Annotated in this window: 51 protein-coding genes and 1 tRNA gene; 39 read left to right on the forward strand and 13 right to left on the reverse strand. The window is 69.1% G+C overall.

The window, feature by feature from the left end:
- Positions 1-47: 47 nt before the first annotated feature.
- The 4 genes from Q8Q71_RS03335 (at position 48) to Q8Q71_RS03350 (ending at position 7,189) form a co-directional block, all read left to right on the forward strand.
- The gene (locus Q8Q71_RS03335) at positions 48-683 is read left to right on the forward strand and encodes an RNA polymerase sigma factor (RefSeq protein ID WP_305758267.1); all 636 of its coding nucleotides are present in this window, start codon (positions 48-50) and stop codon (positions 681-683) included.
- Between the two features lie 14 nt (positions 684-697).
- Positions 698-1,675 (forward strand): FecR domain-containing protein, encoded by a 978-nt coding sequence (locus tag Q8Q71_RS03340; protein WP_305758223.1) that lies wholly within the window; start codon positions 698-700, stop codon positions 1,673-1,675.
- 129 nt (positions 1,676-1,804) lie between these two features.
- Complete coding sequence (locus Q8Q71_RS03345) at positions 1,805-4,690, forward strand: TonB-dependent receptor (protein ID WP_305758224.1); 2,886 nt, start codon at positions 1,805-1,807, stop codon at positions 4,688-4,690.
- A gap of 9 nt (positions 4,691-4,699) precedes the next feature.
- Entirely contained in the window at positions 4,700-7,189 is a 2,490-nt protein-coding gene (locus Q8Q71_RS03350; protein WP_305758225.1) for a S9 family peptidase, read from the forward strand.
- On the opposite strand, the gene Q8Q71_RS03355 is transcribed toward Q8Q71_RS03350, so the two are convergent.
- From Q8Q71_RS03355 to Q8Q71_RS03365, 3 genes are all read right to left on the reverse strand, one after another.
- On the reverse strand, positions 7,122-8,873 hold the full coding sequence (locus tag Q8Q71_RS03355) for an asparagine synthase C-terminal domain-containing protein (RefSeq protein ID WP_305758226.1): 1,752 nt from the start codon (positions 8,871-8,873) through the stop codon (positions 7,122-7,124). The two genes, Q8Q71_RS03350 and Q8Q71_RS03355, sit on opposite strands and share 68 nt — an antisense overlap.
- Before the next feature lie 2 nt (positions 8,874-8,875).
- Entirely contained in the window at positions 8,876-9,520 is a 645-nt protein-coding gene (locus tag Q8Q71_RS03360; protein ID WP_305758227.1) for a lasso peptide biosynthesis B2 protein, read from the reverse strand.
- Between the two features lie 272 nt (positions 9,521-9,792).
- On the reverse strand, positions 9,793-10,278 hold the full coding sequence (locus tag Q8Q71_RS03365; RefSeq protein ID WP_298748139.1) for a helix-turn-helix transcriptional regulator: 486 nt from the start codon (positions 10,276-10,278) through the stop codon (positions 9,793-9,795).
- A gap of 239 nt (positions 10,279-10,517) precedes the next feature.
- On the opposite strand from Q8Q71_RS03365, the gene Q8Q71_RS03370 reads away from it, so the two are divergent.
- Genes Q8Q71_RS03370 through trbB form a run of 4 tightly spaced genes read left to right on the forward strand, consistent with a single transcriptional unit; the run spans position 10,518 to position 14,421 of the window.
- Positions 10,518-11,147, forward strand: a complete 630-nt coding sequence (locus tag Q8Q71_RS03370; RefSeq protein WP_305758228.1) for a GntR family transcriptional regulator — start codon at positions 10,518-10,520, stop codon at positions 11,145-11,147.
- 1 nt (position 11,148) lies between these two features.
- Positions 11,149-13,029: a type IV secretory system conjugative DNA transfer family protein gene (locus Q8Q71_RS03375; protein ID WP_305758229.1), complete on the forward strand. Its 1,881-nt coding sequence runs from the start codon at positions 11,149-11,151 to the stop codon at positions 13,027-13,029.
- Positions 13,016-13,465 (forward strand): hypothetical protein, encoded by a 450-nt coding sequence (locus Q8Q71_RS03380; protein WP_305758230.1) that lies wholly within the window; start codon positions 13,016-13,018, stop codon positions 13,463-13,465. The genes Q8Q71_RS03375 and Q8Q71_RS03380 overlap by 14 nt, the downstream gene beginning before the upstream one ends.
- Positions 13,465-14,421 (forward strand): P-type conjugative transfer ATPase TrbB, encoded by a 957-nt coding sequence (gene trbB / locus Q8Q71_RS03385; RefSeq protein ID WP_305758231.1) that lies wholly within the window; start codon positions 13,465-13,467, stop codon positions 14,419-14,421. Before Q8Q71_RS03380 ends, trbB begins: the two co-directional genes overlap by 1 nt.
- 168 nt (positions 14,422-14,589) lie before the next feature.
- Here the strand turns inward: trbB and Q8Q71_RS03390 are convergent, their stop codons facing one another.
- Positions 14,590-15,069 carry a hypothetical protein gene (locus Q8Q71_RS03390; protein ID WP_305758232.1) on the reverse strand — a complete coding sequence of 160 codons (480 nt, stop codon included), beginning with the start codon at positions 15,067-15,069 and terminating at the stop codon, positions 14,590-14,592.
- Positions 15,070-15,140: 71 nt separating this feature from the next.
- Positions 15,141-16,502: a Fic family protein gene (locus tag Q8Q71_RS03395; RefSeq protein WP_305758233.1), complete on the reverse strand. Its 1,362-nt coding sequence runs from the start codon at positions 16,500-16,502 to the stop codon at positions 15,141-15,143.
- 601 nt (positions 16,503-17,103) lie between these two features.
- Between Q8Q71_RS03395 and Q8Q71_RS03400 the strand changes: the two genes are divergently transcribed.
- From Q8Q71_RS03400 to Q8Q71_RS03460, 13 genes are read left to right on the forward strand one after another with little or no spacing between them, the layout of a single operon-like run.
- Complete coding sequence (locus Q8Q71_RS03400; protein WP_292062131.1) at positions 17,104-17,424, forward strand: TrbC/VirB2 family protein; 321 nt, start codon at positions 17,104-17,106, stop codon at positions 17,422-17,424.
- Entirely contained in the window at positions 17,424-17,687 is a 264-nt protein-coding gene (locus tag Q8Q71_RS03405; protein ID WP_305758234.1) for a VirB3 family type IV secretion system protein, read from the forward strand. The genes Q8Q71_RS03400 and Q8Q71_RS03405 overlap by 1 nt, the downstream gene beginning before the upstream one ends.
- Positions 17,688-17,694: 7 nt before the next feature.
- Positions 17,695-20,133 carry a conjugal transfer protein TrbE gene (gene trbE, locus Q8Q71_RS03410; RefSeq protein WP_305758235.1) on the forward strand — a complete coding sequence of 813 codons (2,439 nt, stop codon included), beginning with the start codon at positions 17,695-17,697 and terminating at the stop codon, positions 20,131-20,133.
- Entirely contained in the window at positions 20,084-20,830 is a 747-nt protein-coding gene (locus Q8Q71_RS03415; RefSeq protein ID WP_305758236.1) for a conjugal transfer protein TrbJ, read from the forward strand. The genes trbE and Q8Q71_RS03415 overlap by 50 nt, the downstream gene beginning before the upstream one ends.
- A gap of 12 nt (positions 20,831-20,842) precedes the next feature.
- Positions 20,843-22,252, forward strand: coding sequence for a P-type conjugative transfer protein TrbL (gene trbL / locus Q8Q71_RS03420; protein WP_305758237.1), 1,410 nt, complete (start codon positions 20,843-20,845; stop codon positions 22,250-22,252).
- 1 nt (position 22,253) lies between these two features.
- Positions 22,254-22,937 carry a conjugal transfer protein TrbF gene (trbF, locus tag Q8Q71_RS03425; protein WP_292066875.1) on the forward strand — a complete coding sequence of 228 codons (684 nt, stop codon included), beginning with the start codon at positions 22,254-22,256 and terminating at the stop codon, positions 22,935-22,937.
- Complete coding sequence (locus Q8Q71_RS03430) at positions 22,916-23,968, forward strand: TrbG/VirB9 family P-type conjugative transfer protein (RefSeq protein WP_305758238.1); 1,053 nt, start codon at positions 22,916-22,918, stop codon at positions 23,966-23,968. Before trbF ends, Q8Q71_RS03430 begins: the two co-directional genes overlap by 22 nt.
- Entirely contained in the window at positions 23,965-25,131 is a 1,167-nt protein-coding gene (locus Q8Q71_RS03435; protein ID WP_305758239.1) for a TrbI/VirB10 family protein, read from the forward strand. The genes Q8Q71_RS03430 and Q8Q71_RS03435 overlap by 4 nt, the downstream gene beginning before the upstream one ends.
- Positions 25,128-25,637, forward strand: a complete 510-nt coding sequence (locus Q8Q71_RS03440; protein WP_305758240.1) for a S26 family signal peptidase — start codon at positions 25,128-25,130, stop codon at positions 25,635-25,637. Before Q8Q71_RS03435 ends, Q8Q71_RS03440 begins: the two co-directional genes overlap by 4 nt.
- A complete protein-coding gene (locus Q8Q71_RS03445) occupies positions 25,631-26,233 on the forward strand; it encodes a lytic transglycosylase domain-containing protein (protein ID WP_305758241.1) in 603 nt (200 codons plus the stop codon). Before Q8Q71_RS03440 ends, Q8Q71_RS03445 begins: the two co-directional genes overlap by 7 nt.
- Positions 26,230-26,517, forward strand: a complete 288-nt coding sequence (locus Q8Q71_RS03450) for a hypothetical protein (protein WP_292069271.1) — start codon at positions 26,230-26,232, stop codon at positions 26,515-26,517. Before Q8Q71_RS03445 ends, Q8Q71_RS03450 begins: the two co-directional genes overlap by 4 nt.
- Positions 26,510-26,710: a hypothetical protein gene (locus Q8Q71_RS03455; RefSeq protein ID WP_292061954.1), complete on the forward strand. Its 201-nt coding sequence runs from the start codon at positions 26,510-26,512 to the stop codon at positions 26,708-26,710. Before Q8Q71_RS03450 ends, Q8Q71_RS03455 begins: the two co-directional genes overlap by 8 nt.
- On the forward strand, positions 26,707-27,132 hold the full coding sequence (locus tag Q8Q71_RS03460) for an AlpA family transcriptional regulator (RefSeq protein ID WP_305758242.1): 426 nt from the start codon (positions 26,707-26,709) through the stop codon (positions 27,130-27,132). The genes Q8Q71_RS03455 and Q8Q71_RS03460 overlap by 4 nt, the downstream gene beginning before the upstream one ends.
- Positions 27,133-27,296: 164 nt before the next feature.
- Here Q8Q71_RS03460 and Q8Q71_RS03465 read toward each other — a convergent pair whose 3' ends face one another.
- Complete coding sequence (locus Q8Q71_RS03465; protein ID WP_305758243.1) at positions 27,297-27,674, reverse strand: hypothetical protein; 378 nt, start codon at positions 27,672-27,674, stop codon at positions 27,297-27,299.
- 328 nt (positions 27,675-28,002) lie between these two features.
- Here Q8Q71_RS03465 and Q8Q71_RS03470 point away from each other — a divergent pair, with 328 nt between their 5' ends.
- The 11 genes from Q8Q71_RS03470 (at position 28,003) to Q8Q71_RS03525 (ending at position 41,231) form a co-directional block, all read left to right on the forward strand.
- Positions 28,003-28,710, forward strand: coding sequence for a hypothetical protein (locus Q8Q71_RS03470; protein ID WP_305758244.1), 708 nt, complete (start codon positions 28,003-28,005; stop codon positions 28,708-28,710).
- Positions 28,711-28,712: 2 nt separating this feature from the next.
- On the forward strand, positions 28,713-29,597 hold the full coding sequence (locus Q8Q71_RS03475) for a CsgG/HfaB family protein (protein ID WP_305758245.1): 885 nt from the start codon (positions 28,713-28,715) through the stop codon (positions 29,595-29,597).
- Positions 29,598-29,615: 18 nt separating this feature from the next.
- Positions 29,616-30,125 carry a hypothetical protein gene (locus Q8Q71_RS03480; protein WP_305758246.1) on the forward strand — a complete coding sequence of 170 codons (510 nt, stop codon included), beginning with the start codon at positions 29,616-29,618 and terminating at the stop codon, positions 30,123-30,125.
- Positions 30,122-30,772, forward strand: coding sequence for a hypothetical protein (locus tag Q8Q71_RS03485; RefSeq protein ID WP_305758247.1), 651 nt, complete (start codon positions 30,122-30,124; stop codon positions 30,770-30,772). The genes Q8Q71_RS03480 and Q8Q71_RS03485 overlap by 4 nt, the downstream gene beginning before the upstream one ends.
- A gap of 62 nt (positions 30,773-30,834) precedes the next feature.
- Entirely contained in the window at positions 30,835-31,386 is a 552-nt protein-coding gene (locus Q8Q71_RS03490; RefSeq protein ID WP_305758248.1) for a hypothetical protein, read from the forward strand.
- On the forward strand, positions 31,386-32,195 hold the full coding sequence (locus Q8Q71_RS03495; protein WP_305758249.1) for a YkgJ family cysteine cluster protein: 810 nt from the start codon (positions 31,386-31,388) through the stop codon (positions 32,193-32,195). The genes Q8Q71_RS03490 and Q8Q71_RS03495 overlap by 1 nt, the downstream gene beginning before the upstream one ends.
- Before the next feature lie 233 nt (positions 32,196-32,428).
- A complete protein-coding gene (locus Q8Q71_RS03500) occupies positions 32,429-34,006 on the forward strand; it encodes a Fic family protein (protein WP_305758250.1) in 1,578 nt (525 codons plus the stop codon).
- Positions 34,007-34,401: 395 nt separating this feature from the next.
- On the forward strand, positions 34,402-34,596 hold the full coding sequence (locus Q8Q71_RS03505; protein WP_305758251.1) for a hypothetical protein: 195 nt from the start codon (positions 34,402-34,404) through the stop codon (positions 34,594-34,596).
- Positions 34,593-36,191 carry a bifunctional diguanylate cyclase/phosphodiesterase gene (locus tag Q8Q71_RS03510; RefSeq protein WP_305758252.1) on the forward strand — a complete coding sequence of 533 codons (1,599 nt, stop codon included), beginning with the start codon at positions 34,593-34,595 and terminating at the stop codon, positions 36,189-36,191. Before Q8Q71_RS03505 ends, Q8Q71_RS03510 begins: the two co-directional genes overlap by 4 nt.
- A gap of 505 nt (positions 36,192-36,696) precedes the next feature.
- Entirely contained in the window at positions 36,697-37,428 is a 732-nt protein-coding gene (locus Q8Q71_RS03520) for a hypothetical protein (RefSeq protein ID WP_305758253.1), read from the forward strand.
- Positions 37,425-41,231, forward strand: coding sequence for a tetratricopeptide repeat protein (locus tag Q8Q71_RS03525; protein WP_305758254.1), 3,807 nt, complete (start codon positions 37,425-37,427; stop codon positions 41,229-41,231). Before Q8Q71_RS03520 ends, Q8Q71_RS03525 begins: the two co-directional genes overlap by 4 nt.
- A 282-nt stretch (positions 41,232-41,513) precedes the next feature.
- On the opposite strand, the gene Q8Q71_RS03530 is transcribed toward Q8Q71_RS03525, so the two are convergent.
- The 3 genes from Q8Q71_RS03530 to Q8Q71_RS03540 form a co-directional block, all read right to left on the reverse strand.
- Positions 41,514-41,741 (reverse strand): hypothetical protein, encoded by a 228-nt coding sequence (locus Q8Q71_RS03530; RefSeq protein WP_305758255.1) that lies wholly within the window; start codon positions 41,739-41,741, stop codon positions 41,514-41,516.
- Positions 41,742-42,013: 272 nt separating this feature from the next.
- Positions 42,014-42,088 (reverse strand) — tRNA-Val (locus Q8Q71_RS03535).
- Positions 42,089-42,140: 52 nt separating this feature from the next.
- Positions 42,141-42,857: an HAD hydrolase-like protein gene (locus tag Q8Q71_RS03540; RefSeq protein WP_305758256.1), complete on the reverse strand. Its 717-nt coding sequence runs from the start codon at positions 42,855-42,857 to the stop codon at positions 42,141-42,143.
- Positions 42,858-42,923: 66 nt separating this feature from the next.
- Between Q8Q71_RS03540 and glmU the strand changes: the two genes are divergently transcribed.
- The 6 genes from glmU to Q8Q71_RS03570 all read left to right on the forward strand — a co-directional run bounded on the left by glmU (position 42,924) and on the right by Q8Q71_RS03570 (position 49,719).
- A complete protein-coding gene (gene glmU, locus Q8Q71_RS03545; RefSeq protein ID WP_305758257.1) occupies positions 42,924-44,279 on the forward strand; it encodes a bifunctional UDP-N-acetylglucosamine diphosphorylase/glucosamine-1-phosphate N-acetyltransferase GlmU in 1,356 nt (451 codons plus the stop codon).
- The gene (gene rpiA / locus Q8Q71_RS03550) at positions 44,276-44,962 is read left to right on the forward strand and encodes a ribose-5-phosphate isomerase RpiA (RefSeq protein WP_305758258.1); all 687 of its coding nucleotides are present in this window, start codon (positions 44,276-44,278) and stop codon (positions 44,960-44,962) included. Before glmU ends, rpiA begins: the two co-directional genes overlap by 4 nt.
- 140 nt (positions 44,963-45,102) lie before the next feature.
- Complete coding sequence (gene gor / locus Q8Q71_RS03555; protein WP_305758259.1) at positions 45,103-46,488, forward strand: glutathione-disulfide reductase; 1,386 nt, start codon at positions 45,103-45,105, stop codon at positions 46,486-46,488.
- Between the two features lie 257 nt (positions 46,489-46,745).
- Positions 46,746-48,119 carry a class II 3-deoxy-7-phosphoheptulonate synthase gene (locus Q8Q71_RS03560; RefSeq protein ID WP_305758260.1) on the forward strand — a complete coding sequence of 458 codons (1,374 nt, stop codon included), beginning with the start codon at positions 46,746-46,748 and terminating at the stop codon, positions 48,117-48,119.
- 10 nt (positions 48,120-48,129) lie between these two features.
- Positions 48,130-48,702 carry a prephenate dehydratase domain-containing protein gene (locus tag Q8Q71_RS03565; RefSeq protein ID WP_305758261.1) on the forward strand — a complete coding sequence of 191 codons (573 nt, stop codon included), beginning with the start codon at positions 48,130-48,132 and terminating at the stop codon, positions 48,700-48,702.
- A 231-nt stretch (positions 48,703-48,933) separates the two neighbouring features.
- Positions 48,934-49,719, forward strand: coding sequence for a chorismate mutase (locus Q8Q71_RS03570; RefSeq protein ID WP_305758262.1), 786 nt, complete (start codon positions 48,934-48,936; stop codon positions 49,717-49,719).
- A gap of 16 nt (positions 49,720-49,735) precedes the next feature.
- On the opposite strand, the gene Q8Q71_RS03575 is transcribed toward Q8Q71_RS03570, so the two are convergent.
- The 3 genes from Q8Q71_RS03575 to Q8Q71_RS03585 all read right to left on the reverse strand — a co-directional run bounded on the left by Q8Q71_RS03575 (position 49,736) and on the right by Q8Q71_RS03585 (position 54,672).
- The gene (locus Q8Q71_RS03575) at positions 49,736-50,521 is read right to left on the reverse strand and encodes a DsbA family protein (RefSeq protein ID WP_305758263.1); all 786 of its coding nucleotides are present in this window, start codon (positions 50,519-50,521) and stop codon (positions 49,736-49,738) included.
- Positions 50,522-50,541: 20 nt separating this feature from the next.
- Positions 50,542-51,894, reverse strand: a complete 1,353-nt coding sequence (locus Q8Q71_RS03580; RefSeq protein WP_371315923.1) for a M48 family metalloprotease — start codon at positions 51,892-51,894, stop codon at positions 50,542-50,544.
- Positions 51,895-52,023: 129 nt separating this feature from the next.
- A complete protein-coding gene (locus Q8Q71_RS03585) occupies positions 52,024-54,672 on the reverse strand; it encodes a ribonuclease E/G (RefSeq protein ID WP_305758265.1) in 2,649 nt (882 codons plus the stop codon).
- A 502-nt stretch (positions 54,673-55,174) separates the two neighbouring features.
- On the opposite strand from Q8Q71_RS03585, the gene Q8Q71_RS03590 reads away from it, so the two are divergent.
- Positions 55,175-56,347 (forward strand): N-acetylmuramoyl-L-alanine amidase, encoded by a 1,173-nt coding sequence (locus Q8Q71_RS03590; RefSeq protein ID WP_305758268.1) that lies wholly within the window; start codon positions 55,175-55,177, stop codon positions 56,345-56,347.
- A 21-nt stretch (positions 56,348-56,368) separates the two neighbouring features.
- On the opposite strand, the gene Q8Q71_RS03595 is transcribed toward Q8Q71_RS03590, so the two are convergent.
- Complete coding sequence (locus Q8Q71_RS03595) at positions 56,369-56,611, reverse strand: hypothetical protein (protein WP_305758266.1); 243 nt, start codon at positions 56,609-56,611, stop codon at positions 56,369-56,371.
- Positions 56,612-56,899: the final 288 nt, after the last annotated feature.

The following is a 56,899-nucleotide window of genomic DNA, read 5'->3' on the forward strand; positions in this document are numbered from 1 at the left end:
CGGCAAGCGCCTGCTGCGACCAGCCCCTCGCGGTCCGAAACTTCAAAATGCTTTTCCCCAAGCGGGCCTTCCAATCCATACCGCATGGGTCGTCCGTCCCGCCAACTTGGAAAAGGTGCTATACAGCTGGCAATATACTGCTCATCATTTCGAGACTGATTTGTCTTCCCTCGGTATGTGCAGTGTCAGCTCCACCTCCTCGCGCTTCTCAGTCCCCGGACATTCTCGCTGATATTTACCAGCGCTACTCGGCTTGGCTCAAAGGTAAGATGATCCGGCGCTATGGCGCGCTGGATGCGGAAGACCTTCTTCAAGAGACTTGGCTTCGGCTCACCCCATATCGGGACGCCCGCGAGATACAGCACCCTCAGGCCCTTCTGATGCGCATCGCCACCAACCTAGCGGCGGATATGAGCGCTCGGCAGTTTCACCGTACGCGCCATGTCTCCGAAATCAGCCAGTCGCACGGCTGGGGGTATGAACTGCCCGCCCAGGCCGATGAAGTGCTGGCGAAGCAGCTCGTCCTCGGCTTGCCAGTGCCCCTTCGCGATGTCTTTGTGCTATCCCGGTTCGGCGGTCTGACGAACAGCCAGATCGCCGAGCAGCTCGGGATCAGTCCCAAAACCGTTGAGTGGCGCATGACCAAGGCCCTGGCTCACTGCGCAGCCCAGCTTCGGCGCTAGAGATGGGGCGCATCATGACCAACCCGAAGGTCCGGGTTGAAACCGCGGACACCGAAGCGGCCGCATGGCACGCCCGTCTGGGCGCGCGCAACGTCAGCACCGGCGCGATCGAGGACTTCTTCACCTGGCGGGCGAAGCCGGCGAACGCGGAAGCGTATCGGCGCGTCGAGAAGATCTGGGCCGACACGGGCAAGGTGGCGGATGACCCTGAAATCGCCCGGGCGCTCGAGGCGGCGATGTCGCGCAAGGCGGGCGCGGCCTCGTCTCGAGGTGTGCCGCGGACCCTGCTGGGCCTGGCCGCGGTCGGCGCGGCGGCGGCCTTGGCGATCGGCGCCTGGGCCTGGCAGCAGAGCCGGACCGTTTTCGTCACGGGGGTGGGCGAGCAGCGCCTGGTCCAGCTGGCGGACGGGTCATCGATCCGGCTGGATACGGCGTCGCGGATCAGGGTCCGCTTCGCTGACGATCGTCGCCTGGTGGATTTGGAGCGCGGCCAGGCGCTCTTCACCGTGGCGCACGATCGGGACCGTCCGTTCATCGTCGACGCGGGCGCGACACAGGTGACGGCGGTCGGCACGGTGTTCGACGTGCGAAGGGATGGAGCGACGGTGAGCGTGACCCTGGTGTCGGGAGCGGTCGATGTGGCGCCGGGCGAGGGGAGGGCGGCGCAGCGGATGGCGGCCGGCCAGCACGCCAAGGTCACCTCCGGAGGGGTCGCGACCCGGATCGCCGACGTTCCGGCCGAAACCAGCTGGACGGACGGACGGATCGTGTTCCGTGACACGCCCCTGCGCCAGGCCGTGTCGGAGGTGAACCGGTATTTGACCGCGAAGATCGAACTGGACGCCACGTCGCTCGACGCCGTCCCGGTCAACGGCGTGTTCAGGACCGGGGACCGCGACGCCTTCGTCTCGACGGCTTCGCAGGTGTTTGACCTGGAGGCTTCTCCGGGTCCGGACGGATCCGTCCGCCTGACGGCGCGAAAAAATAATTGAGAAACCTCTCCGGGGTTACCCGGGGTCTGAACCGTCTCTCCTCTGACGTCGCGTGGCGTTGAGGGGAGCCAAGATATGAGTCGTTTCAGCCTTCTGTCCGGCAGTGCGCTGGCGGCCTGTGTTCTCGCCGTGAGCACGACGGCCTGCGCCCAGACCGCGCGTGAGTTCGACATTCCGCCCGGGTCGCTGCGGGATGGTCTGAACCTCTTCGCGACCCAGTCGGACCAGCAGATCTTCTTCTCCGGCGACCTAGTCGCGGGGCTGCGGACCGACGGCCTGCGCGGGCGGTACGCGCCGGCCAGCGCGCTCGACCGGTTGCTGACGGGTTCGGGGTTGGCCTGGTCCGAGACCCGCCCCGGCGTCATTTTCCTGCGCCGTGCAAGCACAGCGTCCCAAAGCGCGGAGGCCGTGACCCAGCTGGATGAGGTCGTGGTCACGGGCACGCTCCTGAAGTCCTCGGGCGACCTGGCCTCGCCGGTGGTGGTTCTGGACCGGGAGGCCCTGGATCGGCGAGGGTTCGGCACGGTCGCGGAGGCGCTCGCCGACCTGCCCCAGAACTACGCCGGCTCGGCGACGCCGGTCGTGCAACTGGCGGGCTCCGACAGGGGCGGTTCGAATTCCGTCTACGCGACGGGTGTGAACCTGCGCGGCCTCGGACCCGCATCGACACTGGTTCTGGTCAACGGCCGTCGGCTGGCCGGGACAGGGTTCCGCGGCGAGTTCGCGGACGTTTCCGCCCTGCCGTCGGCGGCGGTCGAGCGGGTTGACGTGCTGCTGGATGGAGCCTCGGCGCTCTATGGAGCCGACGCCGTCGCCGGGGTGGTCAATGTGATCATGCGCCCGTCGTTCGAGGGACAGGAAAGCCGGGTGCGGGTCGCCGCGGCGGAAGGCGGCGCCGAGGACGTCATGGCCTCGCATGTGGCGGGCCGGGCCTGGTCGTCGGGCTCCGCCTATATCTCCTACGAGTACCAGACGACCAATGCCCTGAACTCGCGCGATCGACCCTACACCGCCGACGGCGACCTGCGCCCGTTCGGCGGAACCGATCGCCGGGGGCTGTCCAGTTCACCAGGCAATATTCTCTCTTTTGACGCTGCGGCCGGAGCCTTTGTGTCGCGCTTCGCCATCCGTCCGAATGCAAGCGGCACCGCGCAGACGCCTGCGGATTTCATCGCGGGAAGCGCCAACCTTCAGTCTTCCATGCTGGGCGCGGACCTCGTCCCGGCCCTGGAACGACACAGCGTCTACGGCCGCGTGCGGCAATCCTTCGGCGAACGGTTCGAGACCACGGCCGACCTCCGCTACAGCCGACGGGCGTATGAGGTTGCGGGCGTGGCAAACGCGGGCGTTTTCACCGTGACCCAAGCCAATCCGTTCTTCGTCTCGCCCACGGGCGCAGCGTCGCACACCATCGGCTATTCCTTCCTCGGCGACCTCGGTCCGACACGCCAAGAGGGGACCTCGGAAAGCGTCGGCGCGACCCTGGGCGCGCGCTATGCGTTCGACGCCGACTGGTCCCTCGACGGTTATCTGGCGTTTGCACAGGAACGTGGTTTGGCCGGGGTCTACAATCGGGTGAACAGCCGCCTGTTGAACGAAGCGCTGGGCACGATCGCCGATGATCCGACGACGTCGTTTCGCGCAAGCGTCGATGGGTACGCCAATCTTTTCGGAAGCGGGTCCGCGAACTCGCGCGCCGTTCTCGATTTCATCAGCGCCGGGTTCTCCGAAGCTCGCGACCGAAGTCGCGCGTCATCGGCCAATTTTCTGGTCCAGGGCCCTTTGCTGACATTGCCCGGCGGCTCGTTGCAGTTCGCTCTCGGCGCCCAGGTCCGCAAGGAGACGTTCGACACCGAGGTGACGTCGTTCCTTTCGACCGCCGCGCCCAGGTTCAGTCCCAGCCCCCAACGTGAAAGGTCCATCAACGCCGTCTTCGCCGAAGCGCGTATCCCGTTGATCGGACCGGACAACGCCCGACCCGGGGTCCGCAGTCTGGAAGTCTCCCTGGCCGGCCGCTACGAGGAGTACGATGACTTCGGTTCGACGACCAATCCGAAGGTCGGGGTGGTCTGGTCACCGATCCAGAATCTGGGTCTTCGCGCCTCGTGGGGAACCTCCTTTCGAGCGGCGTCCTTGCCGCAGATCTATGACGCCGCCGGCGCATTCGGGACCTTCCTGACCCGCGCCGATGGCAGCTCCGCGCTGGCCCTCTTCCTGGTCGGCGGCAATGCTGACCTGGAGCCGGAGACCGCCGAGACGCTCACGCTTGGTTTCGACTATCGACCCCGAGGACGGCTCAATCTGAGCGCCAACTATTTCGACACAAGGTTTACAGACCGGATCGCCCAGCCCGTCGCCGAGAATCTCTTCGGCGTGCTCAGCGACGCGGCCTTGGCGCCGTTCGTGACCCTCGTGAACCCGGGCACGAACGCCGCCGACCTGGCGCTGGTCCAGAGCTATTCAAGCCTGCCGGGCTTTTCTCCTCTCTTTCCGGTCGCATCTTACGCCGCCATCGTTGACGCGCGCTGGGTCAACACCGGCGACGTCAGGGTGAAAGGCTTTGACCTGTCCGGGGCCTACCCACTCCAAGTGGGCGACAGTCTTGTCACGTTCGAGGCCTCCGCCTCCTACATCCTTGATTATGAGACCCGGCCCACGCCTGCGGCGGCGGTCCGACAGGTCGCGGGCCTGATTGGCTATCCGGTACGCCTTCGAGCCCGCGTCGGCGCCGTGTGGTCACGCGGCGACTTCAGCCTCGGCGTGCACGCAAACCACGTTGACGACTACGAGGATCGTGTCGGCGCCACGATCGAACGCTGGAACACAGTCGACGCCCAGGCGAGTTGGATTCCGTCGTCGGGCCAGTTTGAGGGTCTGCGTCTGACCCTCAGCGTTCAGAATCTGTTTGACGAGGATCCGCCCTTCTACGACGCGCCGTCCGGATACGGATTCGATCCGGGACAGGGCGGACTTCTCGGACGTGTCGTCGCGCTTCAACTCACCCGGCGCTGGTGAGGGCGAGCCATGTTCAGATCCCCTCGCCGCCTTGTCTGGGCGGTCATGGCGCTCGCGTGTCTGGCGTCGTCATCCTTCGCCCAGTCACGACCTCTTCGGGTCGACGATATCGTGACGCTGGAAGGATTCGGCCGAGCCTCCATCGCGCCGGACGGCGCATGGGCTGTCTACGAGAAGCGCGGCGCCTATGACACCACCCCCCGGTTCGACTTTGGGGGCCGCTCCACCTGGGCGATCACCGACCTCTGGCTTGTTGACCTGAAAAGGCCAGCGGCTCCGCCGGAGCGTCTCCTGCCGAGCGAACCTGTGGGGCTGTTGCGCGGGGCGTGGTCGCCGTCAGGTGCACGAATGCTGGTCTACAGTTTTCGGGACGCCCGTCTGCAGATCGGGATTGTCACCCTCGTCGACCGGTCGGTTGAGTGGACCGGCCTGACGCCCGAGATCCCGCTGACCGGCGCGGCGGCGGAATGGATATCTGACGATGAGGTCGCACTAACTGTCCGGCCCGACGGGAGCCTTCCCGGTATCCTGCGGTACTACGGCGGGAGCCAGGTCCGGGCGACCCAAGCCTGGGAGCGCACCGCGCTCGGCCGAGAGCCTTCCCGCACGGTCGTCGAGACCCAAGGCGGCGTGGCGACGGCGGAAACCCCGGACGCCGTCCAGGCTCTGATCGCTCTCAATCTTCGGACTGGCGGACGCCGGACGCTGGCCGAGGGCCGAATCGCTGACTTCGCGGTGTCCCCGGATGCGCGGCGGATCGCCGTGCTCCTGGGCGGAGAACGCATGGCTATCCGGCCCGAGTCCATCGTTCAGGCGGAGGGTTCGATCCGCCAGCGGCTTGCGATCATCAACCTGGTTGACGACGCAGTCGCCAGGCCCATGGACGCGTTCGATGTGGCGCCCCACCTCCTGCGATGGTCTGCGAATTCCAGCAGCCTTCTTGTGTGGGCGCGTCGGGACGGAACGGACTGGACTGACGGCAGGCTGATGCACGTCGATCAAGCCGGCGCAGCCCTAGTGCCGCTCGACGGGCTGACGCCCGGCGGAGGAGCCGACATTCTCAGGGGCGTCCGGGCGGAGTGGATGGGTGGGACCCCGGTTGTGTATGCGCGCCCGAAGGACGGACAGCGTTTCGACTGGTACGCGCTTGCGGCAGGTGAACGACCGGCCCCGATGACCGGCCACTTGACCTCCGTTCCCTCCCAGATCGCCGCCGTGACCGGGGATGCGGTTTTTCTGATCGCCGATGGCGGTTTGTGGGCTGCGGGGTCGACAGGCCTCCAACGCGTGGGACCGCCGGACCTGCTGGCGCGGAAGGTTGAGATCAGCGATATCGAGAAGCCGTTTCGGCTCAAGGTCAATGACGCGCCGCGTCAGAATTGGGTCGCCACGCTCGGACCGGAAGGCGAAAGCCTCGTCCTGACGGGCGCGGGCGAGGTGCGACGGGTCGGTCCCGGTGATGGTGAGGGAACCCGGGTGGTTGCCGTGTCCTCGGAAATAGCGCTGGTTCTGGACCGCGTCGAACTCGTCGAGACCCTGCGCCTCAGGACTCCTACAGGCGTCTACGACCTGGATCGGGTGAACGCGGGGCGGGCCGACGTCACCCTCGTGAAGCCGGTGGCGGTGGATCATCTGGACGCGCGGGGCCGCCCCACGCGGAGCTGGTTGTTTTTGCCCCCGCTGAGCGGGTCCGAAACGATCAAGGGCCTCGTGGTCCAAGTCTATCCCGGGTCTGTGGATGCCGGCGACTGGTCCGGACCGCAGACACTCACCTATGGCCTTCGGGCGGTGGTGATGGCGGGCGCGGGGTATGCGGTGCTGACGCCGTCGATTCCGATAGGCGAGGAGGGGACGACGGCAGTCGACTTCCTTGTCCGAAGTGTCGATGCGGCGGTTGATGCGACCCTGGCCGCCCATCCCGACCTGCCGCGCAACCGCATTGCCATTCAAGGCCACAGTTTCGGGGGCTACACGGCCTTGGCCGTCGCCACGCGATCGGCGCGCTACCAGTCCTATATCGCCTCGTCCGGAATGTCGGACTGGTTCGGCGAATGGGGGGAGTTCATCCCCGCGACCCGACTGATGCCCGAGGACGGATTTATGATGATGAACCAGCAAGGCTACGTGGAGGTTGGGCAGGGCGGGCTTGCCGAGCCGCCCTGGGCCAACCCGGAAGCCTATATCGAACACAGTCCCTATCTTGCGGCGGACCGGATCACCGCACCGGTCATGCTGATCACCGCGGACAGGGACTTCATCCCGATGTCGCAGTCCGAACGGATGTTCAGCGCCCTTTACCGACAAGGGGGAACGGCGCGGCTCGTCACATACTGGGGAGAGCATCACCACGTTCTCAGCCCGGCCAACCTGCGCGACCTTTACGGTCAAGTGTTCGACTGGCTGGATCGGACCCTGCCGGGGTCGTCGATCATCAGTCCGGAGGCTGCAGACGTCGCTCCCATGCCCGGACCCAGCCCTCAAACGCCGCAGCCACAATGATGGTGGAATAGGCGCCGCGCCATATCAGGCTCTCGCGAGTCAGAAGCTGATCGGCGGCGCTGCGGTCGAGGACCCCGAGCGCCGCCAGCCGCCCGTCCAGAAGCCAGGGCCGCAAGACGGCGAGATTGTCCAGGATCATCATGGCGTAGATTCGCGTCATGTCGCCTTTCGACCGGCGCTCGATAATCGCCCCCGGCAGTCGATCCCGGAAGGCGTACCTCGCCAGCCCTCTGTCGCGACCACCGAAAGTCAGGAGCGGGGTCGGGATCGCGAGGCACGCCTCGATCACGGGCTGGGCGCACATCGGGTGCCGCACATCCACGGTTTCGGTAAGCATCGAGGGCCCATGTCGCGATACGCTGTCCAGGACGCCCGCGATCTGAAGCGTCTTGGCGGGTCCGAACCCGTCGCAGTCGGCGAGCCAGGGATGCGCTACGGGTTGTCGGTGCGGGACAAGAAGGCCCTCGTCTCGCACTGGAAGGCTCTGGCCCTCGCGGCCGTGGCGACGGGCTTGGCGGATCATCGACCAGACCGAGATCTCGTTTTCCGCAGCCAGTCGCCGGACATCGGGTGCAAAGAGGGCGCGCCAGCCCCGCGCCAGCCAGAGATCGGTGAATACGTCGCTGGTGGAGCTTTGCAGAAGGATCGAATCTCCACCCTTGCCAGTCATCAAGGCCGACACGCCGACGTCGTGCAGCCTCGCGGCCCAGTCCATGTCGTGAGGACGGTCGAGAGCATTGATCCCGGGACGAAGGCCTTGGGACGTGCGCTCCAGCCAGGCTTCCGTCATGGCGCCTGTGACATGTGGCACGCAGGTCGGGACGATCCCCAAGGCCTCGCCAAGCGCGGCAACATAGGCGCGTTCATCTGCTTCCGGTGTCGCGCCATAGGCGTTGAGCCAGAGGCTGACGTGGATAGAAGGGCTGCGTGTCAGGCTTGAGGCCACGAGGCTGGAGTCCAGTCCGCCTGACACTTCCGCGGCGACGGGCCCTGAAACGCTCGCCAGTCCCGCAACCGCTTCGTCTATGGCGGCGCGGATCGAAGCGGCTGCGTCCTCAAGGGAGGGTGGCGGGCCCAGGCTGCGATGCGCGACGTCGGCCGGTCGCCAGAGGGATCGGGCAGGGATGGACAGGGGTAGGGGCTGCACCGTTCCGGGGCCGACGGCGACGGGACCGTCCAGAAGCAGAGGGCCCGATGAGAGGAAGGGGTCCAGCAGAGCCTGCGATAGCCTGTCGACATTGATGCGCCAAGACGGTCGGAGCGTTCGGACCAGCCAATCCGGTGCATCCGAGGCGACGATCGTCAGGCCTTCGTGCGACCATGTGATGCATTCGAGCGCGCCGGAGGGATCCCGAAGGATCGACGCCAGTTGGGATTGGGCGCCGAACCGTACCCCGACGTACCGGCCCCAGAAGCGGGCGAACATTTTGCGCTCATAGTCGTCGGGATCGTTTACCCCGGCGGGGAGAACAGGCCGCTGCCGGTTGAACACGTCGCCGACCAGGGTCCAGGGGCCAACCGCGAGCGTTTTTGGCGCATTTGGCCCTTTGACCCCAAGCCACGCGCGACCGTTGAGATCGGACACCACGAGGCCCTTGGACCGTGCGAGCTGTGCGAGTTCAGCGGAAAGGATTTTCGCCTCGGGATCGTCCGGACGTCGGACCACGATGAGGTAGTCGCCCACCGTCAGGCGACCATTATTGGCGTGTACCGATCCACGCGTTCGAGGGTGTCAGCGATGACGAGGTCGCCGATCTGCAGCCAGCAGTGTGCAGCGAACGGCCAGGTCCGCACCCCGAAGATCCAGTCGGTGTGGATGCCTTTGCCGGCCAGGACGCGTCTGAGCTGGAAGGCTCTCTGCAGGCATTCCCCTTCGAAAGGGACCCAAGGGAGCGCACCTCGAAAGGCAGCGACGGACCTGTCCAGACGAGCGTCGCCAACGGGTCCGCGCCGGGCAGAGGACGGAGCCGAAGTTTCGATGATCTGACGAAGCGTTCTATCCCGGAAGGCCATCGTCGCAGTGGCGAGCGCAAATCCGGTGTGGAATAGAGTCCATTTGGAAGGGGACGACGCTGGCGCCAACTCCCGTTGAGCCGCCTCTGATGTGCGTCGTGGCGGCCCAGGGCGTTCACCAACGGCAATGCCCGCGGACAGCAGTTCATTTGCAGCGGCCGTGTCGGGCACCACGACGGAACCGCTCGTATCGACAACCATCCATTCCGCCGCATCCAGAAGGCAGTGGTACTGGTCGGCGTTCACATCCAGCATCACGATGTCTTCACGAACCTGCGCCAGGAACACGCCGTCAGCGCACCAGAGTTGGACCGTCATTCGTCTATCCGCCGCGTGTTGCGGACGATCGCCGTCGGCGACCGTCCGCTTTCGCTCAGGCCGGCTTGCGGCTGTCGAAGACGTTGATCTCCATATACTGGCCGCCCGTCAGGTCACGGGTCAGGGCCTTGGCGCTGCCGAGAGTGACGAGGCGCAGCTTGGGGGTGGGGGTCATCGCAGTCTCTCCTTGGGGTGATCGCCACGGATGTGGCGCAGGGAGTGAGCGCGCGGGCTGACCGGCTGAAAAGCTATATCTGGAGTATATTGCAGGGTCAGCGGCCCGGTTTGGGTCGCGTGGCGAGCAACTCCGCCGCGCCTGTCTTGAGCCAGGCCTGGGCCTGTTCGCTGGTCTCATCGCCGTCCAGCAGGGTGTCGAACATGCCTGTGACCGCCGCGATCAGGGTCCGCGCATCGAGGTCGAGCAGGCGATCCTGGATGGTCCGGTCGAACCGCTGCACCGCGATGGTCAGGATGGTGGCCATCTTGTTGTCCGCGCTGCGTCGGGCGAACTCGGGCGAGCCGATCACGACGGCCAGGATGAGCGCATAGGGATCGCTGTTCGTCGCGGCAGCGAACCTGTGGATATGATCCAGGTTGAGGCGGGTGGCGCCGGACTCGAAACGCTCATAGGTCCTCAGGGCCATGTTCATGGCGGCCGCGACCTCGGCGGTGGTGAGGCCGCGATGTCTGCGCACCGCCTTGACCGCCGCCGACAGCAACTCTCCATCACGCGGCGGGTCAGGCGGAACTCCACTCATCAGCGAAACCTCTCAAACCGGGGATGGTGCGACGGGACGCCAGAGGGAGCAACGCTCAACCTTTCGTTTCCGTACACAGCAAGGTTGAAACCGCCACAAAGCGGCGGAAGAGCCGACAGACCGCGGCGGATATGTCGACGTTATGTGGCGAACCCGACGGAATGGACGTGCAACCCGTTGGCGAGCGTCCCGATCCCCGTCGATAGTCCGGGCTCCCCCATTTTTTCCCGGAGCCGGCGGTGACCCGGAGACGTGATCCCTTCCTTCAGGCCCTCGACAGTCTTCGGCGGCTGTCGGAGCAGGGCGCCTTCGCGCCGGGTACGCCCGTGGTGATTGTAGAAGAGGCGCGGCGGCTTCGGCTGTCGACGACGCCGGTGCGTGAAGCGCTGGCGTGGCTCTGCGGCGAGGGCCTGATCGAACGGGCTCCGTACGGTGGCTATCTGGCGCCGCGGATGGACGCGGCCCTCGTCAGGGACCGGTTCGCCTTCCGCCTTCACTGCCTGACGGCGAGCCTGGACCTGATCGCGGCCGTCCACGACCGCGACGAACCCGTCCCCTCGACCGCCGCGCCGGAGCAGCGGCTCGCCGAGTCTCTCGACCGCGTGGTCCGCGGGACGGGCAATCAGGTCCTCGCGGAGGCCTTCGACCGGGTCGGCCGCCAGCTGCGGCCGCTTGAGGCGGCGGAGCGCCGGATCTTTCGCGACCGCGACGCCGAGGCCGTCGCGATACTGCGTCTCTCCGGCACTGGCTCGACCCCGGCGCTGCGACAGGCGCTCGTCGCCTACCACCAGCGCCGCATGGAGGCCGCGCCGCTGCTCGTCCTCGACGTCGTGGGCGATCGGCGGGACTCTCCGGACGAGGACGGCTGAGGTGCCGGCGCGGGTCGTCCTGTTCGGTCTGGGGCTGCTGCTGGGATTGCAGGCGGCGACCCAGCTGTTCGCCTGGACCTATCACTGGGCCTCGGCGCTGGGCCCGGCGCTGCGGGTTCATCCCGACCTGGCCCTCTATCCGCCCTGGGCGATCCTGCTGTGGCGCGTGGAATTCGGGGACGAGGCCCAGACGGCGCTGGCGCGCGGCGCGCCGCTGATCCTGCTCGGCGCCGCCGGCGGCCTGGGCCTGGGTTCACTCGTCGGCGGCGACGGGTCGGTGCGGCGGGTCCGGGGCTGGGGCGGACTGGCCGAGGCCCGCCGCGCGGGACTGCTCGAACCGGCCGGCGCGGTGCTCGGCCTGTTGCGGGGACGGCTGCTGGCGACGACCGATCTTCGGCCGACCCTGGTGACCGGCGGCACCCGCAGCGGGAAGGGGCGGGGCCATGTCACCCCGACCCTGCTGTCGTGGCCGCAGAGCGTGCTGGTGCACGATCCCAAGCGCGAGCTCTGGCGGATCACGGCCGGCTGGCGGTCCCGGTTCTCGCATGCCCTCTATTTCGATCCCCGGGATCCGGCGTCCACGCGCTGGAACCCGCTGGCGGAAATCCAGCCCGGCGCGAGCGAACTCGCCCAGGTGCAGCGGCTGGTGGCCATTCTGTCCGATCCCGGCGGCGCGCGGGATGACGAGGCGATCTGGGACAAGGCTGCGTCGGAGATCCTCGAGGCGGTGATCCTGCATGTCCTCCATGTCGCCGCCGACGACGACAAGACACTGCTCAAGGTGCGGGAGCTTCTGGCCGATCTCGACGAGACGGTGGATGTCATGGTCAGGACCCTGCACGACCGGGGACCGGACGGCGCGCCGCGGACCCATCCGTTCATCCGCACGGCGGTCAAGGGCTATGCGGCGATGCACGACCGGTTCCGCACCTCGGTCCAGGGCACGGCGCGCTCCTATCTCAAATGGCTGGCCGGAGCGGATGTCGAGCGGGTGCTCTCGGCGTCGGACTTCGCCCTGGGCGACCTGATGTGCGCCGAGGCGCCGGTGTCGCTCTATGTCCAGGTGGCCCCGGCGGACGCCGCCGCGCTGCGGCCGCTCGTGCGATTGATGTTCTATGCGGCCGCCCAGGCCCTCACGGCGGAGGAGACCAGGGACGCGACCGGCCGGGAGAAACGCCACAAGCTTCTGATGGTCATGGACGAGTTTCCGCTCCTGGGGCGGCTGGCCTTCTTCGAGAAGTCGCTGCGTCTGATGAGTGGTTACGGGGTCAAGGCGATGTTCGTGGCCCAGTCGCTGAACGACATCGTGGAGACCTACGGGACCCATAACACCATCCTCGACAACTGCGCCGTCTACACCGCCTTCTCGGCGCTGGATCCCCTGACCCAGGACAAGGTGTCCAGGCTGACGGGGTCGGTGACCGAGACGCGCGTCAGCCGCAGCTCGCCCGCCGGCCTGGCCTCGGGCCGGAGTTCCGTCTCCCGGGCGGAGGTCGAGCGGCCCCTGCTGGAGCCGGGCGAGATCCGCGCCCTGCCGGACGACCGGCAGCTGGTCTTCGTGGCCGGCTGCCGCCCGCTGCGCACACACAAGCTTCTGTACGACCGGCGCGAACCGTTCCGCAGCCGGGCCGATGCGCCGGCGCCGGACCAGGCACGCCGTGTCGACACGCCGGGCCGCCGTCCGCATCCGTGGGCCGGGCGGCGCAGTCTCGGCGAGGACGCGGCGGCGAGCCTGCCCCTGTTCAAGGAGGTGGCCGCCGCCATGGACGACAAGAAGGCGGCGGCGCGGGCGGCCGACATCTACGGGCGGGTGGCGCAGGAGATGGCGGCCCAGCAGGCCGCCCTCGACCAACTTCAAGGATTGAGCGATGGCCAGGACTAACCGCCAGACCAGCCGGGTGCAGGTCTATCTCAACGACCCCAAGATCGTCTCGGGCCTGAACCGGGAGGCGCGCAGCGGGCGGATGCCCCTGAGCCAGGCGGCGGGACGCGCCATTGCGCGCGGCCTGCTCAAGAGCCCGCAGGCCGATCCCGAGGATCGCCTGCTGCGGCTCGAACGATCGCTGCGCGACCACATGCGTTCGACGGCGCGCGACATGCAGATCATCCAGGAGCTGCTGATCGAGGTGGCGCGGGCCTTCTTCCTGCGCTTGCCGGACGCGGTCGTGGATCAGGATCCGACGGTGCAGGCGGCGGTGGACCGGCGCATCGAGCGGCTGCTCGACGCCACGGCGGCCCGGATCGTCGCCGGCCGGTCCGATCGCGACGCGGCGCCCGGACCGGCGCGGGAGCCCCGCTCGTTTGAGGCGCCGAACTGATGGCGACCCACCCGATCGTCGCCGAGCGCAAGCTGGAGGCGCTGCGGCACGCCCTGGGGCCGACGGTCCTCGCCGCCCTGGAGGAGCCGGCCGTGGTGGAGATCCTCGCCAACCCGGACGGTCGCCTGGTGCTCGACCGGAGCGGGGAGGGGCGTCAGGACACCGGCCAGTCCCTCTCGCCCGAGGCGCGCGAGCGCGCCATCAAGCTCATCGCCGACTATGTCGGAGAGACGGTGGCGCGCGAGGATCCGCGTCTGTCCGGCGTCCTGCCGGGAACGGGCGAACGGTTCCAGGGATTGCTGCCCCCGATCGTCGCGGCGCCGGCCTTCTCGATCCGCAAACGCCCCGCGGTGATCTGGGGGCTGGCCGACTATGTCCGCGACGGCGTGATGACGGAGGCCCAGGCGGACGCGCTGCGACAGGCGGCGGCCGAACGCCGCAACATCCTCATCTCCGGCGGCACCGGCTCGGGCAAGACCACCCTGGCCAATGCGGTGCTCGCCGAACCCGCCTTCGCCGGGGACCGGGTCTTCCTGATCGAGGATACGCCGGAACTGCAGTGCTCGGCCTGGGACGTGGTCCCGGTGCTGACCCGGCGCGCCCCGGTGGCCATCGGCGTGGTCGATCTCGTGCGTGACGCATTGCGGATGCGCCCGGACCGGATCGTGGTCGGGGAGATGCGCGACGGCGCCGCCGCGCTCGAGACGCTGAAGAGCTGGAACACCGGCCACCCCGGCGGTCTGTCGACGATCCACGCCAATTCGGCCGGGGACGTCCTGCGGCGGGTGGAAGATCTGCTCATCGAAGTGGTCGCCCGGCCGCCCCGGCGCGCGATCGCCGAGGCGGTCGACCGGATCGTGCATATCCGGCGCACGGCCGAGGGCCGACGGGTGGAGGCCGTGCTCGGCGTCGAAGGTCTTGAGGCGGATCGTTACCTGCTGACGCCGCTCGCGTGAGGACAGAGCGCGCCGGCGCTATGCTGCTTCCTGGTGGACCGCTGACATCGCGACGCCGGGAGAAGCGCTTCGCCGCCGCGGCCTTTTGATGCCGGGCGCGGCCACGCGCCGGACCGGTCGGTCAGGAAGCCAATGTCCCGGCGTGGTCGTCCCGGGCGCAGCGCCGCTTTACGACGGCCAGACGGCGCGCAGCCCTTCCACCAGGTGGTCGCGCCGGTCGGGCGCGAGCTGGTCCAGCTTTCGTTGCTTCCAGCGCACCGCCGGCAGGTCGGCGATGCCCGGCAGGCCGATGAGGTCCCAATCCGGTTCGCCGGTTTTGAAGCCGACCAGGAATTCGCGATGGGCGGTCGGCATGTCATCGACGATGATCGTGATCAGGGCTTCCCGCGCGGCGATCAGTTCGTCGAGGCTGACCGGCGCCTGCGTCATGCCGACGAAGCCTCGCCGGAACTCCTCGGCGATATCCTTGCGGCGCGGGCGCAGCCCTTCGGCCATGGGGCGAGGGTGGCTGATCAGATAGGCGATGTTGGCTTTTCCAGACCCGCTGTTTGAGCACCCGGAGTGTTCAAACTCCCGTATTGCCAAACGACCAGCCTTGGAACCTTGGCCGGGTCTGGGGAGAAGGGATGAAGACAAAAGTCCGATCATGCTGGAGCAAGGCGGCGTCGCCGTCAGCTGGCCTGATCCCGCGCGGCGACCCGGCCCCGCGTCCGTGATCGCTAGGCGTAGAGGCGTGGAAACAGGACGTCGAGCGTATCGGCCGGGAAGCGAAGCGAGACGGGTCCTTTCGGCGTATCGGACACGAGGAGCTGGCGTTCCGTCAGTTCCTTGAGGATGCGCCGGGCGCTGCGTTCGGGAAGGCGGGTCACGCGCTCGGCCTCGCCGCGGTCGAGTTCTCCCCGGATGAGGGTTTCCTGAAGCAGGGCGTTGGCCTCCGCCGGGAGACCCGAGATCAGAACATATTTCGTGAGGCGGTCGGACAGGCCGTTCAGTTCGAACAACTCTCCCATGTACCGGACCTGCTCGAGACAAACCTCCAGGAACCAGGTGGTGAAGGACTCGAGTTGAGTCAGGGACAGATGCCCCCTCCCGTCACGGTCCCTGCGGCGGACCTCGTCGGCTCGCGCCATGTGACGCTTGTACTCGGTCCGTCCTTCCGGTCCCGGATCAAGGCCCCGAGCCAGTCCCCGCGAGATCGACCACAGTCCGTGAGCCCCGATTCCGGCTTCATGCGCCATGGCGTGACTCATCAGCCGTCCAACGCGGCCGTTGCCGTCGGGAAACGGATGGATCCAGGCAAACCTGTGGTGGGCGGTGGCCATCGCGACGATCCGGCTGGACCGGCCCGGGCCCACGCTGATCAGCTCCTCTCCGGGCGCCGGCTGGAAGGCGAACCGGCGATGGAAATGGGCCATGAACGCCGGCACCTGCTCGGAGGCGGGCGGGAGATGATCGCCCACCTCGACATCCTGGTCGGCGCCACGGCGCCATTCTCCGGGCGTCATGAGGAAGGTGTGGCGAGCCCCCTTGATGGTCAGCATGGCCTCGGACGCATCCGCATAGAAGTCACGGTGAAGACGCTGCAGGAATGCGGGATCTGCGGGATCGGGGAGCATGTGATCGGCGGCCAGGCGATCGATCTCCTGCTGAACGCGATAGTGGGCGACCGCCTCCGCCTGGAGATCCCGCTTGTCCGCATCGGAGACCCCGGCCAGCGCCCTTTCGATATCCCGGGGACGGGTGTTATGGCCCTCGATCAGGTTGCTGTAATAGGTGTTCATGATCCGGACGAGATCGGCCAGGTGACGCGCGGTCTTCGGATGGAGGCCCACGCCGAGCTCCGCCGACCGCGCGGCGAGGTCGGCGACGAGATCGGCGATCCTCGCCGGGAGCGTTTCGAGACGAGCGGGCTCGATACGGGTTGGAGACTCGGGAACTTCTGGCATTTTGGCCGATCTTTCGGCGTGGAGTGATCCGCCACCCATATCCCGGCACTGTCTATAATGTAAGGCGTTTGAGGCTACAGAAGGCTCCGCCTTGCCAGTTTGGCCGATCTTCTGGCCGATCTTCTGGCCGATCATTGACGCGGTCGACAGGGTAAGGCGATCAATCGCACCGTCTGCAGACGGCCGTCCACGGCCTTGGGCAATGGAGCGCCGGGACGGGCTCGTTCTGGTCCGGCCGTCGCCAGGCCCAGCCGGGGAATATGGCGCGCGCAGCCCTGCGTGTTCCCCCGCGCGCCGAACTGCCGCTTCCGAACGCCGGGAGGACCAGGCGCACGGTCAGGGCTGCGCCCGACGCCATCGACAACAGGGAGGCCCGCGAATCGACACCGTCGTTCGCGCCTCTGTGAAGCGCGCGGATCCGAAGGCGGGGTCCCCGTTGAAGGGACGGTCCGATCGCCGGGACCGGCTGTTCTGAACCGTGGATATCGGAAGGGAGGCCGGCCAAAGTCCGGCGCTGCCGAGGTTTGGTCAAACGTCGCCGAAAGTCGTCGGACGGGTCGGGAAAGGTCATGGCCACGACCCGGGCAAAGTCGTTTGCCGAGTTAAACCAAGTCGTCAGCAAGTCGCATACAAGTCGTTGAAATTATTTGATCAAATGACGTTGACAGGCGGGGATTTTATCTGCTTGCAATGAGTCGCGGCGCGGTGACCTGCGCTGAAACAAAGGAAGCAGATCATGCAATGGAGACTTGGGCGCCGCCTGTTCGGCGCAGCGATGACGTGCGGCCTGATGCTGGCCGGACCGGCCCTGGCGGGAGGCTCCGGCATGCCGTGGGAAGGGCCGCTGCAACAGGTGGTGCAGTCGATCACCGGACCGGTGGTCCAGGCCGCCGCCGTCGTGGCCGTGGTCGTCTTCGGCGCCGGCATCGCCATGAGCGAGAACGGCTCCTCGATGCGGCGCGGCCTGGGCATCATGTTCGGCCTGTCGATCGCTTTCGCGGCCTCGACCTTCTTCCTCGACTTCTTCGGCTTCGCCGGCGGCGCGGAGATCGGGTGATGGACCCGCGGCCGGATGGGTGGGAGCTGCCGGTGGCCCAGGCCCTGGCCGAACCGGTGCTGATGGCCGGCATGCCGCGCGACTACGCCATCGCCATGGGCACGATCGCCCTGGTGCTGGGCCTGGCGCTGCGGATCTGGTGGCTGGGCCTGCTGTGGTGGGCTGTCGCCCATGCGATCGGCCTGGGGGCGGCGCGGTCCGACCGGCGGTTCTTCGATGTTCTGCGCCGGCATCTGGCGATGCCCGGTCATCTGGACGGGTGAGGGCGCGATGCGGTTCCTCGACGAACATCGCCGCCGTCCCGCCGCGCTGGCCGACCACCTGCCCTGGGCCGCGCTGGTCGCGCCCGGGGTGGTCCTGAACAAGGACGGGTCCTTCCTGACCGCCTTCCGGTTTCGCGGGCCCGACCTGGAGTCCTCGACCGAGGACGAACTGATGGCGGTGCGCGCCCGGCTCAACAACGCCCTGAAGCGGCTGGGATCGGGCTGGTGTCTGCACATGGAGGCGCGCCGTCGTCCCGCGGCGGCCTATCCGGAGAGCGCCTTCGACCTCGACGTCGCCTGGCTGCTCGACGCGGAACGACGCAGCCGCTTCGAAACCGCCGATCCCGCCTTCGAGACGGACTTCCGGCTGGCCCTGACCTGGCTGCCGCCCGCCGACGAAACCCGCCGCATGGAGCGCTGGCTGTTCGACGGCCTGGCCAGGGGCGGCCACGACTGGCGGCTGTCGCTGGCGGTTTTCGGCCGCGAGGCCGATACGACGCTCGACCTGTTGTCCGACGCCCTGCCGGAGATCGAACGGCTTGATGACGCGGACCTTCTGACCTGGCTGCATGACAGCGTCTCGCCCCGGGCCTTCGCGGTCCGGCCGCTGGAGACGCCGATGTTCCTCGACGCCTGGCTCGCCGACGCCGGCCTGACGGGCGGGGTCGCGCCCCGTCTCGGCGATCGCTGGCTCAAGGTGGTCTCGGTGCGGGGCCTGCCGTCGGCGACCCGGCCCGGACTGCTCGATGCCCTTGGCGCCCTGCCGTTCGAATACCGCTGGACGGCGCGTTGGATCGGCCTCGACAAGCCCGAGGCCGAGCGGGAGATCGTCAAGCTGCGCAAGCGCTGGTTCGCCAAGCGCAAGGGCGTCGGCGTGCTGCTTCGCGAGGCCATCACCAAGGAGGAGGTGCCGCTTCTCGATACGGATGCGGCGTCCAAGACCGAAGAGTGCGACGGCGCCCTGGCGGCGCTCGGCGCGGAGTCCTGCGCCTTCGGCTATCTGACCCTGACCGTCGCCGTGCTGGACGCCAGCGAGAACGGAGCCGCGGCCAAGGCCCGGGCGATCGAGGCGGCGCTGAACGCCCAGGGGCTCGTGGCCCGGATCGAGGATCTCAATGCGGTGGAGGCCTGGCTGGGCTCTCTGCCCGGCGAGCCCTATGCCGACGTGCGTCGGCCCCTGGTGTCGACCCTGAACCTGGCCGACCTGCTGCCGGTCTCCGCCGTCTGGGCGGGGCCGGCTGGGGACGCCAACCTGGACGGGCCGCCGCTGGCGACGGCGCGCACGACCGGCGCGACTCCGTTCCGGCTGGTGCTGCATGTCGGCGACGTCGGCCACGCCATGGTCGTCGGGCCGACCGGATCGGGCAAGAGCGCCCTGCTGTCCTTCCTGGCCCTGCAATGGTTCCGCTATCCGGACGCCCGGGTGGTCTTCTTCGACAAGGGCCGGTCGGCGCGCGCGGCGACGCTCGCGGCCGGCGGCCGCTGGCGGGCGCTGGAGCCCGGGGCGCGGTTTTCGCTCCAGCCGCTGGCCCGGATCGACCGGGAGGACGAGCGGGCCTGGGCCGCGGAATGGATCGCCGAGACCGTGCGCCTGGCCGGGCTGGAGCCGGTCCCCCGGGTCAGGGAAGAGATCTGGGTGGCGCTGTCGGCGCTCTCGGAGGCGCCGGTCGCGCAGCGGACGCTGACGGTGTTCTGCGCCCTGGTTCAGGACAAGGCGGTCGCCGCCGCCCTGGAGCCCCTGACGCTGAAGGGCCCGCACGGCGCGCTGCTGGACGGGGCGGGCGAGACCCTGGCGCCCACCCGGTTCGACACCTTCGAGCTGGAGACCCTGATGGGGACCCCGTCGGCCGTGGCGCCGGTGCTCTCGGCCTTGTTCCACCATCTCGAACAGGGCTTCGACGGCCGGCCGACCCTGTTGGTCCTCGACGAAGCCTGGTTGTTCCTCGGCGAGACCGCCTTCGCGGCCCGGATACGGGAATGGCTGAAGACACTGCGCAAGAAGCGGGTCTGCGTGGTGTTCGCCACCCAGAGCCTGGACGACGTGGCGGCCTCCTCGATCTCGGCCAGTCTGATCGAAAGCTGCCCGACCCAGGTCTTCCTGCCCAATCCCCGCGCCCTGGAGCCGTCGTCCGCCGAACTCTACCGGGGCTTCGGCCTGAACCGGCGCCAGCTTGAGCTGATCGCCTTCGCCACGCCCAAGCGGGCCTACTACTGGCGCCAACCGCGCGGCCGGCGGCTGTTCGACCTGCGCCTGACCGGCGTGGCCCTCGCCCTGTGCGGCTCAAGCGCGCCGGAAGACCAGACCCTGATCGACGCCCTCCTGGAGCGATCGGGACCTGACGACTGTCGACCGGGCGGCTTCGCCCGCGATTTCCTCAAAGCCAAGGGAGTGCAAAATGTGGATTCCGTTTTCGACGCCTTCGCCCGTCCGCTCGCGGCCGAATAGGTCCATCCAGATCCTGGCCGTCAGCCTCGTCGCCGTCAGCCTGCTGGGCGCCACGCCGGCGCCGGCCCAGCAGGTGGTGTTCGACCCGCGCAATCACATCGAAAACGCGCTGCAGGCGGCGCGTCAGCTCGAGAGCCTCGCCAACGAGGCGCGCAGTCTGGCGGCCTCGCCCTACAGCCACCTGACGCAGTCGAGCCAGTCGCTGCGGGACATGGCCGAGCTGGCGCGGACGGCGCGCGGGATCGCCAGCTCGGTCAGCGGTCTGGAGCAGCAGTTCCGGAGTTTGTACCCCGACGATCTGTCCGGCTCGGACATGCTGAGCCTGCTGGAGCAGGGCGAGGCGCGCACGGCCAACGCCCGGCGCACCGCCGAGGACGTGGCGCGGACGGCCGCCGAGCTGGAACGGCTGGGGCAGGGCCGGCCGCAGAGGCTGGCCGGGGCGCTCTCCGCCAGCCAGGCGGCGACCGGCCAGACGGCGGCGGTCCAGTCGTCCAACCAGCTTCTGGCCGTGCTGGCCGAAGACCTGGCGGCGCTGCGCACCATCATGCTGGCCCAGTCCCGGCTGATGGCCGAGGCCACGGCGCGCGACGCGGCGGACCGCGCCTCCGGAGACGCCGCCCGGCGCCAGCGGTGGGGCCGTCAGGCCGCCGCGCCGGCCGCGCCGCGCTTCGATCCCTTGTCTCACGCGAACGACTGAGGGAGCGGGGCGATGACGGTCGGAGTGGAAACGCCCAACGAGCTGATGGTGGTGTTTTCCGACACCATCTCGGCCGGGTTCGACGCCCTCCAGGGTTCGGTCAACGGCGTGTTCGGCCTGCTCATCGTCCTGGTCGTCGCCCTGACCGGCATCCAGTGGGCGCTGTCCTCCAACCGGGAGGTGCTGGCCTCGGGCTTCGGCAAGGTGCTGCTGATCGGCGCCTTCGCCTGGCTGATCAACGACTGGCAGCGGCTGTCCGAGACCCTCTATGCCGGCTTTCTGGAGCTGGGGCTGACGGCTGGCGGCGGCTCCCTGAGCCGGCAAGAGTTCCTCAACCCGGGGGCTATCCTCGCCCAGGGCTGGGAGATCGTGAAGGCGCTCGGGGAGACGCCCGCGCCGGTCGACAATCCGCTCGACGTCGTCGGCAACATGGCGGACGCCCTGATCCTGGGCCTGGCCATGATCGGCATCATGCTGGCCTTCGCCGTGCTGGCCCTGCAGATCATAGTCTCCCTGCTGGAGTTCAAGATCGTCACCCTGGGCGGCTTCGTGCTCCTGCCGTTCGGGATCTGGAACAAGTCCGCCTTCCTCGCCGAACGGCCGCTGGGTTATGTCGTCTCGTCCGGGTTGAAGGTCCTGGCCCTGGCGATCGTCGTTTCCGGCGCGCGGACGATCTTCGATCAGCTCCAGCCCTCGGCCAATCCCGATATCTACGAAGCCCTGACCATCCTGGTGGCGGCCATCCTGCTGGCCATGCTGGCCCTGTTCATCCCCAACCTGGCCTCGGCCCTGGTGACCGGAGGACCGGCGCTGGGCGCCGGCGCGGCGCTCACCGGAGCGCTGGCCGTCGGCGGGGCCGGCGCCCTGGCCGGGGCAGGGATCGCCGGCGCCGGCGCCATGGCGGCCGGCGGGGCCGCCCGCCTCGCCGCACCCGCGCGCGCCGCTGCGGGGGCCGGGTCGGGACGCCCGCCCGCGCCGCCGAACCCGCAGGGGCCGTCGACGCGTAAGCCCTCGAACGACAACCCGCCGCCGTCCGGTCCCCGCCGTCCGTCAGGCGGCGCCGTGACCGCCTCGGCGGGGACGAGCGGTGTCGGCGAGCGCGCCGTCGCCTGGCGACCGCAGACCGCGTCGGACAGCGCCGCGAACGGAACGGCCGCGGACGAAACCCCGCCGGCGAGCGGGCCGGCGGCCTCGAAGGACGCGCCAGGCCGTTCGCCCGGGACGATTGCCGGGGAGGCCCAGGCCGCCAAGGCGGACTTTCACCGGGCCGCGTCGAGGCCGGCGACGGCCACGGGCGGAGGCCCGCGGGGGCGGTCCGCGGCCCTGCAGGCCTTCTTCGTCGCCAACACCGGCCGCGGTCTGCTCCCGGCCGGGGAAACCAGCGGCGTCCTGTCGCCCAATCTGAAGACCGAGGAGTCCTGAGATGCACCCCTTCTTCCGGCCCCGACGGGCCCTGGCGTCCGCGCCCGACCAGACGCCGTACCAGCGCGCCGGCCAGGTCTGGGACGACCGGATGGGCCTGTCCCTGGCCCATGCGCGCAATTGGCGCCGCATCGCCCTGGCCAATCTGGCGCTGGCTGGTTTCCTGGGCGCCGGCTGGTGGGTCCAGGCGGACCGGGCCGTGGTGAAGCCCTTCGTGGTGGAGGTGTCCGACTGGGGCGAGACCCAGAGGATCACCGCCATCGGCGGGCGCTATGAACCGAACGAGGCCCAGATCGGTCACGCCCTGGCCGGCTGGGTTCGCGATGTCCGTTCCAAGAGCATCGATCCCATCGTCATCCGCCAGAACTGGCTCCGGGCCTATGACCTGATGACGCCCAAGGCGGCGTCCTTTCTCAACGCCTGGGCCCAGACCCACGACCCGTTCGCCGAGGTCGGGCGCGAAGCGGTCAATGTCGAGATCCTGAACGTGGTCCGCCGGACGGACCGGACCTTCGACCTGCAATGGCGCGAGACCCGCTTCGTCAACGGCCAGTCGGCCGGGGCCGAACGCTGGCGGGCCCTGATCACCACCACGATCCAGCCGCCCCGCACGGAGGCCGAGCTGATGAAGAACCCCCTTGGACTGAAAATCGAGGACGTATCATGGACCCCCGACGCCTCCTGATCCTGGCCGCCCTGGGCCTGTCGCTGTCCGGCTGCGCGGTCTTTCGCGATGGCCTGCGGCCGGCGGCCGCCCTGATGGGGCGCACGACCGCTTCGACGCCCATGGACGTCCTGGCATCGACGCCGGTCATCGAACCCGAACCGGCCCTCGCGGTGGCCGAGGGTCCGCAAGGCCGCTCGCCGACGGAGCGGGCCTATGAGGCGGCGCCCGTCCGCGCGGCGCCGGCCGCGACGGTCCCATCAGACGCACGGAATGTGCCGGCCGGCGCGACCGGGCGGCAAGCCATCGCCGCGGCCAATGCGACGGCGCGCGCGCCGTCCCGCCAGGACGCCTTCGTCGGCGGGGTCCAGGTCTTCACCTGGTCGCCCGGACGCGTGTTCGAGATCTGGACCGCGCCTCTTCGCGTCACCACCCTGACCCTGGCGCCGGGGGAGACCCTCGTGGCCAAGGCGGCGGGGGACACCGTGCGCTGGCAGATCGGCGAGGCGGTCTCGGGCGAGGGGGCGGGCCAGCGGACCCATGTGCTGCTCAAGCCCCTCGAACGGGGCCTGGAGACCAACCTCGTCCTGACGACGAACAGACGGGTCTATCTCATTGATCTGAAAAGCGGCGCGACCGACGCATTCAATGCCGCCGTCGCCTGGGACACGGACGCGATCCTCGCGGGCGGCGCCCCGGAGGATGCCATGGCGTCCGTCCCGGCGCGCGGCGGCGAGCCCGTCGTGATGCCGGAGGGCGAGCTCGACGCCCGCTACCGGATCGATCCCCAGGGCCGGCGTCCGCGCTGGACCCCGACCTCGGTGTTCAACGACGGCCGGCGGACCTTCATCACCTTCCACGCGGACCTTCAGGTGGACGAGGCGCCTGTCCTGTTCGTCATCGCCCCCGACGGAGAGGCCCAGATGGTCAACTACCGGCAGGTCGGCGGTCTCTATGTCGTCGATCGGGTGTTCGACCGGGCCGAGCTTCGCCTGGGCGACCGCCGGCCCCAGATCGTCCGCATTCGCCGTCTCGCAGGAGTCCGGTCATGACCAACCTCGATCCTCTCCACACGGCCCGGCCCGACGTTGCGCCCAAGGAGCCGGCGCCGGGCCTGAGCACCCGGGCGCCGCGCCCCCACGCCGTGCGCCTGCGCAAGTCCGTGGTCCAGCTCATCGTCATCGGCGGGGCGGTGCTCGTGTCGGGCTCCCTGGCCTGGGCCTTCGTGGTCCAGCCGGAACTGCGCGACAGCGCCCGCGCCCGTCAGGCCGAGGCGCGGGAGGACCAGGCGCGCGGCGTGGTCCGCCCTGCGGAAGCGGTGACGGACCAGCCGGCGACCTACGATCGCCTGCCCGAGCCGCGCACGGCGGACCACCCGCCGGCGACCGAGGCCGCCGCGACGCCGGGCCCGTCCAGACGGTCCGCCGACGCCTATGCGCCCGCCTACCGGCCCGCGTCGGCGCCGAACGCCCGCGGACCCAGCCCGCGCGAGCAGGCGGCGCGGTCCGGGCTGTTCTTCGAGGACGCGCGAGCCCAGGCGGCGGGCTCAAGGGCGGCCGCGCCGGCGCCGGGCGGCGATCGGTCGCCGGTCGCCAACCCGGACTATGGCGCGATCTACAACGGCCATGCGCTCGTGGCGCCGCTTTCGCCGTTCGAACTCAAGGCCGGCGCCATCGTGCCCGCGGCGCTTCTGACGGCCGTGGACACCTCGCGCGCCGGACCCGTGATCGCGACGGTCACGCAGAATGTCTATGACTCCGTAAGCGGCCGTCACCTGCTGCTGCCCCAAGGCACGCGGCTGGTCGGCACGTCCGAGGGCGAGAGCGCCTATGGCGATCGCCGGGCCTTCCTCACCTGGCAACGGCTGATCCTGCCCAATGGCAAGAGCCTGATCCTGACCGGCGAGCCGGGCGTGGACGCGCAGGGCGCCGTGGGCGTGCGGGGTCAGGTCGATCGGCGTCTGTGGCCGCTCCTGGTCGGGACGGTGTTCGCGGGGGCCATCACCACGCTCGGCCAGATCGCCCGCGACGACGACGGGGGCTCGGGCGGCCTGCTCGGCGACGCCGGCGACGCGGCGGCCATCGAGGGCGCCCGGGTCGGGGGGCGGCTGGTGGACCGCGAGCTGGAGGTCCGGCCTTCGATCCGGCTGAGGGCCGGCGCGCCGGTGCGGGTGATGATCACCCGGGACCTGATCCTGGAGCCGTACCGTCCATGACCCGGCTCCTGAAATCGGTCCGGCTTTGGGGGGCGATCGCCGCCCTCGGGCTTTTGGCAGGCGCGGCCAAGGTCGCCGATCGGAGCCCGGCCCTGGCGCTGGTCAACGAGAGCCCGAGCCTGCCCCGCGGCGTCTATCTGAGGCGGCCGGGGGCCGAGCCCGGCCTAGGCGCCGTCGTGGCCATCCCGCAGCCGGCCGGGGCGCGGCCCTATCTGGCGGCGCTCGGCATGCCGGCGGACGTGCGCCTGATCAAGCGGGTCGCCGCGGTCGGCGGCGACGCGGTCTGCGCGGACGACGGCGTGGTCCGCACGCCGGCCGGTCGGGTGCGCGCCCTGGCGCGCGATCGCCGGGGCGCGCCCCTGGCCGCCTGGGCGGGATGCCGGCGGCTGGCCGACGGCGAGCTCTTCCTGCTGGGCGACACCGCCGGGAGTTTCGACAGCCGCTATTTCGGGCCGGTCGCGCGGTCGGGGGTGGACGGCGTCTACCGGGAGGTTCTGACATGGTGAGACTAGCCTGCCTGGCCGCGATGGCGGCGGCGGTCGCGGGGCCGGCGTCGGCCCAGGCCGTGAACTGGCGCGACGCCGGCGGCGATCTGTTCGGCCGGCCCGCCGAGGCGGTCGCCGAGGAGGTCCCGGACAGCCTTGAACCGGCGTGGATCGCGCCCCTCAGCCAGCCTTTCCAGGAGGCCGTCGCCGCGGCCGCGGCGAGGCACGGCCTGGATCCCAAACTGCTCCACGCCCTGGTGGTGACCGAGAGCGCCTACAGGCCCGACGCCCTTTCGCCCGTCGGCGCGGGAGGACTGACCCAGCTGATGCCGGGCACCGCCCTGGAGCTCGGCGTCCGCGACCGCTTCGATCCCGTCGAGAACCTGCGCGGCGGCGCGGACTATCTGGCGCGTCAGATCCGGCGGTTCGGTGATCTGCGGCTGGCGCTGGCGGCCTACAATGCGGGTCCGGCCCGCGTCGCGCGGCTGGGGCGAGTGCCGGATATAGCCGAGACCCAGGCCTATGTAGCGACGGTCGTGGACTGTTACCTGGCGCTGACGGCGGGGCAGGGGATCACCAGTTCGACCCAGTGTCGCCCGCGCGGAGCGGGGCGATGATCGGGGAAACGGAGACGGAGGCCGGGCCCGGGGTCTCGCCGTGCGGGGACGAGGACCTGCTGACGCGGGCGGAGGCGTCGGCCTTCCTGGCCCAGTTCGGCATCCGGCTGAAGCCGTCCACCCTCGCGCGGCTGTGGTCGACCGGCGGAGGCGGTCCGCCCTGCCGTCACGTGCGGTCCAGGCCCCATTATCCGCGCGGCCTGCTGCGGGAGTGGGCGCGATCGCAGATCACGGACGTCCGCACCGCCGCGCCGCCGGCGGCGAGAGGGCGCCGCCGTGGCTGACCATGGGATCAGAACGCCGCCGCCGCCGCCGACGGTCGCCGGTCTGCTGGCGGACCCGGCCGCCAGCTTCGCGATCAAGGATGTGGCCCGGCGATGGGCGGCGCGCGACTGCGTGGACGCCGCGACCGACGCCCGAGTTCTTTGCGAGGTGTTCGAGGCGGCGGCCGACCGGATGTTCGGAGGCGCGTCGTGACGTTCGAACCTGAAGGCGGACCGGTCGAGACGGGCGGGCCGGAAGACCGGTTGCTGCCCTGGGATCGGGTCCGCGACGTCACGGGTCTCAGCCGGTCTACCGCGTGGCGTCTGCAGCAGGTCGGGGATTTTCCGGAACCGGTGCGCATCTCGCCCAACCGGGTCGGCTGGTGGGAAAGCGAGCTGACCGCCTGGAAGGCGACGCGGACCGTCCGCGGGCTTCCGCACCCCAAGCCGCTGGCCCGGCCCCGGGAGCCGAAGCTGATCCAGACCGCGCGATCGCCGCGCCCGCAAACGGCGCAGCAAACTCCGGTCCCGGCGGCTAAGGCCGTACACGAGCCATCGAACGCTGCTGCGCTGGCGACCCGGCCCCGACGGCGGAAACGGCAGACGTCGGTCGATCAGATCGACTTCGGCTTCTAGGCCGGCGGGCTCAGCGACGTCGTCGGACCCAGCCAAGGACTGGCTTGTCGATCTGCCTCAGGTGTCGCTTCCAGGGAGGTTGCTCGCCTTGACCATGGGGTGAGGCCCTGGATGCCAAAGGGCGACGGCGGGTCGGCTGACGGCGTCGTTCCAGTCCGCCGCCGCTAGCGGGGCGTCCCGTTCTGACGCCCCCATCGGTCGAAGATCTCGACCCGTCCGCTGAGCATCACCGTGCCCAGGCTCGCGCCAACCGGGAACAGGTAGGCGCCCCGGGCGTCAGGCCCGACCGGCCGTCCATCGACAGTGAGCGTCAACTGCCTGTTTGGCGGGCAGGTCTGTCGGGGAGCGCAGGCCGTTGAGACCACGTATTCACCCCGCTCGACCCTCACACGCGCCGAGAAGCGGCCCTCCCGATCCGTGGTCGCGACCACAATCACCGAGCCACCGGGATTCTTGCCCAGTTTGACATCGACTCCGGGGATCGGCTCGCCCGGGCTGACCGCCGCCCCGGAGACCGCCAGGGCGAGGCCGATGAGGGCCATGAGTCTGAGTCTCGATGTCATGCTGGATTACCCGCAAGGCCGTATCGGCCGCCGTTTGCGGTCGGACAACGCTGGTCACCGGGAGGCCTCGCTGTCAATGCAATGTGTCGTCCAGTCGCGAGAGTCCTCCGGCCCGACAGGCGTTCAGGCCAAATTTGATGAGGGTCCTCTTCGAGCCGGGATTGGCGTTCTGCATGGGCCTCCAGACGACGACTGTCGCTGGACCCACGCTCCGGGTCCTGACTATTAAAGCCGCATTGACAGCCAGGCTGAACCGTGACCAGCCTGAGAAACCGCCGATATTCAAGCGGATACGGGAACTGTCCTCATGACGTCGCGAGTGGGTCTGCTCGGGCTGGCCAGTCTGGCGTGCCTGGCGCTGTCGACATCCGTCGCCGAAGCCCAAACGACGCGAAGCACCGGAGGCGTCGTCTTTTCGGACATCACCATCTCCTCCATGCACGGTGGTCGCGCAATCGCCACCACCCGTACCGACCGGCAGGGCGGCTTTCGCTTCGATCTGCCCGCGGGTGACTACGACATCTGTCTCAACGGACCTGGCCTCAGGTCAGCGATCGACCGCTCCGGCGGCGGCCAGGGTGAGGACCGTATCATCGGGGTCCTGATCGGACTGCTGTTGCCGGCGGTCCAGGCCGCACCCGCTGAGCGGCGACTGACCTTCCCCGGAGCCGCCTCGGGACCGGCCCAGGACGGACGACGCGGCCCCTTGCCGGCGGCTCGGGACCTGTGTTTCCCCTACACAGTCAACGCGGGCCCCGGGCCCGCTGACGAGGTCGTGACGCGCAGCACCAACCAGCCCATCGTAACCCGGGACGTCGACAATTTAAGCCAAGCTCCCGCCGATGGTGGACGCGCCGGCGGCGTCCGGGTGGCGGTGGGCGATGTAAACGGCGACGGACGTGCTGACCGACAGGTCGATCCGCGCATCCCGCCCCCCGGGTCCCCAGCGACCCACGCGCGCCCCGCGGCGCCTCAAACCGTGACCGTCGCCGGCGCCGTCAGGCTGGTGCGATGACCATGACCCCCGCACGTTTGAACAGACGCCTGATCCTTACCGGCGCGACCTTGGTTGTGGCCGCCGCCGCCGCCCGGGTCGAGGCCCGGCCCCAGAACCGCGTGGCCTTTGACGGGTTGAGAAAGACCATCGCGGTCGACACCTTCCTGGCCACCGAGGCGGTCGGCGGCTCGGTCACCGCCGAGGGCATGACCGCCATGCTGACCCAGGCCCTGGTCGAGGACGGCCGCTTCCTGGTGATCGAGGGGTCAGGCGGGGGGATGGAGGCCAGCGCCATCGTGCGCGCCGCCGTGACCAAATATGAAGCGGCGGCGGGCGGCGGCGGGCTGAGCATCAGCGGCGGCCCGCTGGGCGGCCTGCTGGGCGGCCGGGCCAGCACCCGCAGCCAGACCGCGGTGATGGAGATCGCGCTGCGCCTGATCGACGCCGCCAGCGGGCAGGTCGTCTCGACCTCCAGCGCCCAGGGACGGGCCTCGTCGCGCACCTCGGAGGCCGGATTGGTGGAAAGCTGGGGCGGCGGGCGACTGGGAGGCGAGATCTTCCGCGCCACCCCCATCGGCCAGGCGGGCCAGGACGCCATCATGAAGGCGGTCGATCAGATCGCGGGCGGAATGCGCGCGGTGGAATGGTCGGCCCTGGTGGTCGATGCCGCCGACAGCGGCGTCTATCTGAACGCCGGAGCCGACCGCAACGTCCAGTCCGGCCTGACCCTGAGCGTCTGGCGGCCCGGCCGCACCCTGACCGATCCCGGCACCGGCGAGGTGCTGGACGTCGAAATGGCCCGCGTCGGCCGGGTCCGGGTCGAGACGGTGCGCGCACGACTGTCGATCGCCAGCGTCATCGACGGCGAGCCGCCGATGCGCGGCGACGTGCTGAAGGCGGACTAACAGCCTCGAGAGATGACCATGACCGTCAGACCTGTCGCTATCGCCGCCATCGGCCTGTTGCTCGCGGCCTTCGGGCAAGCCACGCCGGGCACGCCGATCCAGGGCACACCCATCGGCCTCGAGGGCGACCCCGGCTCGATCGCCGCGCCCGCGCGGACCGACGCCCGCGGCGAAGCCGTCTTCTCCGTCGGACCCGGCCGCTATTCGGTCTTCCTGACCAACCCCCCGGCCCCGGTGACCGTGACCGTCAGGCCGGTCAACGACGCGCCGTCGATGGTCTCCGCGCCGATCAGGCCCGGCCGGGGCCGGGTCTATGCGGTCGACGCTGCGGGACGCCGGCTGGTGACCACCGTCCCGCGCGGCGGCGGCCGCGTTCGTGTCACCCTGAGCGTCTGGGATGATACCGATATCGTGCACCGCCAGGTCGGTGATGGTCAGGTCGACGGCCCCCTGACCGGGGCTGGGCCCGCCGCTGGACCGCGCCGCGGGACCCCACTGATTCCCCAACCACAAGAAGACCGCCGATGATCCGTCGCCTTCTCGCCATCGCCGCCGCCGGCCTGCTGCTCGCGGCCTTCGGGCAAGCCACGGTGGGCACGCCGATCGTAGGCATACCCATCGGCCTCGAGGGGGACCCCGACCCGATCGTCGCCTCCGGGCGCACGGACCCACGGGGCGAGGCCGTCTTCTCCGTCGGACCCGGCCGCTATTCAGTCTTCCTGACCAACCCCTCGGCCCCTGCAGTCATCACGGTCACACCGGTCAACGACGCGCCGTCGATGACCTCCGCGCCGATCAGGCCCGGCCGGGGCCGGGTCTATGCGGTCGACGCTGCGGGACGTCGGTTGGTGACCACCGTCCCGCGCGGCGGCGGCCGCGTTCGTGTCACCCTGACCGAGGCCGGCTCCCGAACCACTGTCACCAGCGTATCCACCGGCGGCCAATCGGGTTCAGAGACCGGAGACGCGCGGGCGACCGTAAACCCGTCCGGCGGACCCATCGACATTGAGGCGTGGTCATGGGGACGGATCGACCGGGAGAATACGGCCGAGGCGTGCACGGCGCGACGCGGCGTCGTTCTGATGCATGAGAGCATCCAGCAATGCCGCCTGCCGGCGACGGCCCGCCGCGAGGCGAGCGGTTCGGCCCAGGGGACAGTATCGACCCCGCGATAGACACGACCGGGCCCCGCCGACGGGTCGCTCGTCCCAATGACCGCAACAAGGAACTGAACACCATGCGAAAAACAGCGATCATCCTGGCCGGCGCGGCCATGTTCGACCTCGGCGTCGTCGTCGTATCGGTCCAGGCGCAGGAAAGCGCGCGTCCGTCGCCAGGAGCCGTCGCCACGGCGCCCGGAACGACCTCGAACCGGGATCACATCGACCAGGACGCCCAGGTCACGGCCTGCGCCAACGGCAAACACATTCCTGAGGCCCCGCTCAGCGCCTGTCGGGCTGACCCGTCGGATCCGTCGGGGCCCGCCAGTCAGACGAGAGCCGTCGACATGTTCCTCAAGATCGACGCCGACTTCACCGCCCGGGCTTGCGCGTCCCGGCGCGGCGCGGTCGTCAGGCATGAGGGGGTTCAGCAGTGCCGCCTGCCGGCGACGGGAGACCTCGACATCCACAAACAGGGTGTCGCGTTGAACTTTACGAAGATCGACATCGACTATACGGCCCGCGCCTGTATCGCCCAGCGGGGTGAGGTCGTCACGCGGGACGGCGTTCAACAGTGCGCCCTGCCGGCCGACCCGGGGAACAACCGGGCCGGACCCAGCCGACGATAGTGGCTGACGAGACGAGCTCCAGTCGCGCCGACGTACGCCGCGGGACGCCGCCGCAAAGGGTCGATCCGGACGATGATGCGGTCGTGCGCCTGTCGGCGGCCCCGTCCGACGGGGGGCCGACCGCGACCGGCCGGGTGGTTCTGGAGGTGGGCAGAGAGCGGATTCCGGTCGAGATGACCGTGCCGGCCGGCCCCGTCGCGGTCGAGGAGGTGCTGCCGATCCTGCACGGTCTCAGCAGCCTGTTCGCGACGCGGGCGACGGCGCGGGCCGAAGCGGACGGGCGCGAGATTTCGTGCCGCGCCGGCTGCGGCGCCTGCTGCCGCCAGCTGGTGCCGGTCGCCCCCGCCGAGGCGCGCGCCCTGGCCCGGCTGGTCGAGGCCATGCCCGAACCCCGGCGCGAACGCGTGCGCCGCCGCTTCGACGAGGCCCTCGACATCCTCGAACCGCTGGGCCTGATGGAGCGCCTGGATCAGAACCGCGACGGTCGTCAGGCGATCGCGCGGGACTATTTCGCCGCCGGGGTCGCCTGTCCCTTCCTGGAGGACGAGGCCTGCTCGATCCACGCCAACCGGCCGCTGTCGTGCCGCGAATATCTGGTCACCTCGCCGCCGGACCTGTGCGCCGCCCTGTCTCCGGGCATCGAAAGGGTGGTCCTTGAAGCCCGGCCGTCGCTGGCCCTGCTGAACGCCGATCTTCGGGACGGCTGGCTGCCGCTGGTGCTGTCGCTGGTCCAAGATGCCCAGGCTCCGCCTTCGCCGCGCGATCGCGCGGCGGCCGACATCCTGAAGGACGTGATCTCCGGCCTTTGAAACTGGCTTCCGCGCAATCGTGACGGACCGCGCGGACGGCTTCAGGACTGGCAGCCTGCCCCACAAAAGAGAATGTGGCGGACATTTGAGGTGCATAGGAGATTTTCACGGACATTTGGTCTTTGGCTGGCGTTTTAAGAGAAACTACGTTAAGTGACGATAGCGGACATTATTGCGATTTAAGGGACTGTGACGGACATTTCCTGTATTTCGCGCGGTCTTGGGAGACGGTCATGGCTGACATCCTCTTCACGCCCTCGGGCAGCGAAGCGACCGACAGGAAGATCCGCCGCGATCATGAAGGCGGCAAGCTCGTTCGAATCGCGACCGGCGTCTATGTCGAGCCCGGCGCCGAGCCGGTCGACGCCGTCGTGCGTCGAAAATGGTCGACCATCCTCGGCAGGCTCGTTCCCGACGGCGTCGCCACCGACCGGACGGGCATGGAAAGCCAGCCGTGGAGGGACCGCTCCAGCGGCGCGCCGACCGGGGTCGGCCACGTCTTTGTCAGCGCGCCGCGGACCCGCGATGTGATCACCCTCCCGGGTCTTGAGATCCACATCCGTCAGGGTGTTGGACCCGTCGACGGCGACATCCCCTATCTAGGCTCCTGGCTGGCGGGACCGGTCCGAAAGCTGCTCGACAACCTCAGTCCGTCGCGCGCCCGGAATGGACCGGCCCGCACCCTCGGCAAGGCGGGGGTCGAAGCCGCTCTTGAAAGTCTGTGCTCGACCCACGGCGAAGAGGGCCTGAACCATATCCGGGACCAGGCCCGGGTTCTGGCGCCCGTCCTCCAGCGGGAAAAGGAATTCGAGGTCCTGAACGGTCTGATCGGCGCGCTGCTGCGGACCCGCCAGGACAAGCTCAGCACGGTCCAGGGACGGGCCCGCGCCGCCGGCGCGCCTCTGGACCCCGCCTGCGTCGGTCGCCTCGTGACCCTGGCGGATCATCTTCAGGCCCGCGCCCCCCTGTCGATCGCCGATCGGGACGCGACGCCCGGCCGCAAGACGAGCGGCGCGTTCATGGAGGCTTATTTCTCCAACTTCATCGAAGGCACGGAGTTCGCCGTCAGCGAGGCCGTCGAGATCGTCTTCGAAGGCAAGATGCCCGATGCCCGGCCGGAAGACGGGCACGACGTCCTGGGCGCCTATCTCCAGCTCGTCGATCTGGGGCCGCGCGCGGCTGTGCCCCGCGGGGCGGACGCCTTTCTCGCCGAGATCCAGGAACGGCACCGGATCCTGATGGACGCCCGGCCGTCGGTCCGGCCGGGTCAGTTCAAGACGCGAACCAACAAGGCCGGGGATACGACCTTCGTCGCCCCTGACCGCGTCGAGGGAACCCTGCGGGAGGGCGTATCGATACTCGAGACCCTGAAGGACCCGTTCTCGCGCGCCGTGTTCGTCCATTTCCTGCTGTCTGACGTCCATCCCTTCAATGACGGGAACGGGCGCCTGAGCCGCATCATGATGACGAAGGAGCTCCTGGCCGGCGGTCTGTCGCGAATCGTGATCCCGACGGTGTTCAGGGAAGACTACCTCGACGCCTTGCGCGCTCTTTCGCGGCGGAACGACCCCTCCATCCTGGTGAGGTCGCTCGAATTCTGCCAGCGCGTGAGCGCCGCCTGCTCGGAGGAGACGACGGACGCCGCGATCATGACCTGGGCGCGCGCCTATGCCTTCTGCGAGAGCCCGCGTCACGCCCGGCTGACGATGCCGAATCCGGCTCTGGTCATCGAGACACAGGACGGCACGCCGGCGCCGGTCGACTACTGGCAGTCACTGAGGCACGACCAGGGCGCGCCGATGCCGATCTGATTGGCGAACCGTGTTGACCCGGGCCTTGGCGCCGCGCTCGATGCGGAAGCTTTTTGCCGCACTGGTGATCGCCCCATAGCGCACGCACGCGGGAGGGTCCGCTTGCCGACGGAATGCCAACTTCTCTTTTCGACTCACTGGGGAAGTTGAGGACGTCCGCTTCTGAGGCCGGCTATCCAGCCTGCGGTTTCAATCCACCCTCCATCTTCAGAACCACCGGCTGGCTTTTTCGCAAATGTCAGCGAGAACTACACCGACGTCACCCTTGGCGCTTGGGACGGTGAGCGCACTTCCGGAAGTCTGCATTTCCGCCACCATGCTGAGCGGCTTCAACCGCCATTATCTTATTGTCAGTCACTCAGCGTCATTGGTACGTCTCAGGGACAACCACGCCGATGTCATCGCTCATTGGATCGAATCAATCTGCGCCTCCTCACACGGCTGCGCTCGCTATTCAGCTCAATCGCAATTTCGTAGTGCAGGCCGCCGGGATCGGCATGGTCAAGCTCATGGGCCTGACCACCCTGCCATGGCCGGTGGTTCTGATCTGGACCGCGGGTGAATCCAACCCGCAAAGCGCAGTCGCATGAAAGCCGCCGATTACAAGATGCTGATCATCCGCCACCGGGTCACCTTCGCCGAAACCGCCGCGATCTTGGCCGTCACCGTCGTCGGCGGCGTGCTGGCCTGGTGGTCCAACCTTTTCGCCGAGCGCAGCGTCGCCCTGGAGACCCGGATCCTTGAGTTTAGCGAGATACTTGCCCTCGCGGCGCTTGCGTTCGCCCTGTTTTCAGTCTCGCAGTTCCGGGCCCAACTGCGCGAGGGAAAGGCGCGCCGCGCGGCCGAAGCGGAGGCCCGCGCGCTCGCCCTCGAAGACCCGCTCACGGGCCTGCCCAACCGCCGACAGTTCGACGCCGCGCTGAAGGCCGCCCTCGACGCCCCGCCCGGCTCGCATGCCGTCCATGCCGTGATGATGCTCGATCTCAACGGCTTCAAGCGGATCAATGACGTCTTCGGTCACCCGGTCGGCGATGAGGCCCTGATCCGCACTGCCGAGCGGCTGCGCCAGGCGGTTCGCGAGGGCGATCTGGTCGCCCGGCTGGGCGGCGACGAGTTCGCCATCCTCGCCCGGCATCTGAACGGCGCCGAAGCCGCCACCGGCCTGGCCATGCGCGTCATCGACAGCCTCGTCCGCCCGGTCACCGCCGGCGGCCGCCAGCATCGCCTGGGCACCGGCATCGGTATCGCGCTGGCCCCCCAGGATGGCGCCGACGCCGAGACCCTGCTGCGCAAGGCCGACCTCGCCCTCTATCTGGCCAAGGCGGAGGGCAAGAGCGCGCTTCGCTTCTTCGAGCCGGAGATGGACCGGCGAGTCCAGGAACACGATCGCCTGGAGCGCGACCTCGCCGACGCAATCGGCACGCCAGCGCTCCGTCCCTGCTACCAGCCGCTGATCGATCTGAGGACCGGCGAGCTCTCGGGCTTCGAGGCGCTCGCCCGCTGGACCCATCCCGAACTTGGCGAGATCGAGCCCGGCCGCTTCATCCCGATCGCCGAGGACGCCGGCCTGATCGGCGCCCTGACTGACCACCTGCTGGCGACCGCCTGCCGCGACGCGGCGGCTTGGCCGGCCGGCCTCTTGTCATTCAACATCTCGCCCCGGCAGCTCAGCGACCAGACACTCGGCCTGCGCATCCTGCGCATCCTCGCCGACGCCGGCCTGCCGCCGCATCGGCTGGAGCTGGAGATCACCGAAAGCGCGCTGGTCTCCGACCTCGACGGCGCCCAGCGCGTCCTGGGCGGCCTGCGCCAGAGCGGCGTCAAGGTCGCCCTCGACGACTTCGGCACCGGCTATTCCAGCCTCTACCACCTGCGCAACTTCAAGCTCGACACCATCAAGATCGACCGCAGCTTCATCGACGGCATGATGGCCAACGGTGAGACCGCCGCCATCGTCCGGGCACTCATCGGTCTGGGCCACGGCCTCGGCCTCGTCGTCACCGCCGAGGGCGTCGAAGCCGCCGACCAGCGGGACTGGCTCACCGCGGAGGGTTGCGAGCACGCCCAGGGCTTCCTCTACAGCCGCGCCGTCACCGGCCCTCAGGCGCTGGCGCTCGCGAATGAAGCCGCCGGCGTATGGGCGCCACGAAACGTCCCCGCCCTCAGAACGGCCGGTCTCGCATAGCCCTTAGGCACTCTCAGCAGACGACTACGAAGTCCGGTTCAGAGCCCCAGAGGAAGGTCCGCTTTCCACCCCGAGCAGACCTGCACGATGTTCGCGTACGGCGCATCCGTCGAATGTCCGCAATCGGGCGTCAGGCTAATGGCCGAGCTCGACCCAAAGCGGCCGTCGGCAACGTCTGTTTTCGGGTAGCCGTGACCCGAATTTGATCGTCCACTAGCGGATGGTCTCATAGCTCACGTCCACACCGCGGGCCGCCAACAGTTCCTCGACGTCCCGAAAACTCAGGCTGAAGCGAAAGTAAAGCCACATGGCATGGCGGATGACGTCCGCCGGAAACCGGCGACGCTTGAGAGGTCGGTCTCGCCTGAGGGTGACTTTGCCCAAGGTCCGGCGCGCCGCACAGACAGTCCGACTTTGAACGATGCGGGTGCTGTGACCTAACTGGTCGAACGGCGGTTGTTCATATGGTCGCCGTATGTTCAAAGTTGAGAGGCAGGGGGCCGACATGAGACGCGACTATCGCTGGACGGTTGTGGCAGTCGCGGTGCTGGCGGTGATCGCCGTCGTCCTGGCCTTCGGCTGGATGACGCTGAATACCGCCCAGTCCAAGACGGGCGGCTGGGTGGCGGCCTTCGCCTTGCTGGGCGTCGGGATCGCCTCGGCGGTATCGTACTATGTGCTGGCCTCCAGGGATGGATCTTCGCCGGGTCGGCCGTTCTGGACCACGGGCAAGGGGGTTGCGACCCTGGTCTCAGGCGCGCTGGCAGGGCTCGGGGCCATGACGCTGCTGTTCCCGCTGATCGATCCGCCGGCCGCCACGGAAAGGACCGTCGAGGAAGACGGGGCGAAGACGCGGACCGAGGTTGTCGAGGCCAGGGACGAGATCATCGCCGCCCTGTCGCCGCCTCAACGCGCCGTCGCCCAGGCCATTCCAGGACTGTGGGGTGAGGCTGGCTGCGGCGTGACCTACGACTTCCGGGTTCAGGACGGGGGTCTCATGATCACGCGCGTCCGCAAGACGCCGGGCATGGGCGACTACGCCATGACCGCCGCCCTCGTGCCGGGAGGCACAGGTGAAGAGCTGCACGCCAGCATCGCGCGATCCAGCGACGCGGGGGAGACGGAAGGTCAGGCACTGATCTTCACCTATGCGCGTGCGGGCGCGGAGGAACGGCTGAACTGGCGCAACCTGACCCACAGCGGTTACGGCGGGACGAAGCTGGAGCGCTGTTTGTGAAGCGCTTCAGCGCGGGTCTCATGGCCCTGGCGATCGTCGCAGGCGCGGGCGTGACCCTGGCGGGGCCCATGCCGGCCTTTGCCCAGGGACGGGAGGGGACAGGGCTGGGCCCGGCCCAGGTGCGGGCGTTGCGGGTGGAACTCAGCGTCGCGCTCTCTGCCGCGAGGAATGCGCGAGGCGAGGCGGGCACCGCCAGTCGCCAGGCCGCCGCTTCCCGGGCCGATGTCGTCCGGGTGGGGCAACTGCTCGGCCTGGCGACGGACGCTTCGCCGGAGGATGTCGTCCAGGCCGCCGCTCGCTGGGTCGAGCAGGACGTCGACAACCGCCAAAAGCTCGCCGATCTGACCGAGATCGTTGCCCGGATCGAGACCGGCGAGATTAGGGACCGGGCCGCCGGCTTCGTGGAGGAGGCCCGGATCGCCTTCGAGGATGGTCGCCTGCAAGACGCCGACCGGGCCCTGGAACAACTGGCGTTCCTTCGCCAATCGGCGTCGGTCGAGGCGGGAGATTTGTGGATCGGGTCCGTCACGACGCGCTCGGCCTTCGCCCGCCAGCGCCAGGATTTCGACGGTGCGGAGCGGATAACGCTGGAGGCCCGCCGGGAAGCAAGACGCCGCGCGCGGCATGACGATTTCCTTCTCACCTCGGACCTGGGCAGGACGGCGTATCAACGCGGCGATGAGAAGGGCGACAATGCCGCCCTCGTTCGCGCGATCGACTATTATTCGGAAGCCGCGTCCCTTGTGGACCGCTCGGAAAGTCCAGACGACTGGGCTGCGACCCAGCACAGCCTCGGCAATGCCCTTAGGAAACTCGGCGAGCGCGAGAGCGGGACGGCGCGTCTGGAGGAGGCGGTCGATGCCCTTCGGGCAGCGCTTGAGGAACGCACGCGCGAGCGTGTGCCGCTGGACTGGGCGCAGACCCAGACGAGCCTCGGCAGTGCCCTTGGGACCCTCGGCCAGCGCGAGAGCGGCACGGCCCGTCTGGAAGAGGCGAGCGTTGCCTTTCGGGCTGCGCTTGAGGAACGCACGCGCGAGCGCGTGCCGCTGGAATGGGCCGAGACCCAGTCTAGCCTCGGCAAAGCTCTTGTTAGACTTGGCGAGCGCGAGAGCGGGACGGCGCGTCTGGAGGAGGCGGTCGCGGCCTATCAGGCGTCGCTTGAGGAATCCACCCGCGAGCGAGCGCCGCTGGACTGGGCCGGGACCCAGGGCAACCTTGGCGCTGTCCTTCTTATACTCGGCCAGCGCGAGAGCGGGACGGAGCGTCTGGAGGAGGCCGTCGATGCCCTTCGGGCGGCACTCCTGGAACTCACCCGTGAACGCTTGCCGCTGGACTGGGCCGGGACCCAGGCCAACCTTGGCGCTGTCCTTCTTATACTCGGCCAGCGCGAGAGCGGGACGGAGCGTCTGGAGGAGGGGGTCGATGCCGTTCGTGCGTCGCTTGAGGAAAATACCCGCGATCGCGTGCCGCTGGACTGGGCTTTGGCCCAGAGCAACCTCGGCGCTGTCCTTTCGGTTCTCGGCGAGCGGGAGAGCGGGACGGCGCGTCTGGAGGAGGCGGTCGCAGCCTATCGGGCGTCGCTCGAGGAACGCACTCGCGAGCGCGTGCCGCTGGACTGGGCGCAGACCCAGAACAACCTCGGCAATGTCCTTTCTACACTCGGCGAGCGGGAGAGCGGGACGGGGCGTCTGGAGGAGGCGGTCGCAGCCTATCGGGCGTCGCTTGAGGAACGCACTCGCGAGCGCGTGCCGCTGGACTGGGCCTCGACCCAGAGCAATCTGGGGAACGCCCTTTCTAAACTCGGCGAGCGCGAGAGCGAGAGCGGGACGGCGCGGCTGGAGGAGGCGGTCGCAGCCTATCGAGCGTCGCTCGAGGAACGCACTCGCGAGCGCGTGCCGCTGGACTGGGCGCAGACCCAGAACAACCTCGGCACTGTCCTTTATGTACTCGGCGAGAGCGAGACCGAAAGCGGGACGGCGCGTCTGGAGGAGGCGGTCGCGGCCTATCGGGCGGCGCTCGAGGAAGGCACCCGTGAACGCGTGCCACCGGACTGGGCCCAGACCCAGAACAACCTCGGCAAAGCTCTTCTTAGACTTGGCGAGCGCGAGAGCGGGACGGCGCGTCTGGAGGAGGCGGTCGCGGCCTTTCAGGCGTCGCTTGAGGAACGCACCCGCGATCGCGTGCCGCAGGACTGGGCCTCGACCCAGTACAACCTCGGCAATGCCCTTGGGACCCTTGGCTCACGCGAGAGCGGGACGGCGCGTCTGGAGGAGGCGGTCGCGGCCTATCAGGCGTCGCTTGAGGAATCCACCCGCGAGCGCGCGCCGCTGGACTGGGCCGGGACCCAGAACAGCCTCGGCAATGCCCTTTTTGCAATCGGCCAGCGCGAGAGCGGGACGGCGCGTCTGGAGGAGGCGGTCGCGGCCTATCGGGCGTCTCTTGAGGAAAGCGCCCGCGATCGCGTGCCGCTGGACTGGGCCGCGATCCAGAACAATCTGGGGAACGCCCTTTCTACACTCGGCTCACGCGAGAGCGGGACGGCGCGTCTGGAGGAGGCGGTCGCAGCATTTCGGGCAGCGCTTGAGGAAAGCACCCGTGACCGCGTGCCGCTGGACTGGGCCACGACCCAGAGCAACCTCGGCACTGCCCTTACGATGCTCGGCGAGCGCGGGAGCGGGACAGCTCTTCTGGAGGAGGCGGTCGTAGCCCTTCGGGCGTCGCTTGAGGAACGCACCCGGGATCGCGTGCCACTGGACTGGGCGCGGATCCAGAACAACCTCGGCGTTGTCCTTGGGATCCTCGGCGAGCGCGAGAGCGGGACGGCGCGTCTGGAAGAGGCCGTCGATGCCTTTCGGGCAGCGCTTGAGGAACGCACTCGCGAGCGCGTGCCGCTGGACTGGGCCGCGACCCAGGACAACCTCGGCGATGCCCTTCAGTTCCTCGGCGAGCGCGAGAGCGGGACGGCGCGTCTGGAAGAGGCGGTCACAGCCTATCGGGCGTCGCTTGAGGAACGCACCCGTGAACGCGTGCCGCTGGAATGGGCCGCGACCCAGACCAATCTGGGGAGGGCCCTTTCTACAATCGGCTCGCGCGAGAGCGGCGCGGCGCGTCTGGAAGAGGCGGTCGCGGCCTATCGGGCGTCGCTTGAGGAACGCACCCGTGAACGCGTGCCGCTGGACTGGGCCTGGACCCAGTACAACCTCGGCGGCGCCCTTGCGGCTCTCGGCCAGCGCGAGAGCGGGACGGCGCGTCTGGAGGACGCGGTCGCGGCCTATCGGGCGTCGCTTGAGGAATACACCCGCGAGCGCGCGCCGCTGGACTGGGCTTCGACCCAGTACAACCTTGGCGATGCCCTTGCGGCCCTCGGCAAGCGCGAGAGCGGGACGGCGCGTCTGGAGGAGGCGGTCGCGGCCTATCAGGCGTTGCTTGAGGAATACCCCCGCGAGCGCGCGCCGCTGCAATGGGCCGCGACCCAGAACAACCTCGGCAATGCCCTTTGGGCCCTCGGTGAGCGCGAGAGCGGGACGGCGCGTCTGGAGGAGGCGGTCGCGGCCTTTCAGGCGTCGCTTGAGGAAAACACCCGCGAGCGCGTGCCGCTGTACTGGGCCACGGCCACGGGCAACCTGGCCTTGGTGCGGAACATCCTGTTCGATCGAACGGGGGACGTCGCGCACCTGGATGCCGCCCTGACCGATGTGCGCGGGGCGTTGGAGGCCTATGAGGCGGCGGGCGCCGGTGACCAGGTCGAGACGTTCAGCGCATTGCTCGAACAGCTCGGAGCCAAGCACGCTGCCCTGCCTTGAAACCTGCCCCCGCTCCTTCGTCTTCGTGAAGGCCACCACCGGGAAGCGCTCCATCACATAGCCGGTCTCCCACGACGGCCCTTGGCGCACTCGAACCCGCCATGCCGTGTCGAAGACTGGCGCTCAGGCGAGGCGGACGCCAACGTCTGCTTTTGAGCTGAAAGCTTTTGTCCGCTTTCCACCCGCTGCGGAAGTTCAGACCGTCCGTTCTAGGGCGACCATTGGGGTTGCAGCTGAACGATCAGAAAATATTGCGCCAGGCGTCCAGCGGCGCGGCGTCCTCTAGAGGATGACGGTTTCCGCGGCGGCGACGCCAGCGAGTTCGTCGTAGCGGGCGCGGGCCTTGGCTTCGTCGTAGAGGATCTCACTCTGACGGGGCGGGGCGATCACATAATACATCGTGACAGGCGCCAGGGTCTGACGCTCTCGACGCCAGAGGGCGAACGCCTCGCGGCCCTCAAGGCGCGTCCAGGTTCCGGCGTCGTTGGGGTGGTCCGGGATCGACGCCATGACGTCTCCTTTGAATGAGTGGTCGCGACGTATCCCGGCAGGGGAGGCCGGCCAGGGATGAAACGCCCTGCAAAAGACGCCAGGTCAGCGGGGTCGAATCAGGCTCGCGGGTCGCCTCCATCAACGCGTTTCAGGGGGTTCTGTCTCTTTTCGAGCAACGATTTCGCGCGGCGACTGCCCCACTACTGCCCCACTAACTCAAATTAGCAGAAAAAATCATCTGTAGGCGGAACATTCGGTTCCGGTAAGTTATTATTTTAAAAGGGAAAAAATGGTGGATGCGACAGGGATTGAACCTGTGACCCCCTCGGTGTGAACGAGGTGCTCTCCCGCTGAGCTACGCATCCGGCCGATTCAGGAGGCGGGGACATAGCCCGGTCGTCCGGGGCTGGCAAGCCGTCAGATGGGGGCGGCGGCCTCGACCCGGTCCGCCGCCCGGCACAGGGCCTCGACCGCCGCGACCAGGTCGACGAAGCGGTCGATGACGATGTCGCCGCCCAGTTCGGACAGGGGCGCGTCGTTGTAGCCGAAGCCGGCGACCACGCAGGGGACGCCGGCCGCCCGGGCGCTGCCGGTGTCGGTGGTGGCGTCGCCGACCATCACCGCCCGCGCCGGATCGCCGCCGGCCAGCCGCACCGCCTCGCGCACATGGGCCCCGTCGGGCTTGCGGGCGCTGACCCGGTCGGGACCGGCGACCACGACGAAATGGCGGGTCAGGCCCAGGGCGCCGATCAGGGCCTCGGCCAGGTCGGTGCGCTTGTTGGTGGCCACGCACAGCAGGGCGCCGCGCTGCGCCAGATGGTCGAGGGTCTCCGCCACTCCCTCGAAAGCCCGGCTGTCGTCGGCGATATGGGCGACATAGTCGTCGATGAACCGGTCGAACAGTTCGGGTTCGGCGGTCTCGTCCCAGACCGCGCCGGCCCCGGCGAAGCCGTGGCGCAGCAGGGCGCGCGCGCCGTGGCCGACCAGATGGCGGGCCGAGGACAGCGGCACGGCCGGATAGCCGCGTGGGGCCAGCATGCGGTTCAGCGTGCCGATCAGGTCCGGCGCCGAATCCACCAGGGTGCCGTCCAGATCGAAGGCGATGGTCCAGCCCTCGAGGTCGCGCGCGATCATCGTCCTCTCCCGCCGGCCGCCGGGATGGGCTAGACCGCTGGCGACGACTAGCCGCCGGACCGATTCATGACCAGTGTTGCACACCCAAGGGCCGCCATCATCCTCGCCGCCGGCCAGGGCACGCGGATGAAGTCGCCTCTGCCCAAGGTGCTGCACCCGGTCGGCGGCCGGGCCATGCTGGACCACGCCATCGACGCCGCCGAGGCGCTGGGCTGCGAACGGATTGTGGTCGTGGTCGGGGCCCATTCCCCCGAAGTGCGCGACCATGTCGTCAAACGGCTCGGCGAGGACGCCATCGCGGTCCAGGACCCGCCGCTGGGCACGGGCCACGCCGTGCGGGCCGCCGAGGCCGTGCTGGGCGACTTCGTCGGCCAGGTGGTGATCACCTACGGCGATGTGCCCCTGCTGCGCGCGGCCGACATCGAGCCGGTGTTCGCCGCGCACGAGGGCGTCACCGTCATCGGCTTTGTGACGGGCGAGCCCGGCGCCTACGGACGGCTGGTCACGGAAGGGGACACGCTCGTCGCCATCACCGAGGCCAAGGAGGCCTCGCCCGAGATACTCGCTATCAACGCCTGCAACTCCGGCGTCATGGCCGCGCCCGTCGGCCTGCTGTTCGACCTGCTGGCCGAGGTGAAGAACGACAACGCCAAGGGCGAATTCTATCTGACCGACGTGGTCGAACTGGCCCGCAGGCGCGGCGCGCCGACCCGCGTCGTCATGGCGGGCGAGGACGCCGTCATGGGCGTCAACTCGCAGAACGAACTCGCTATCGCCGAGACGGTTTTTCAGGATGACGCCGCCCGGGCGTTCATGGAGGCCGGCGTCACTCTCATCGCGCCCCGGACTGTCCAATTCGCTTGGGACACCCGGATCGAAGGCGGCGCCATGATCGAGCCCTATGTCGTGTTCGGCCCGGGCGCGAAGATCGCCTCCGGCGCCCGCATCCGCAGCTTCAGCCACATCGAGGGCGCCACCGTCGCCTCGGGCGCCGAGGTCGGTCCCTACGCCCGCCTGCGTCCGGGCGCCGATCTGGGCGAGGGCGCCAAGGTCGGAAACTTCGTGGAGGTGAAGAACGTCCGCATGGGCAAGGGCGCCAAGGCCAACCACCTGGCCTATCTGGGCGACGGCGAGGTGGGGGCGAAGGCCAACATCGGCGCGGGCACGATCTTCTGCAACTACGACGGCTTCTTCAAACACCACACCACGGTGGGCGAGGGGGCCTTCGTCGGCTCGAACAGTTCGCTGGTGGCGCCGGTGACCATCGGGGCGGGGGCGATGGTGGGGTCGGGGTCGGTGATCACCCGGGATGTGGCGGCGGGCGATCTGGCGCTGGCGCGGGGCGAACAGCAGTCCAAAGGCGGCTGGGCCGCGCGCTTCATGGAAAAGATGCGGGCGAAGAAGGCGTTGAAAGCCAAATGAGCGCGGACGACCAGAAACGCCGGGCGGGCGAAGCCGCCGCCGAACGGGTCGAGGCCGGCATGGTCGTCGGGCTCGGCACCGGCTCCACCGCCGCATGGTTCGTCAAGGCGCTGGCCGCCCGCCACCTGGCCGGCCTACGCTGCGTGCCGACCTCGGAAGCCACTGCCGAACTGGCCCGCGAACTGGGACTGACGCTGTCGACGCTCGAGGACACCCCGCGCATCGACCTGACCGTCGACGGGGCCGACGAGATCGGACCGGGCCTGGCCCTGATCAAGGGCGGCGGCGCGGCCCTGCTGCGCGAGAAACTGGTCTGGGAGGCCTCGGCCCGCTGCCTCGTCATCGCCGACGCCGCCAAGGTGGTGAAGACTCTCGGCGCCTTCGCCCTGCCGATCGAGGTCGTCGCCTTCGGCCACAAGACCACGGCCAACCGCATCGCCGACGTCCTGGCCGATCACGACATCGCCATGCCCGCGCGGGTGCGGACGGCCGAGCGGGGGCTGGTGCGGACCGACGGCGGCAATCTGATCTATGACGCCCGCTGCGGCGCCATCCACGATCCGGTGCGGCTGGCCGACGACCTCAAGCTGATCACCGGCGTGGTCGAGCACGGCCTGTTCCTCGATCTGGCGGACGAGGCGATCATCGGCTTGGATTCCGGCGTGGAAAGCCTACTTCCCTGATCTCCGCTCATCCCGGCGAAAGCCGGGACCCAGTGCTTTCATGGGGCAGGGTGTTCGGGATTGGCGTTGGTGCGGATCGGGTTCAACCGGTCGTCCACAGGACTGGGTCCCGGCTTTCGCCGGGATGAGCGGAAAAGAATATGGCTGAGACCTACCACTACGATCTCTTCGTCATCGGCGCCGGCTCCGGCGGCGTCCGCGCCGCGCGCCTGACCGCCCTCGGCGGCAAACGGGTCGGGATCGCCGAGGAGTTCCGGGTCGGCGGCACCTGCGTCATCCGCGGCTGCGTGCCCAAGAAATTCATGGTGATGGCGTCGGACTTCGCCCACCATTTCCACACGGCCGAAGGCTACGGCTGGACCGTCGATGCGACCTTCGACTGGCCGAAATTCCTCCAGGCCAAGGACGTCGAGATCGCGCGCCTGTCCGGCATCTACGCCGCCAACCTGGGCAAGGCCGGCGTCGACCTGATCCACGGACGGGCGGTGCTGAAGGACGCCCACACCGTCGAGATCGTCGGCAAGGACCAGACCATCACCGCCGAGAAAATCCTGATCGCCACGGGCGGGCGGCCCTGGGTTCCGGAGGGCCTGCCGGGGATCGAGCACGCCATCACCTCGGAAGAGGCCTTCCACCTGCCGGAACTGCCCAAACGCATCCTGATCGCCGGCGGCGGCTATATCGCGGTGGAGTTCGCCGGCATCTTCGCCGGGCTCGGGGTCGAGACCACCCTGATCTACCGCGGCCCCAACATCCTGCGCGGCTTCGACGACGACGTGCGCGCCCATCTGGCCGGCGAGATCGAGAAGCGGGGGATCAAGGTCATCCTCGGCTGCCAGCATTCGGCCATCGAGAAGACCGCGACGGGTCTTAACAACAAGCTCGAGAACGGCATGGAGATCGAGACCGACGTGGTGATGTTCGCCACCGGTCGGGTGCCGCATGTGAAGGACCTCGGACTCGAGGCCGCCGGCGTCGAGCTGAATGACGAGGGCGCGATCAGGGTCGATACGCTGTCTAGGACCACGGCCGACAACATCTGGGCCATCGGCGACGTCACCGACCGGATGAATCTGACCCCGGTGGCGATCCGCGAGGCGGTGGCCTTCCACGAGACCGTCTGGCGCGACAATCCCCAGGCCTTCGACTACGAGGCCGTCGCCAGCGCGGTGTTCAGCCAGCCGCCGGTCGGAACCGTCGGCCTGACCGAGAGCGAGGCGCGGCATTCGTGTCCGGGCGAGGTCGACGTCTATCTGACCCGGTTCCGGCCGATGAAATACGCCTTCACCGGCTCCGACGAACGGATGCTGATGAAGCTGGTGGTCGACGGCCAGAGCCAGAAGGTCGTCGGCGTCCACATCGTCGGCCCGGAGGCGCCCGAGATGATCCAGCTGGCCGCCATCGCCGTGAAGGCCGGCCTGACCAAGGCCCAGTGGGACGCCACCTGCGCGGTTCATCCGACCATGGCCGAGGAACTGGTCACCCTGAAAGAGAAGCAGCAGCCGGGAAACATGTCGGCCGGCTAGGGCGTCCGATTTTGACGTACCGGTCTGCAACACTGGGCGGATGACCGACGTCTTTCCGATTTCCCCGATGACCGGACGCATTGGACTCTTCGGACGCTTCGGACGGTGTTTTCAAACCCGGACGCGCGCACGGAGTGGACGCTTCGGACGGTTTGGACTGCGTTTTCGAGTTTGGCCCGGGTGAAAAGCGGGAGCGCCGACAGAACTGCGACACGGCTTTCGTTGTCCCGGGCGGCGCGAACGCCTATCCTTGAGGCATGAGTATGCGCTGGACCCCCGATAGCTGGAGACAAAAGCCCGTCGTGCAGATGCCGACGGACTATCCGGACATGGCCGCCCTGACCCGGGTCGAGGACGAGCTGCGCGCCCTCCCGCCGCTGGTCTTCGCTGGCGAGGCGCGGCGGCTGACCGCCAAACTGGCCCAGGTCGAGGCGGGCGAGGCCTTCCTGCTGCAGGGCGGCGACTGCGCCGAGAGCTTCAAGGAATTCTCGACCGACAACATCCGCGACACCTTCCGCCTGATCCTGCAAATGGCCGTGGTCCTGACCTTCGCCGGCCGCAAGCCGGTGGTGAAGGTCGGCCGCATCGCCGGCCAGTTCGCCAAGCCGCGCTCCTCCTCGCTGGAAACCATCGGCGACGAGACCCTGCCCAGCTATCGCGGCGACATCATCAACGGCATGGCCTTCACGCCGGAAGAGCGCGTGCCGGATCCCCAGCGCTTGCTGAAGGCGTACAACCAGTCGGCCTCGACCCTGAACCTGCTGCGCGCCTTCGCAGGCGGCGGCTACGCCGACCTGTACAACATCCACCGCTGGACGATGGGCTTCGCGGCCGACAGCGCCTACGGCGCCAAATATCGCGACCTCGCGGACAAGATCACCGAGGCGCTGGCCTTCATGGAGGCCGTCGGCGTCACGCCCGAGAGCCACCCCGACCTGAGCCGGGTCGAGGTCTTCACCAGCCATGAAGCCCTGCTGCTCAACCTCGAGGGCGCCCTGACGCGGCTCGACGGCGCCACCGGCGAATGGTTCGACACCTCGGCCCACATGGTCTGGATCGGGGAACGGACGCGCCAGCTGGACGGCGCCCATGTCGAGTTCGCGCGAGGCATCAGGAATCCGATCGGGATGAAATGCGGACCGACGATGGAGCCGGACGACCTTCTGGCCCTGATCGACGTCCTGAACCCGGATAATACGCCGGGCCGCCTGACCCTGATCGGCCGCTTCGGCGTGGACAAGGTCGGTGAGCGCCTGCCGCGCCTGATGAAGGCGGTGAAGGACAACGGCAAGCGCGTGGTCTGGTCGATCGACCCGATGCACGGCAACACGCTGAAGGCCGGCAACGGCTACAAGACCCGGCCGTTCGAGCGCATCCTCGGCGAGGTGCGCGGCTTCATCGACGTGGCCGAGGCCGAGGGAGTGCATCCCGGCGGCGTCCATCTCGAAATGACCGGCCAGAACGTCACCGAATGCCTTGGCGGCGCCCAGGCCCTGACCGAGGACGATCTGTCCAGCCGCTACCACACCCATTGCGATCCCCGCCTGAATGCGGATCAGGCGCTGGAACTGGCCTTCCTGGTGGCCGAACGGCTCAAGGCCGGGCGGCGGTCGCGGTCGGAAGCGGCCTGAGGTGGAGGGCGTGGGCCGGCCCGCGGGCGACGATGTCGGGGGACGCTGCGCCTATCAGGGCGCGCCCGGCGCCTTCAGCCACGAGGCCTGCATCGACCTGCGACCCTGGGACGAGGCCGTGGCCTACGACACCTTCGAGGCCGTCATCGCCGCGCTGAAATCCGGAGAGGTCGGCTGCGCCCTGATCCCCGTGGAGAACACCACCATCGGACGGGTCGAGCCGGCGGCCTCGCTGGTCGAGGCGGCCGACCTGAAGGTGGTGTCCGACGCCTGGCGGCCGATCCGTCTCGCCCTGATGGCGCCGCCCGGGGCGACCCTGCGGACGGTGAAGACCGCCGAAAGCCATCCGATCGCCTTGCGTCAATGTCCGGCGTTCCTTGAGGCCCATGGCCTCACGCCGGTCGAGGCGTTCGACACCGCCGGCGCGGCGCGCGCCGTGGCCGAGGCCGGCGACGTGACCCGGGCCGCGGTGGCTCCGGCCCGGGCGGCCGAGGTCTATGAGCTGTCGATTTTGCGCAACGACATCCAGGATTCCGAAGACAATCGCACGCGTTTTGTCCTGTTGAGCGTCAATCCGGCTTGACGGCGCACGATCCGTGCGGCTTCTGGCGCGCATGGTTCGCTCGCAAGTCATCGCTGCGACTGCATTCGCCCGCGTTTTCGCGGCCGCGGACCTGTATTTCTATGGCTTTCGATACGCCGGCTGAGGCGTCGGGGACATCGTCCTGACGGCCTCGCCGGCGACCGCCCCGCGACGGGGCGGCGGCTCGCAAAAATCCCTCATCGCCGCGATCGAAATCGAAAGTCCTTTCCCGTGACCCCTTCCAGTACCAAGCCCGCCCTGCAGCAAGTCTGGCCATCGCCCGCCAACGCCGCGGTGGCCGACGTCTCGCCCGAACACATGGCCCTGGCGGCCCTGCGTCACGAGATCGACCACCTCGATGACGAGCTACTGGCCCTGTTCGAGCGCCGTCTGGCCATCGCCGCCCGAGTCGGCCAGGCCAAGGACGCCCCCGCCGGCCCTCATGTGAAACTGCGCCCCGACCGCGAACAGGCGGTGCTGGCGCGGATGCTGGCCAAGGCCGATCCCGATAATCGGGAAGCCGTCGAATCCCTGTGGCGACAGATCGTCGGCTGGGGCCTGGCCCGTCAGGGCCGGATCAAGGTGCAGGTCTGGTCGCCCGTCGAGCCGACCCGCGCCTTCGACGGCGCCCGCCTGCGCTTCGGCGCCGCCGCCGACATGCGCGCCGTGCGCGACCCCGAGGCCGCCCTCGCCTGGGCCGCCGAGGGCAACGGGGTGGCGGTGCTGGCGGTCAACGCCGACAGCGCCTGGTGGATAGGCCTGCGCCGCGACTGGTCGATGCTGAGCGTGTTCGACGGCTTCGGCGGCGCGACGCCGACGGCCCTGGCGGTCGGACGGATCGATCCGGCGGCGCTGCCCACCGGCCGGCGCGTGCTGGTCGATGCGGGCGGCGACGCGGGAGACGGCGGCGGCATTCGTCGGCGCGGCCTTGCCACACACCACGGCTGGACCCTGTCGTTGACCGACGCCAACCTGCCCGTCGGCGGCGACGAGGGCTGCGTCGGCGCGATCGGCTAGGGCCGGGGAGGGCGGGTTAGCCCGCCTTCGCCGTCCGGATGGCGCGGTCGATGTCGGCGGGCTGGATGCTGGCTGTGGCCCGGCCGTTGACGAAGAACGTCGGCGTGCCCTGAAGACCGAGGTTGGCGGCCGACAGCTGGATGTCGGCCAGGTGTCGGGCGACTTCGGGACTCGCCATCGCGGTCCGCGCCGCCGGAATCGCCACGCCATTGGCGGTCAGGATGCGATCCACGGCCGCCTTGTCCAGCGCCGGCTCGGCCATCAGGGCGCGGAACACTGGCAGGTATTTGCCCTGGCGGTGCGCGGCCTGGGCCGCGCGCGCGGCGTAATGCGACGTGTCGTCGGTCCCGCGGTCCAGGATGGGCCAGTCCTTGAACACGAATCGCACGTCGGGATGGGCCTGCATCAGGCGCAGCACCTCCGGAGCCGTCGCCTTGCAGCCCGGGCAGCGGAAGTCGAAGAACTCGATCACCGTGACCCTTGCGTCCGCGGGGCCGAAGCTCGGGTCGCGCGCATCGACGGCGAGCAGGGAGGGGCTGGCGGCGGCCCGTTGGTTGATGGCCCCGGTGCGCGCGGTTTCTTCTTTCGCCTGCAGCGCCGCGCTGACTTCCTGGAGGATCTCCGGGTTCTCAAGCAGATAGGATCGCACCCGTCCGTCGAAATCGCGGCCCGTGGCGTAGGGCGCCGCCGCCAGGGCGAGGGCGACGACCGAGACCGCCAGCGCCGCCGTGCTCGCGCGCGGTCCGGAGAGGAATCCGCCGCGTCGCGGGGCGTCGGTGGCGGGATCGGGCGCGTCGGTCATGCAGTCTCTCGGTGCGAAGGTCAGCCGGCGGCCGGAATCACGCCGCCCCGGTCGCGACGGCTGTTGCGGCGATCGACGTCGTCGATGTCTTCCTGGGTCGCGCCCGACGCGAAAACGATGTCCATGGCGCGCGTCCACTCGGCGGTGCCGGGGTCAAGCATGTCGCGGGCGCGCAGGGCGAACTGGGTCGCCTCACGCTCGGCTCCCGCGGCGAAATACATCTCGGCCGAGGCCAGTCGCGCCTCGCCCTCCTTGCCCTGGCTGGCGTAGGCCTGACTCAGCAAACGCCAGCCCATGGTGTTGTCGTGCTCCAGCGCCGTGGCGCGTTTCAACTGGTTCACCGCCTCGTCCAGTTTGGCGGGATCCCGGGTTTCCAGCAGGGCGTGGGCCAGATTGATGCGCAACAGGGGCGCGTCCGGCTTCAGCTCAACCGAGCGCTGGTGCGCGCCGATCGCTTCGGCGGGCCGGCCCTCCTCGAACAGGATCTGCCCCTTGAGTTCCCAGAAATAGGGGTTCTCGGGCTGCTCCGTCAGGAACACCTCGACCGCGGCCAGCGCCTTTTCGGTCTGGCCGTCGCGATACAGGGCGATGGCGCGGGCGTAGCGAGCGGGCAGGGACGTGTCGCTTTCCGGGTAGTCGCGCAGCGTCTGGTTCGGCGCGTCCATGAAGGCGTGGATCTTGGCCAGGATCAGCGCATGTTCGGCGACCCGCTCCGGGCTGTCCTGATGGTCATAGTTCGACTGCTCGGCGACGAAGCGGCGCAGGTTCTCGATACGCGCCGACGACAGCGGGTGGCTGCGGAAATAGGGGTAGCGCCGCTGGTCCGAGAAAACTTCCTGCGAGCGGAAATTCTCGAAGAAGGTGACGAGGCCCCGGCCGGATTCGCCCGCGTTCTGCAGCGCGCGCGCGCCGGTGTTGTCGGCCTCGCCCTCCTGATGCGTCATGTAGCGCAGCGCGCTGAGGGTGCCGAAATACTGGCTGTTGCCGAGCAGGACCGCCCCCGCATCCGGGGCGCCCGCAGCGATGGCCAGCGCCCCCAGGGCCATGGTCATCAGCATGGGCTGCATGCCCGCGCCCTGGGCCCCGTCCCGCAAGGTATGGCGGTTCTTGATATGCCCCGCCTCGTGGGCGAGGACGCCGAGAAGCTCGTTCGCTGACCGGGTCCTGAGGATCAGCCCGGTGTTCACGCCCATGATCCGGCCGCGCGTGGCGAAGGCGTTCAGGTCGTTCTCGTTGATCAGAAGGATCTCGATCTCGGAGGGCTCCAGCCCCATGGCGGTGAGAACCGGATCCGTCCATTCGTGGATGATGCCTTCGATCTCGGTGTCCCGAATGGCGCTCTGGGCCGAGACCGGCGCGGCCGCAGCCAGCATCAGGCCGGCGACGGCGGCGGCGGCGGTCAGCCGGACGACAGCGTTTCGGGACAGCCAGTTCAATGCGAACTCCTCATACCCAAGTCTACGCCCCCGCCCGGCCGATGGTCACAACCTAATCACGGCGTTTCAGCGGCGCCACCATCCGCGCTTCGGCTTCTCCGGCGGCGCCACGATCTGGGCCGGATCGTCGGCGATCAGGGCGGCGACATCGATCTCGGGCACGGGCGCCGCCGTCGGAGCGACGACGGGCGCGGGTTCCGGCTCCGCCCGGACCGTTTCCGGCTCCGCCGCCTCGACCGGGGTCACGTCCAGCGCGGCGGGTTCGCCGACCGGTTCGGCCTTGTTGGGTTCGACCGGCGCGGTGACGGCTTCGGCTTCCGATTCCGCGGTCGCGCCGGCCGAGACCTTGCGGCGCACGCGACGTCGTTTCGGCTCTTCCGTGAGGGCGACCGGAGCCGTTTCGGCGTCGTCGACGACCACGGCCATCGGCGTGTCCGGCGAGCCGTCCGGCGGCATGCCTTCGTTGGTGGCGCGGGTCTCGACCTTGACCTCGTGGGTCAGGCCCTGGTCGCCGCGATCCCGGCCGCGACCGCGTCCACGCCGGCGGCGCGACCGTCCGTTGCGCTCGCCGCCGATCTCGCCCTCGGGCCGTTCGCCGACGACCTCGTCGACGTCGGCCGCCGGGGCGCCGGCCACAGTGGCCTCCGCCCGCGGCTCGGTTCGTTCGGGGTTGATCGGATCGAACCAGACATAGGGGTCTTCGAGCGAAGGCGTGCGGCCGCGCACCCAGTTGAAGCCGTCGCGCTCGCCGCCTTCCTCGCGCACCCGGCGTCCGCCGCGGCGGCCCCGGCGGCGGCGGCGGCCGCTTTCGCTGTCGTCGTCGTCCTCGCCCGTCGCGGCCGCCGGAGCGGGCGCGGCGCCGTCGTCGGCCGCGATCTCGGCGCCGTCACGGCGCCCGCCGCGACGACGACGACCGCGGCCGCGGCCGCCTTCGCCTTCGACCCGTTCGGCGCGCTCGCGCGGCGTATCGTCGTCGGCGTCCTCACGTTCGAGGGCGTCCTCGTCCTCGTCGTCGGCGATGAATTCGTCGCCGTCGTCCTCGTCCTCGAAGGCGCTGTCGTCGAAGTCGTCGTCGAGGTCGACGAAGGCTTCCGGCCGCTCTTCGGGAACGAAGTCCTCGTTGGTTTCGGTGCGCTCGAGGGCGTGTTCGCCCTGGCCGAGCGCGTCGTCGATCAGGATGACGACGTTCAGGCCGCGCTGGGCCAGCAGGCGCTGCAGATAGTCGCGCTTGTGGTTCAGGATGTAGAGCGCCACCGCGGTGCTGAGGCGCAGATTGACCGAGCCCGCCCCGTTCTTGCCGGCCTCGATGTCGACGGCGCGCAGGGTCATCAGCGCGGCGCTTTCGGCCGAGCGGACGCGTCCGGCGCCCTGGCAGTGCGGGCAGACCTCGGTCGCGCCCTCGATGACGCCGAGGCGGCGGCGCTGGCGGCTGATCTCCATCAGGCCGAAGCCCGAGATGCGGCCCATCTGGATGCGGGCGCGGTCCTTGGCCAGGGCGTCCTTGAGCACCTTCTCGACGGTGCGATTGTTCTTCGACTCATCCATGTCGATGAAGTCGATGACGATCAGGCCGGCGAGGTCGCGCAAGCGCAACTGGCGGGCCGCTTCGACGGCGGCCTCCATGTTGGTCTTGGTGGCGGTGGCCTCGACGTTGCGTTCCTTGGTGGAACGGCCCGAGTTGACGTCGATGGCGACCAGGGCCTCGGTCTGGTTGATGACCAGATAGCCGCCCGAGGGCAGGGGCACGACCGGCTGGTGGATCTGGGTCAGCATCTCCTCGATGCCGTTGGTCGCGAACAGCGGGCGGGCGCCCTGGTAGAGGTGGACCTTCTTCGACTGCGAGGGCATCAGCACCCGCATGAAGTCGCGGGCTTCCTTGAAGCCCTCGACGCCCTCGACCTGGATGCCGTCGAAATCCTTGTCGAACATGTCGCGCACGGCGCGGCGGACGAGGTTTTCTTCCTCATAGATGATCGAGGGCGCGTTCGATTTCAGCGTGGTCTCGCGGATTGTTTCCCACAGGCGCAGCAGATATTCGTAGTCGCGCTTGATCTCGGCCTTGGTGCGTTTGGCGCCGGCGGTGCGGATGATCAGGCCCATGCCCTGGGGCACGTGGAGGGCGGCCGCGGCGGCCTTCAGGCGCTTGCGGTCGGTGGCCTGGGTGATCTTGCGCGAGATGCCGCCGCCCTTGCCGGTGTTGGGCATGAGCACGCAGTAGCGGCCGGCCAGCGACAGCCAGGTGGTCAGGGCCGCGCCCTTGCCGCCGCGCTCATCCTTGACGACCTGGACCAGCATGACCTGACGGCGCTTGATGACGTCCTGGATCTTGTAGCGGCGCATCAGGCGGCGCTTGAGCCGCTCTTCCTCGGCCATGCCGCCTTCGGATTCGTCGTCGCCTTCGCGGGCGTGTTCGTCGTGATCGTCGTCGTCCGAATGCGCCTCGGCCATGATGGCTTCGCGGTCGGCGACGGGGATCTGGTAATAATCCGGGTGGATTTCGCTGAAGGCGAGGAAGCCGTGGCGGTTGCCGCCGTACTCCACGAAGGCGGCCTGCAGGCTGGGCTCTACGCGAACGACCTTGGCGAGATAGATGTTGCCGCGAAGCTGGCGCTTCGCGCGGGATTCAAAGTCGAATTCCTCGACCTGACGGCCCTCGACGATGGCGACCCGGGTCTCCTCGGGATGCGCGGCGTCGATCAACATGGTCTTTGACATGGATTTTTTCTCTCTGGCGCGCTCGGCCATCCCCGCGAAGGGGGCAGGCGGCTCGCCGAATGGGATGAGGGGCGGACGCAGGCGCCATCCCGTCGCCGCGGCGAATGCCGCGGGCGGAGTCGGTCAGATCAGACCGGAAGGGAGCGCAGGCGATAAGGCCCATGGGGTTCAGTACGGTCCTGGGCCCGACGCCGCTGAGGGCGTCCCGGACCCGGTCGTCGAATCGGCGGGCGATTTCCCGGCCGGCTCTCGGATCAGTGAAAGTCATGCCGCGAAGAGGGCGCGCCCAAGCCTGACGGATCAGGGGACGCGATCGTTCGCGAGCGGAACAAGCATAGGCATGCCGGATGCGAATTAAAAGGCGCGTCGGCCTTAACGCCACGCCTTAACCGGTTGGCGACGACGTTGCGTCATGATGGGGCCAACCAAGAAGGTGGGTTTCCGTCGAATGCACGGGCTGTCGCGTATCAATCTGTCGCGTTGGGGGCTGCGCGAGTGGGCGATGACGGCCGTGGCCTTCGTCGTTTTCTGCGTCGCCGTCCTGGCCGCCGGCCGCGGCATCGCCTCGGGCGCCATGGGCGAGGTGCTGCGGGTCCGTTTCGGCGGCGACGCCCAGCACACCCGGGTGGTGGTCGACCTGGACCGCACCGCGCGCGGGCAGGTGATCCAGTCCGGAGACGACGGCCGGGTGGTGGTTTCGCTGGCCGGGGTGATCCCCGAGCGCGGCCTGACCGGCGCGGGCATGGGCCTGGTGCGCGGCTGGCGCGTGGCCGGGGCCGGCGCGGCCTCCCGGGTCGAGCTGGACCTGGCGACCAGCGCCGAGATCGAGCGACGCTTCCTGTTGCCGCCCGGCGACGGGATCGCCCACTACCGCTATGTCATCGACCTGAAGGCCACCGGTCGCGCCCCGACGAGTCCGCCCGGGCGGCCCGAGCCCCGCGTCCCCAGCCGGCCGGCGGAACGGCCGCTGATCTTCATCGACGCCGGCCACGGCGGCCACGATCCGGGCGCCAGCGGCGCCGAATCCCGCGAAAGCGCCGTGACGCTGGCCGCCGCCCTCGCCCTGAAGCAGGAGCTGGAACGCACCGGCCGCTACCGCGTCCGGCTGACCCGGGAGAGCGACGCCTATGTCGCCCTGTACCGCCGCGTCGCCATCGCCCGTCAGGCCGACGCCGACCTGTTCATTTCGCTGCACGCCGACGCCGGAGCCGATCCGGCCACGCGCGGGGCCAGCGTCTACACCCTGTCGGAACAGGGCGCCGGCCGGGCCGTGCGCGAATTCACCCGCGGCGAGAACTGGCACCGCAGTCTGAACCTGCCGGGTCGCGATCCGTCGGTGGACCGCATCCTGCTGGACATGACCCAGCGCGCCACCCAGAACCGCTCGGCCCAGCTGGCCCGGACCCTGCTGGGCGAGCTGGAGAGCGCCGACCATCCGATGCTGCGCCGCAGCCACCGCGACGCCGGCCTGGCCGTCCTGCTGGCCCCCGACGTGCCGGCGGTGCTGCTGGAGATGGGCTTCATCACCAATCCCGAGGACGAGCGGCTGCTGAACGACGGCCGCGCCCGCCGCCGCCTGATGCGGGCCGTGGCCGAGGGCATCGACCGCTACTTCCGCGAACCGGCGGGCGCGCTGCAGATGGCCTCGACCGGCGGGGCGTCGGGCCAGCCCTGAGGTCCGCACGCGAAACAGCGCTCAATACCTGTCCTTCGGGAAGCCGGGCGGCGGCAGGACGCCTTGTTCGATCAGCGAGCGTCGGGCGGCGTTGTACTGTTCCGCACCGCAGCGGTTGCCGCCGCCAGCGCGCACCAATCTCCAAGCCTCGTTGTTGACGGCCTCCTTCCACTGAATGAGCGGCCAGTTTTCCTCGACGAGCCGGATCAGTTCGGGCGGTGCGGGCGTCGGGGCCGGGGGCCGGGACGGGCGGGGTTTGGGCATGGTGATATCTCCTCCCGGGACATGCGGAAACGACCCCGCACCGGACGGCGCGAGGGGCGGGAAGGCGTGCGGAGCGCCGGACCGGAGCCCGGAGATCTTTGTGACTAACCGTTTCGACTCCCGTTGACGCTCCGCGTGGAGATTGTTCGGAAGCTTGCGTCCGGTGGCGGTCTTATCGCCTTACCGCAGCGCCTCCGGCGGGCGGGCCGTGCTTGCGACACGGTCCCCGGACCGGACGAGTATCCCCCTCGCCCCTGACGTCCGACATCCATCGAACCCCGGGCGAAC

The sequence above is a fragment of the Brevundimonas sp. genome, from assembly GCF_030704825.1.
GTDB lineage: Bacteria > Pseudomonadota > Alphaproteobacteria > Caulobacterales > Caulobacteraceae > Brevundimonas.

Bases quoted from the DNA above. Each gene is read 5' to 3' on its own strand.
- Q8Q71_RS03335 (WP_305758267.1), top strand. From the start codon at position 48: ATGCTTTTCCCCAAGCGGGCCTTCCAATCCATACCGCATGGGTCGTCC.
- Q8Q71_RS03340 (WP_305758223.1), top strand. From the start codon at position 698: ATGACCAACCCGAAGGTCCGGGTTGAAACCGCGGACACCGAAGCGGCC.
- Q8Q71_RS03350 (WP_305758225.1), top strand. From the start codon at position 4,700: ATGTTCAGATCCCCTCGCCGCCTTGTCTGGGCGGTCATGGCGCTCGCG.
- Q8Q71_RS03360 (WP_305758227.1), bottom strand. From the start codon at position 9,520: ATGACGGTCCAACTCTGGTGCGCTGACGGCGTGTTCCTGGCGCAGGTT.
- Q8Q71_RS03365 (WP_298748139.1), bottom strand. From the start codon at position 10,278: ATGAGTGGAGTTCCGCCTGACCCGCCGCGTGATGGAGAGTTGCTGTCG.
- Q8Q71_RS03380 (WP_305758230.1), top strand. From the start codon at position 13,016: ATGGCCAGGACTAACCGCCAGACCAGCCGGGTGCAGGTCTATCTCAAC.
- trbB (WP_305758231.1), top strand. From the start codon at position 13,465: ATGGCGACCCACCCGATCGTCGCCGAGCGCAAGCTGGAGGCGCTGCGG.
- Q8Q71_RS03390 (WP_305758232.1), bottom strand. From the start codon at position 15,069: ATGATCGGACTTTTGTCTTCATCCCTTCTCCCCAGACCCGGCCAAGGT.
- Q8Q71_RS03395 (WP_305758233.1), bottom strand. From the start codon at position 16,502: ATGATCGGCCAGAAGATCGGCCAGAAGATCGGCCAAACTGGCAAGGCG.
- Q8Q71_RS03400 (WP_292062131.1), top strand. From the start codon at position 17,104: ATGCAATGGAGACTTGGGCGCCGCCTGTTCGGCGCAGCGATGACGTGC.
- Q8Q71_RS03405 (WP_305758234.1), top strand. From the start codon at position 17,424: ATGGACCCGCGGCCGGATGGGTGGGAGCTGCCGGTGGCCCAGGCCCTG.
- trbE (WP_305758235.1), top strand. From the start codon at position 17,695: ATGCGGTTCCTCGACGAACATCGCCGCCGTCCCGCCGCGCTGGCCGAC.
- Q8Q71_RS03415 (WP_305758236.1), top strand. From the start codon at position 20,084: ATGTGGATTCCGTTTTCGACGCCTTCGCCCGTCCGCTCGCGGCCGAAT.
- trbL (WP_305758237.1), top strand. From the start codon at position 20,843: ATGACGGTCGGAGTGGAAACGCCCAACGAGCTGATGGTGGTGTTTTCC.
- trbF (WP_292066875.1), top strand. From the start codon at position 22,254: ATGCACCCCTTCTTCCGGCCCCGACGGGCCCTGGCGTCCGCGCCCGAC.
- Q8Q71_RS03430 (WP_305758238.1), top strand. From the start codon at position 22,916: ATGGACCCCCGACGCCTCCTGATCCTGGCCGCCCTGGGCCTGTCGCTG.
- Q8Q71_RS03435 (WP_305758239.1), top strand. From the start codon at position 23,965: ATGACCAACCTCGATCCTCTCCACACGGCCCGGCCCGACGTTGCGCCC.
- Q8Q71_RS03440 (WP_305758240.1), top strand. From the start codon at position 25,128: ATGACCCGGCTCCTGAAATCGGTCCGGCTTTGGGGGGCGATCGCCGCC.
- Q8Q71_RS03445 (WP_305758241.1), top strand. From the start codon at position 25,631: ATGGTGAGACTAGCCTGCCTGGCCGCGATGGCGGCGGCGGTCGCGGGG.
- Q8Q71_RS03450 (WP_292069271.1), top strand. From the start codon at position 26,230: ATGATCGGGGAAACGGAGACGGAGGCCGGGCCCGGGGTCTCGCCGTGC.
- Q8Q71_RS03465 (WP_305758243.1), bottom strand. From the start codon at position 27,674: ATGGCCCTCATCGGCCTCGCCCTGGCGGTCTCCGGGGCGGCGGTCAGC.
- Q8Q71_RS03470 (WP_305758244.1), top strand. From the start codon at position 28,003: ATGACGTCGCGAGTGGGTCTGCTCGGGCTGGCCAGTCTGGCGTGCCTG.
- Q8Q71_RS03475 (WP_305758245.1), top strand. From the start codon at position 28,713: ATGACCCCCGCACGTTTGAACAGACGCCTGATCCTTACCGGCGCGACC.
- Q8Q71_RS03480 (WP_305758246.1), top strand. From the start codon at position 29,616: ATGACCGTCAGACCTGTCGCTATCGCCGCCATCGGCCTGTTGCTCGCG.
- Q8Q71_RS03485 (WP_305758247.1), top strand. From the start codon at position 30,122: ATGATCCGTCGCCTTCTCGCCATCGCCGCCGCCGGCCTGCTGCTCGCG.
- Q8Q71_RS03490 (WP_305758248.1), top strand. From the start codon at position 30,835: ATGCGAAAAACAGCGATCATCCTGGCCGGCGCGGCCATGTTCGACCTC.
- Q8Q71_RS03500 (WP_305758250.1), top strand. From the start codon at position 32,429: ATGGCTGACATCCTCTTCACGCCCTCGGGCAGCGAAGCGACCGACAGG.
- Q8Q71_RS03505 (WP_305758251.1), top strand. From the start codon at position 34,402: ATGTCATCGCTCATTGGATCGAATCAATCTGCGCCTCCTCACACGGCT.
- Q8Q71_RS03510 (WP_305758252.1), top strand. From the start codon at position 34,593: ATGAAAGCCGCCGATTACAAGATGCTGATCATCCGCCACCGGGTCACC.
- Q8Q71_RS03520 (WP_305758253.1), top strand. From the start codon at position 36,697: ATGAGACGCGACTATCGCTGGACGGTTGTGGCAGTCGCGGTGCTGGCG.
- Q8Q71_RS03530 (WP_305758255.1), bottom strand. From the start codon at position 41,741: ATGGCGTCGATCCCGGACCACCCCAACGACGCCGGAACCTGGACGCGC.
- Q8Q71_RS03540 (WP_305758256.1), bottom strand. From the start codon at position 42,857: ATGATCGCGCGCGACCTCGAGGGCTGGACCATCGCCTTCGATCTGGAC.
- glmU (WP_305758257.1), top strand. From the start codon at position 42,924: ATGACCAGTGTTGCACACCCAAGGGCCGCCATCATCCTCGCCGCCGGC.
- rpiA (WP_305758258.1), top strand. From the start codon at position 44,276: ATGAGCGCGGACGACCAGAAACGCCGGGCGGGCGAAGCCGCCGCCGAA.
- gor (WP_305758259.1), top strand. From the start codon at position 45,103: ATGGCTGAGACCTACCACTACGATCTCTTCGTCATCGGCGCCGGCTCC.
- Q8Q71_RS03560 (WP_305758260.1), top strand. From the start codon at position 46,746: ATGAGTATGCGCTGGACCCCCGATAGCTGGAGACAAAAGCCCGTCGTG.
- Q8Q71_RS03575 (WP_305758263.1), bottom strand. From the start codon at position 50,521: ATGACCGACGCGCCCGATCCCGCCACCGACGCCCCGCGACGCGGCGGA.
- Q8Q71_RS03580 (WP_371315923.1), bottom strand. From the start codon at position 51,894: ATGCTGGCTGCGGCCGCGCCGGTCTCGGCCCAGAGCGCCATTCGGGAC.
- Q8Q71_RS03585 (WP_305758265.1), bottom strand. From the start codon at position 54,672: ATGTCAAAGACCATGTTGATCGACGCCGCGCATCCCGAGGAGACCCGG.
- Q8Q71_RS03590 (WP_305758268.1), top strand. From the start codon at position 55,175: ATGACGGCCGTGGCCTTCGTCGTTTTCTGCGTCGCCGTCCTGGCCGCC.
- Q8Q71_RS03595 (WP_305758266.1), bottom strand. From the start codon at position 56,611: ATGCCCAAACCCCGCCCGTCCCGGCCCCCGGCCCCGACGCCCGCACCG.